The 56,005-nt window shown below is 61.4% G+C and carries 55 protein-coding genes (2 of these 55 only partly in view); 22 read left to right on the top strand and 33 right to left on the bottom strand.

The genetic code is table 11. The annotated features are described in order from the left end of the window. Together GbCGDNIH8_RS12085 and GbCGDNIH8_RS12080 are read left to right on the top strand one after the other, a co-directional pair. A protein-coding gene (locus GbCGDNIH8_RS12085; RefSeq protein WP_072573376.1) for a YggS family pyridoxal phosphate-dependent enzyme crosses the window boundary here: on the top strand, positions 1-38 show its 3' portion. 673 nt of this gene lie to the left of the window's left edge; 38 of the gene's 711 nt are visible here — the last part of the coding sequence; its start codon lies off the left edge, out of view; the stop codon is at positions 36-38. Positions 39-137: 99 nt separating this feature from the next. Then, entirely contained in the window at positions 138-2,036 is a 1,899-nt protein-coding gene (locus tag GbCGDNIH8_RS12080; RefSeq protein ID WP_072573375.1) for a potassium transporter Kup, read from the top strand. An 18-nt stretch (positions 2,037-2,054) separates the two neighbouring features. On the opposite strand, the gene glgA is transcribed toward GbCGDNIH8_RS12080, so the two are convergent. Together glgA and glgC are read right to left on the bottom strand one after the other, a co-directional pair. Further along, positions 2,055-3,497, bottom strand: a complete 1,443-nt coding sequence (gene glgA / locus GbCGDNIH8_RS12075; RefSeq protein ID WP_072573374.1) for a glycogen synthase GlgA — start codon at positions 3,495-3,497, stop codon at positions 2,055-2,057. A 34-nt stretch (positions 3,498-3,531) separates the two neighbouring features. Further along, complete coding sequence (gene glgC, locus GbCGDNIH8_RS12070) at positions 3,532-4,785, bottom strand: glucose-1-phosphate adenylyltransferase (RefSeq protein ID WP_072573373.1); 1,254 nt, start codon at positions 4,783-4,785, stop codon at positions 3,532-3,534. 213 nt (positions 4,786-4,998) lie between these two features. Between glgC and GbCGDNIH8_RS12065 the strand changes: the two genes are divergently transcribed. Continuing rightward, positions 4,999-6,804 (top strand): ABC transporter ATP-binding protein, encoded by a 1,806-nt coding sequence (locus tag GbCGDNIH8_RS12065; protein WP_072573372.1) that lies wholly within the window; start codon positions 4,999-5,001, stop codon positions 6,802-6,804. Between the two features lie 7 nt (positions 6,805-6,811). Here GbCGDNIH8_RS12065 and GbCGDNIH8_RS12060 read toward each other — a convergent pair whose 3' ends face one another. Beyond that, complete coding sequence (locus GbCGDNIH8_RS12060) at positions 6,812-7,738, bottom strand: LysR family transcriptional regulator (RefSeq protein ID WP_072573371.1); 927 nt, start codon at positions 7,736-7,738, stop codon at positions 6,812-6,814. Positions 7,739-7,836: 98 nt separating this feature from the next. Between GbCGDNIH8_RS12060 and GbCGDNIH8_RS13005 the strand changes: the two genes are divergently transcribed. Further along, the gene (locus tag GbCGDNIH8_RS13005) at positions 7,837-7,998 is read left to right on the top strand and encodes a hypothetical protein (protein WP_157692648.1); all 162 of its coding nucleotides are present in this window, start codon (positions 7,837-7,839) and stop codon (positions 7,996-7,998) included. An 80-nt stretch (positions 7,999-8,078) separates the two neighbouring features. On the opposite strand, the gene secB is transcribed toward GbCGDNIH8_RS13005, so the two are convergent. Continuing rightward, positions 8,079-8,624, bottom strand: a complete 546-nt coding sequence (secB, locus tag GbCGDNIH8_RS12055; protein WP_253736046.1) for a protein-export chaperone SecB — start codon at positions 8,622-8,624, stop codon at positions 8,079-8,081. Positions 8,625-8,717: 93 nt separating this feature from the next. Next, the gene (locus GbCGDNIH8_RS12050; RefSeq protein WP_072573370.1) at positions 8,718-9,272 is read right to left on the bottom strand and encodes a histidine phosphatase family protein; all 555 of its coding nucleotides are present in this window, start codon (positions 9,270-9,272) and stop codon (positions 8,718-8,720) included. Positions 9,273-9,521: 249 nt separating this feature from the next. Here GbCGDNIH8_RS12050 and GbCGDNIH8_RS12045 point away from each other — a divergent pair, with 249 nt between their 5' ends. Then, positions 9,522-10,208 (top strand): Tim44/TimA family putative adaptor protein, encoded by a 687-nt coding sequence (locus GbCGDNIH8_RS12045; RefSeq protein WP_072573876.1) that lies wholly within the window; start codon positions 9,522-9,524, stop codon positions 10,206-10,208. An 85-nt stretch (positions 10,209-10,293) separates the two neighbouring features. Continuing rightward, positions 10,294-11,448, top strand: coding sequence for a murein transglycosylase A (mltA, locus tag GbCGDNIH8_RS12040; protein ID WP_172822957.1), 1,155 nt, complete (start codon positions 10,294-10,296; stop codon positions 11,446-11,448). Between the two features lie 45 nt (positions 11,449-11,493). Here mltA and GbCGDNIH8_RS12035 read toward each other — a convergent pair whose 3' ends face one another. From GbCGDNIH8_RS12035 to GbCGDNIH8_RS12000, 8 genes are all read right to left on the bottom strand, one after another. Continuing rightward, positions 11,494-14,196: a response regulator gene (locus GbCGDNIH8_RS12035; RefSeq protein ID WP_072573369.1), complete on the bottom strand. Its 2,703-nt coding sequence runs from the start codon at positions 14,194-14,196 to the stop codon at positions 11,494-11,496. 194 nt (positions 14,197-14,390) lie between these two features. Next, a complete protein-coding gene (locus GbCGDNIH8_RS12030; protein ID WP_081369009.1) occupies positions 14,391-15,047 on the bottom strand; it encodes a Smr/MutS family protein in 657 nt (218 codons plus the stop codon). Further along, positions 15,040-15,753 carry a LutC/YkgG family protein gene (locus GbCGDNIH8_RS12025; protein WP_072573368.1) on the bottom strand — a complete coding sequence of 238 codons (714 nt, stop codon included), beginning with the start codon at positions 15,751-15,753 and terminating at the stop codon, positions 15,040-15,042. The genes GbCGDNIH8_RS12030 and GbCGDNIH8_RS12025 overlap by 8 nt, the downstream gene beginning before the upstream one ends. Continuing rightward, the gene (locus GbCGDNIH8_RS12020; protein WP_072573367.1) at positions 15,750-17,192 is read right to left on the bottom strand and encodes a LutB/LldF family L-lactate oxidation iron-sulfur protein; all 1,443 of its coding nucleotides are present in this window, start codon (positions 17,190-17,192) and stop codon (positions 15,750-15,752) included. The genes GbCGDNIH8_RS12025 and GbCGDNIH8_RS12020 overlap by 4 nt, the downstream gene beginning before the upstream one ends. A gap of 86 nt (positions 17,193-17,278) precedes the next feature. Further along, the gene (locus GbCGDNIH8_RS12015; protein ID WP_072573873.1) at positions 17,279-17,794 is read right to left on the bottom strand and encodes a MaoC family dehydratase; all 516 of its coding nucleotides are present in this window, start codon (positions 17,792-17,794) and stop codon (positions 17,279-17,281) included. Between the two features lie 176 nt (positions 17,795-17,970). Next, positions 17,971-18,759: a (Fe-S)-binding protein gene (locus tag GbCGDNIH8_RS12010; RefSeq protein ID WP_072573366.1), complete on the bottom strand. Its 789-nt coding sequence runs from the start codon at positions 18,757-18,759 to the stop codon at positions 17,971-17,973. Between the two features lie 51 nt (positions 18,760-18,810). Then, a complete protein-coding gene (locus tag GbCGDNIH8_RS12005) occupies positions 18,811-19,749 on the bottom strand; it encodes a DNA-methyltransferase (protein ID WP_253736044.1) in 939 nt (312 codons plus the stop codon). A 338-nt stretch (positions 19,750-20,087) separates the two neighbouring features. Then, on the bottom strand, positions 20,088-20,525 hold the full coding sequence (locus tag GbCGDNIH8_RS12000) for a DUF1489 family protein (RefSeq protein WP_072573365.1): 438 nt from the start codon (positions 20,523-20,525) through the stop codon (positions 20,088-20,090). Between the two features lie 65 nt (positions 20,526-20,590). On the opposite strand from GbCGDNIH8_RS12000, the gene GbCGDNIH8_RS11995 reads away from it, so the two are divergent. Continuing rightward, entirely contained in the window at positions 20,591-21,232 is a 642-nt protein-coding gene (locus tag GbCGDNIH8_RS11995) for a YceI family protein (protein ID WP_072573871.1), read from the top strand. Positions 21,233-21,249: 17 nt separating this feature from the next. On the opposite strand, the gene GbCGDNIH8_RS11990 is transcribed toward GbCGDNIH8_RS11995, so the two are convergent. Continuing rightward, complete coding sequence (locus tag GbCGDNIH8_RS11990) at positions 21,250-21,735, bottom strand: hypothetical protein (RefSeq protein ID WP_072612699.1); 486 nt, start codon at positions 21,733-21,735, stop codon at positions 21,250-21,252. A gap of 217 nt (positions 21,736-21,952) precedes the next feature. On the opposite strand from GbCGDNIH8_RS11990, the gene GbCGDNIH8_RS11985 reads away from it, so the two are divergent. Together GbCGDNIH8_RS11985 and GbCGDNIH8_RS11980 are read left to right on the top strand one after the other, a co-directional pair. Next, positions 21,953-22,495 (top strand): hypothetical protein, encoded by a 543-nt coding sequence (locus GbCGDNIH8_RS11985; protein ID WP_157692647.1) that lies wholly within the window; start codon positions 21,953-21,955, stop codon positions 22,493-22,495. Positions 22,496-22,767: 272 nt separating this feature from the next. Then, positions 22,768-23,160 carry a VOC family protein gene (locus GbCGDNIH8_RS11980; RefSeq protein ID WP_072573870.1) on the top strand — a complete coding sequence of 131 codons (393 nt, stop codon included), beginning with the start codon at positions 22,768-22,770 and terminating at the stop codon, positions 23,158-23,160. Positions 23,161-23,273: 113 nt separating this feature from the next. Here the strand turns inward: GbCGDNIH8_RS11980 and GbCGDNIH8_RS11975 are convergent, their stop codons facing one another. The 10 genes from GbCGDNIH8_RS11975 to lgt form a co-directional block, all read right to left on the bottom strand. Then, positions 23,274-24,128 (bottom strand): quinoprotein dehydrogenase-associated SoxYZ-like carrier, encoded by an 855-nt coding sequence (locus GbCGDNIH8_RS11975; protein WP_072573362.1) that lies wholly within the window; start codon positions 24,126-24,128, stop codon positions 23,274-23,276. A 128-nt stretch (positions 24,129-24,256) separates the two neighbouring features. After that, positions 24,257-25,351, bottom strand: a complete 1,095-nt coding sequence (ychF, locus tag GbCGDNIH8_RS11970) for a redox-regulated ATPase YchF (RefSeq protein ID WP_072573361.1) — start codon at positions 25,349-25,351, stop codon at positions 24,257-24,259. A gap of 45 nt (positions 25,352-25,396) precedes the next feature. After that, a complete protein-coding gene (gene pth / locus GbCGDNIH8_RS11965) occupies positions 25,397-25,972 on the bottom strand; it encodes an aminoacyl-tRNA hydrolase (protein WP_072573869.1) in 576 nt (191 codons plus the stop codon). 21 nt (positions 25,973-25,993) lie between these two features. After that, on the bottom strand, positions 25,994-26,635 hold the full coding sequence (locus GbCGDNIH8_RS11960; protein WP_072573360.1) for a 50S ribosomal protein L25/general stress protein Ctc: 642 nt from the start codon (positions 26,633-26,635) through the stop codon (positions 25,994-25,996). Between the two features lie 136 nt (positions 26,636-26,771). After that, positions 26,772-27,380: a histidine phosphatase family protein gene (locus tag GbCGDNIH8_RS11955; protein WP_253736043.1), complete on the bottom strand. Its 609-nt coding sequence runs from the start codon at positions 27,378-27,380 to the stop codon at positions 26,772-26,774. A 13-nt stretch (positions 27,381-27,393) separates the two neighbouring features. Then, on the bottom strand, positions 27,394-28,326 hold the full coding sequence (locus GbCGDNIH8_RS11950; protein WP_011633014.1) for a ribose-phosphate pyrophosphokinase: 933 nt from the start codon (positions 28,324-28,326) through the stop codon (positions 27,394-27,396). A gap of 141 nt (positions 28,327-28,467) precedes the next feature. Beyond that, positions 28,468-29,505: a hypothetical protein gene (locus GbCGDNIH8_RS11945; protein ID WP_072573359.1), complete on the bottom strand. Its 1,038-nt coding sequence runs from the start codon at positions 29,503-29,505 to the stop codon at positions 28,468-28,470. Between the two features lie 67 nt (positions 29,506-29,572). Continuing rightward, positions 29,573-30,361, bottom strand: coding sequence for a purine nucleoside phosphorylase YfiH/LACC1 family protein (locus GbCGDNIH8_RS11940; RefSeq protein ID WP_072573867.1), 789 nt, complete (start codon positions 30,359-30,361; stop codon positions 29,573-29,575). Between the two features lie 50 nt (positions 30,362-30,411). Continuing rightward, the gene (locus GbCGDNIH8_RS11935; RefSeq protein WP_072573358.1) at positions 30,412-31,446 is read right to left on the bottom strand and encodes a class I SAM-dependent methyltransferase; all 1,035 of its coding nucleotides are present in this window, start codon (positions 31,444-31,446) and stop codon (positions 30,412-30,414) included. Then, positions 31,443-32,291: a prolipoprotein diacylglyceryl transferase gene (gene lgt, locus GbCGDNIH8_RS11930; RefSeq protein WP_072573357.1), complete on the bottom strand. Its 849-nt coding sequence runs from the start codon at positions 32,289-32,291 to the stop codon at positions 31,443-31,445. Before lgt ends, GbCGDNIH8_RS11935 begins: the two co-directional genes overlap by 4 nt. 201 nt (positions 32,292-32,492) lie before the next feature. Here lgt and GbCGDNIH8_RS11925 point away from each other — a divergent pair, with 201 nt between their 5' ends. From GbCGDNIH8_RS11925 to GbCGDNIH8_RS11875, 11 genes are all read left to right on the top strand, one after another. After that, positions 32,493-32,792: an accessory factor UbiK family protein gene (locus GbCGDNIH8_RS11925; RefSeq protein ID WP_072573356.1), complete on the top strand. Its 300-nt coding sequence runs from the start codon at positions 32,493-32,495 to the stop codon at positions 32,790-32,792. 169 nt (positions 32,793-32,961) lie between these two features. Continuing rightward, positions 32,962-33,465, top strand: a complete 504-nt coding sequence (locus GbCGDNIH8_RS11920) for a type III secretion system chaperone family protein (RefSeq protein WP_072573355.1) — start codon at positions 32,962-32,964, stop codon at positions 33,463-33,465. Then, positions 33,462-34,289: a pyrroline-5-carboxylate reductase gene (gene proC / locus GbCGDNIH8_RS11915; RefSeq protein ID WP_072573354.1), complete on the top strand. Its 828-nt coding sequence runs from the start codon at positions 33,462-33,464 to the stop codon at positions 34,287-34,289. Before GbCGDNIH8_RS11920 ends, proC begins: the two co-directional genes overlap by 4 nt. A 45-nt stretch (positions 34,290-34,334) precedes the next feature. Continuing rightward, positions 34,335-35,006: a TetR family transcriptional regulator gene (locus tag GbCGDNIH8_RS11910; RefSeq protein ID WP_072573353.1), complete on the top strand. Its 672-nt coding sequence runs from the start codon at positions 34,335-34,337 to the stop codon at positions 35,004-35,006. A gap of 109 nt (positions 35,007-35,115) precedes the next feature. Continuing rightward, a complete protein-coding gene (gene queE, locus GbCGDNIH8_RS11905; protein WP_072573866.1) occupies positions 35,116-35,763 on the top strand; it encodes a 7-carboxy-7-deazaguanine synthase in 648 nt (215 codons plus the stop codon). Next, a complete protein-coding gene (locus tag GbCGDNIH8_RS11900) occupies positions 35,763-36,155 on the top strand; it encodes a 6-carboxytetrahydropterin synthase (RefSeq protein WP_172822954.1) in 393 nt (130 codons plus the stop codon). Before queE ends, GbCGDNIH8_RS11900 begins: the two co-directional genes overlap by 1 nt. A 370-nt stretch (positions 36,156-36,525) precedes the next feature. Next, positions 36,526-37,098 (top strand): carboxymuconolactone decarboxylase family protein, encoded by a 573-nt coding sequence (locus GbCGDNIH8_RS11895; RefSeq protein ID WP_072573352.1) that lies wholly within the window; start codon positions 36,526-36,528, stop codon positions 37,096-37,098. 6 nt (positions 37,099-37,104) lie between these two features. Next, complete coding sequence (locus GbCGDNIH8_RS11890) at positions 37,105-38,187, top strand: acyl-CoA dehydrogenase family protein (RefSeq protein ID WP_072573351.1); 1,083 nt, start codon at positions 37,105-37,107, stop codon at positions 38,185-38,187. After that, positions 38,184-38,948, top strand: coding sequence for an ABC transporter ATP-binding protein (locus GbCGDNIH8_RS11885; RefSeq protein WP_072573864.1), 765 nt, complete (start codon positions 38,184-38,186; stop codon positions 38,946-38,948). The genes GbCGDNIH8_RS11890 and GbCGDNIH8_RS11885 overlap by 4 nt, the downstream gene beginning before the upstream one ends. A gap of 13 nt (positions 38,949-38,961) precedes the next feature. After that, positions 38,962-40,155 carry an ABC transporter substrate-binding protein gene (locus GbCGDNIH8_RS11880; protein ID WP_072573862.1) on the top strand — a complete coding sequence of 398 codons (1,194 nt, stop codon included), beginning with the start codon at positions 38,962-38,964 and terminating at the stop codon, positions 40,153-40,155. Beyond that, a complete protein-coding gene (locus tag GbCGDNIH8_RS11875; protein ID WP_216634455.1) occupies positions 40,152-40,982 on the top strand; it encodes an ABC transporter permease in 831 nt (276 codons plus the stop codon). Before GbCGDNIH8_RS11880 ends, GbCGDNIH8_RS11875 begins: the two co-directional genes overlap by 4 nt. Before the next feature lie 8 nt (positions 40,983-40,990). Here the strand turns inward: GbCGDNIH8_RS11875 and xseA are convergent, their stop codons facing one another. Further along, the gene (xseA, locus tag GbCGDNIH8_RS11870) at positions 40,991-42,622 is read right to left on the bottom strand and encodes an exodeoxyribonuclease VII large subunit (RefSeq protein WP_072573350.1); all 1,632 of its coding nucleotides are present in this window, start codon (positions 42,620-42,622) and stop codon (positions 40,991-40,993) included. 61 nt (positions 42,623-42,683) lie between these two features. Here xseA and purD point away from each other — a divergent pair, with 61 nt between their 5' ends. Beyond that, positions 42,684-43,958 (top strand): phosphoribosylamine--glycine ligase, encoded by a 1,275-nt coding sequence (purD, locus tag GbCGDNIH8_RS11865; RefSeq protein ID WP_072573349.1) that lies wholly within the window; start codon positions 42,684-42,686, stop codon positions 43,956-43,958. Positions 43,959-43,989: 31 nt separating this feature from the next. Here the strand turns inward: purD and GbCGDNIH8_RS11860 are convergent, their stop codons facing one another. From GbCGDNIH8_RS11860 to GbCGDNIH8_RS11845, 4 genes are read right to left on the bottom strand one after another with little or no spacing between them, the layout of a single operon-like run. Continuing rightward, positions 43,990-45,411, bottom strand: a complete 1,422-nt coding sequence (locus GbCGDNIH8_RS11860; RefSeq protein WP_072573348.1) for a hypothetical protein — start codon at positions 45,409-45,411, stop codon at positions 43,990-43,992. A gap of 10 nt (positions 45,412-45,421) precedes the next feature. Continuing rightward, positions 45,422-46,873, bottom strand: coding sequence for a ribosome biogenesis GTPase Der (gene der, locus GbCGDNIH8_RS11855; protein WP_072573347.1), 1,452 nt, complete (start codon positions 46,871-46,873; stop codon positions 45,422-45,424). Between the two features lies 1 nt (position 46,874). Further along, positions 46,875-48,248 carry an outer membrane protein assembly factor BamB family protein gene (locus tag GbCGDNIH8_RS11850; RefSeq protein WP_081369006.1) on the bottom strand — a complete coding sequence of 458 codons (1,374 nt, stop codon included), beginning with the start codon at positions 48,246-48,248 and terminating at the stop codon, positions 46,875-46,877. A 3-nt stretch (positions 48,249-48,251) separates the two neighbouring features. Further along, positions 48,252-48,920 carry a tetratricopeptide repeat protein gene (locus tag GbCGDNIH8_RS11845; RefSeq protein ID WP_072573345.1) on the bottom strand — a complete coding sequence of 223 codons (669 nt, stop codon included), beginning with the start codon at positions 48,918-48,920 and terminating at the stop codon, positions 48,252-48,254. A 213-nt stretch (positions 48,921-49,133) separates the two neighbouring features. On the opposite strand from GbCGDNIH8_RS11845, the gene GbCGDNIH8_RS11840 reads away from it, so the two are divergent. Next, a complete protein-coding gene (locus GbCGDNIH8_RS11840; protein WP_072573344.1) occupies positions 49,134-50,459 on the top strand; it encodes an MFS transporter in 1,326 nt (441 codons plus the stop codon). A 28-nt stretch (positions 50,460-50,487) separates the two neighbouring features. Here GbCGDNIH8_RS11840 and GbCGDNIH8_RS11835 read toward each other — a convergent pair whose 3' ends face one another. The 4 genes from GbCGDNIH8_RS11835 to carB all read right to left on the bottom strand — a co-directional run. Further along, positions 50,488-51,822, bottom strand: coding sequence for a dihydroorotase (locus GbCGDNIH8_RS11835; RefSeq protein ID WP_072573343.1), 1,335 nt, complete (start codon positions 51,820-51,822; stop codon positions 50,488-50,490). 32 nt (positions 51,823-51,854) lie between these two features. After that, on the bottom strand, positions 51,855-53,051 hold the full coding sequence (locus GbCGDNIH8_RS11830) for a threonine ammonia-lyase (RefSeq protein WP_072573342.1): 1,197 nt from the start codon (positions 53,049-53,051) through the stop codon (positions 51,855-51,857). 9 nt (positions 53,052-53,060) lie between these two features. Next, on the bottom strand, positions 53,061-53,534 hold the full coding sequence (gene greA / locus GbCGDNIH8_RS11825) for a transcription elongation factor GreA (RefSeq protein ID WP_011632989.1): 474 nt from the start codon (positions 53,532-53,534) through the stop codon (positions 53,061-53,063). Between the two features lie 103 nt (positions 53,535-53,637). Further along, positions 53,638-56,005, bottom strand: partial view of a carbamoyl-phosphate synthase large subunit gene (gene carB, locus GbCGDNIH8_RS11820; protein WP_072573341.1) — the 3' portion only. Its footprint extends 911 nt past the window's final position; only the last 2,368 of its 3,279 coding nucleotides appear in the window; its start codon lies beyond the right edge, outside the window; the stop codon is at positions 53,638-53,640.

The following is a 56,005-nucleotide window of genomic DNA, read 5'->3' as shown; positions in this document are numbered from 1 at the left end:
ACTCTTCTCCGTCCGCGCCGGATGGCGGACATCTTTAAACGCACATTCTTCATGAAAATCGGGCATATTGACCGGCACGTCCTGTGCCATCGACTGAACTCTTCACTGGATGACGGCTTGAACGGGGAAGTGATATAATGTCGGCGGCGGAAAAATTGGCGGCTGACGAAAAAAAGCCCACTGGCCTTGTCATGTTGCTGGGTGCGCTGGGGGTGGTGTTCGGCGATATCGGGACCAGCCCGCTTTACGCCTTCAAGGCGGCTCTGCTGCATTTTCAGGATGATGGGTCAGTTATTAACAGGCTGGAAGTCTATGGCGTGCTGTCCATGATCTTCTGGTCCCTGGTGTTGATTGTCACGGTGAAATACGTGCTGCTGGTGATGCGGGCCGATAATCAGGGGGAGGGCGGTATCCTGTCTCTGATGGCACTGGCCCAGCGTGTCGCCAATCCGGGACGGATGCGGCGCTGGCTCGGTATGACAGGAATCATTGGCGCCTGTCTGTTCTTCGGGGATGGCGTCATTACCCCTGCGATTTCAGTGTTGTCGGCAGTGGAGGGGTTGGAGATTACCTATCCTGCCATGCAGGATTACGTATTGCCGATTGCGTCCGTCGTGATCGTGGCGCTGTTCATGGTGCAATGGCGCGGGACCAGCATTATGGGCCGCGTGTTCGGTCCGATCATGGCGGTCTGGTTTCTTCTGATCGGATTGCTGGGGCTGCTGGCGATCCTGCATCACCCAAAGGTGTTATTGGCGCTGTCCCCCGGTTATGCAGGGCTGCTGCTGATCCAGCACAGGCTGCTGGCCTTTATTGTGCTCGGTTCTGTGGTTCTGGCCGTAACCGGCGCGGAGGCATTGTATGCCGATATGGGACATTTCGGTGGGCGGCCCATCAAGCTGGCCTGGCTATGGGTCGTTTTGCCGGCCCTGACGCTGAATTACTTTGGACAGGGTGCCCTGATCCTGCATGATATCAAGGCACTGGATAACCCTTTTTTCCTGCTGACACCGCATTGGTTGCGCCTGCCGATGGTGTTGCTGGCCACGGCTGCGACGGTGATTGCCAGTCAGGCGATGATTTCAGGTGCGTTCTCCATGGCGCGGCAATGCGTCCAGCTGGGCTTTCTGCCGCGTATGACGGTGCGCCATACCAGCGAGACGGAGCAGGGACAGATCTATGTGCCGCAAGTGAACAGCGCCTTGCTCGTCGGAGTTCTGGCGCTGGTTCTGACCTTCCGCACCAGTGACAATCTTGCGGCGGCCTATGGTATCGCCGTGACTGGAACGTTTCTGTGCACGGGTATTCTGGCTGTGGTCGTGTTCCGCCGTCAGTTCGGCTGGAGCCGCCGCAGTGTTATTGTTGTGTTCGGCTTTTTCTTCCTGTTGGACAGTCTGTTTTTTGCCTCCAACATGCTGAAGATTCCTCAGGGTGGTTATGTGCCGCTGGTGTTGGGCGGGTTGCTGATGGCGATGATGACCAGCTGGAGCGCGGGCCGTCATCTTCTGATGACCAGATGGAGGCAGGACAGCCTGCCGCTGGCTTCCTTTCTGGCGCGCCTGCCTCAATCGCGGATTCTGCGTGTGCCGGGAACGGCTGTATTCCTGACTGGCAATCCGGATTATGTACCGGGCGCGCTGCTGCATAACCTGAAGCACAACAAGGTGCTGCATGAGCGTGTCCTGTTCCTGACCGTCAAGACGCTTGATCAGCCCGAAGCCGGGCCGGATCAGCATCTGGAAGTCGAGGAACTGGCGAAGAATGTCTATCGCGTGATCATACGCTATGGCTTCAAGGAAAGCCCGAATATTCCCCGTGATCTTGATGCGCTGCGGGCGAGGGGTGTGCCGGTGGAAGCGATGCAGGTTTCGTATTTCTTCGGTCGGGAAACCATTGTGGCCGGCAAAGCGCCGAAAATGCCGCTTTGGCGTCTATGGCTGTTTCTGGTGATGGCGCGCAATGCGGTGCCGGCGACCGAATTCTTCCGTATCCCCAGCGACCGCGTTGTGGAACTGGGAGTGCGGGTTCCGATCTGATGAGCGGTCAAGGGATTTTTAACGGGGGGAGAGCATCTGATTGTACAGCGCGACATAGGCTGCGCTCCGTAAGGTCCAACTGCTGTCTGTTTCCATGCCGCGATGCTGAAGCCGTACCCATATTTCGGGCTGATGGAACAGCCTGATGGTGCGGGAGAGCGGTTCGATCAGACTGTCTGCTCCCTCCGGCTGGAACATGATTCCGGTGGCAACGCCTGCCTCACAGGCGGCGGTATTGGCATCAATGATTGTGTCTGCCAGACCGCCCACGCGTGAAACGACCGGTACTGCACCGTAACGCATTGCGTAAAGCTGGGTCAGGCCGCATGGCTCAAAACGCGAGGGAATCAGCATGGCATCGGCCCCGCTGAAAATCTGGCGGGACAGGGTCTCGTCATAGCCTGAAAAGACGGCAATCTGCCTTGGATAGGCCTGCGCGGCTTGTAGCAGCCCCTGTTCCAGCACTTTGTCTCCGCTGCCCAGCACGACAAGCTGAGCCTGCTGCGAGACCAGGAAAGGGAGGGCATTCAGAACCAGATCAATCCCTTTCTGGCCGGTCAGCCGGCTGACAATGCCAAAAAGCGGGCCCGCTGAGGGAGCCAATCCAAACCGTGTGCGCAGGGCCTCCCGATTGATGGTCCGGTGTTCGAGGCTGTTACGATCGAAGTGGGCTTTCACATGCGGATCATGGGCCGGATTCCACTCGGTCATGTCGATGCCGTTCAGCACGCCGTTCAGCACGGCGGCGCGGTCACGCAGCAATCCTCCCAGCCCCATGCCCCCGATATCGGTCTGGATTTCGCGGGCATAGCTCGGGCTGACGGTGGTCAGCGCATCGGCATAATGCAGCCCGGCTTTGAGCAGCCCGATCTGGCCGTAATACTCCACCCCATCCACCGAGAAACTGTCGGGCGGCAAAAGAAGGGCGGCCAGACGATCCCGTGGGACAACGCCCTGAAAGGCCAGATTATGGATTGTGAATAAAACGGGTGGCCTCCGCACGGCTTCCGACAGGGCCAGATAGGCGGGCACAAGCCCGGCCTGCCAGTCATGGGCATGCACGATATCCGGGGCCCAGTCCGGCAGGATACCAAGGGCGATATCGGCCGCCGCCCGGCAGAAAGCCGCGAAACGCTCGGCATTATCGGCCCAGTCCTGCCCATTGACATCCGTGTAAGGGCCGCCGGGACGGTCATAGAGATGCGGTGCATCCAGCAGATATAGGGTCAGTCCTTCGGGGAGGCTGGCCTGAAGAATGCTGGCCGGTCCGCCGAACAGATCGGTGTAATGATGAACCGGACGTGTCTCCGGCGCCTGCTTCAATCCGGCATAAGCAGGCAGCAGGGTGCGCATGTCCACATCATGCTCGGCAAGCGCGGCTGGAAGCGCACCGGCAACATCCGCCAGCCCCCCGGTCTTGATCCACGGATAGGCTTCCGAAGCCACATTCAAAACACGCATCTGGACAGGAACCGATCAGAACAGGGAAAAACGGTCAGCCGAGCCGGTCAATCATGGGCTGCGTTATCAGGCAGATGCCTTTTTCCGTGCGGCGGAACCGTTTTGCGTCCAGCTCAGGGTCTTCACCGACGACCAGTCCTTCCGGAATACGCACGCCCCGATCCACGACGGTGTTCCGTAACCGTGCGCTGCGGGCGATATCGGCATAAGGCAGTACAACGGTGCCATGCAGCTGCGCGAAGGAGTGCACACGACAGCCGGTGGAGATCAATGATCTGCTGAGCGAGGCCCCGGAAACGATGCATCCCCCAGCTACGAGACTGTCCACCGCCATGCCGCGCCGTCCCACATCGTCATAGACGAATTTCGCAGGAGGGCTGATCTCGTTATAGGTCCAGATTGGCCAGCCCGAATCATACAGATCGAGCGTAGGCACAACATTGGTCAGATCGATATTGGCCTGCCAATAGGAATCCAGGGTTCCGACATCCCGCCAGTAAGGCTCTGCTGTTTTGCTGCTGAGGACACAGGAATCATTGAAGCGATGTGCGATGGCAGTGCCGTTTTTGACCAGATGCGGAATGATATCACCGCCGAAATCGTGTTTGGAGTCAGGATCAGCGGCATCGCGGCGCAGAACATCGAACAGGAATTTCGTTTTGAAAACATAGATGCCCATGCTGGCCAGGGCTATGTCAGGCTGTCCGGGCATGCCGGGGGGATCGGAGGGTTTTTCCAGAAACGCTGTAATCCGACCAGTTTCATCCACCTGCATGACGCCGAAGCCAGTGGCTTCTTCCCGTGGGACTTCGATGCAGCCGACGGTCACATCGGCCTGACGCTCCACATGCTGATGGAGCATGATTTCGTAATCCATCTTGTAGATATGATCACCCGCCAGAATAATCATGTATTCCGGCTCATATCCCGCGATGATGTCCAGATTCTGATACACCGCATCAGCGGTGCCTTCATACCACTGGGTTTCGCTGACGCGCTGGCTGGCTGGCAGAATATCGAAGCCCTCATTGCGCTCGGGACGGAAGAAATTCCATCCACGCTGCATGTGCCGTATCAGCGAATGGGCTTTGTACTGGGTGGCGACCCCGATGCGGCGGATACCGCTGTTGACCGCGTTGGACAGGGCAAAATCAATGATGCGTGACTTGCCGCCAAAGTAAACAGCCGGTTTTGCCCGTGTATCCGTCAGTTCCAGCAACCGGGAGCCACGCCCCCCCGCCAGGACATAAGCCATTGTGCTGCGGGCGATGCTGCTGGTACCGCTCATGCTGATATTTCCCGGATCTTAATTGCAGGGGCAAGGCGTCAGTCGATTATGAAACTGTAGAAGGTCTGCCACGATCCGCACAGGGTGGATGCATGGAATGATCGAACATTATTCTGTTCGTCATGCTTCATATCTCCCCAGTTGCTCTCTTTATGGGGACGAATACGTCATTCGGCATGGCTGCTGCACTGCCTGAAAGATAACGAACACGTCATGACAGTTTATCGTGATCGCATGGGTGCCGTTGCCATGGTGCTCAGATTTTTATTCCATCATTGGGGTCGGCAATGGCGGATGGTGCTGCTGACGGCGCTGACGATGATGGCCGGAACCATTGCTGATCTGGGGCTGCCGGTTTTGTCCGGCTGGCTGGTGGATGCCGTATCGGCCGCTCCTGATGCGATGCTGCGACCGGGGCTGCGACCTTGGGATCCATGGACGATTCTGGTGATGATGGGATTGCTGGGGGCTCTGGTGGTCGGTGCCCGCCATGTTTCGTTCGTCGCGATCACGGCTCTGACGCTGCGCCTGATGGCGCAGATTGCTGCCGATGCATTTTATCGCGTGCAGCGTTTTTCCACGGACTGGCACGCCAATAATTTCGCAGGCTCGATTGTCCGGAAAGTCACGCGTGGAATCTGGGCGGTCGATCTGCTGGACGATACCTTGCTGACCTCGCTGTTGCCGGCTCTGACGGTTCTGCTCGGCTCCGCGCTGCTGCTGGGCTGGTACTGGCCGGGTATGGGGCTGGCAGTCGGGATCGGCGCCGTTTTCTATATCGGGCTGTCGGTGACGTTGTCCCTGCTCTGTGTGGCCCCTGCAGCCCGCCTGTCCAACCGTCAGGATACAAGGATGGGAGGGGCCATGGCGGATGCTGTGACATGCAATGCTGTCGTCAAGGCCTTCGGTGCGGAAGCGCGGGAGGACAGGGTACTGGGCAGGATCCTCACTAAATGGAGGCAGCGCACCCGGCGCACCTGGATATACGGCACCAATAGCGGCTCGGCCCAGATGCTGGTGCTGCTGGCCTTGCGGACGGTGATTATCGGCTACGCCATTGTGCTGTGGTCACGGGGACAGGCGACACCAGGCGATGTGACCTTCGTGATGACGTCCTATTTCGTGGTTCATGGCTATTTGCGGGATATCGGCCAGCATGTCGCCAATCTCCAGCGCTGCGTGAATGAGATGGAGGAGCTGGTGGAGATGCAATCCCATCCGCTTGGCGTGGAGGACCGCCCCGGCGCTGCACTCTTGCGGGTCAGCCAGGGAGAAATCACGTTCGATCACGTGACGTTCCGCTATGGCAATCACACCACGCCCCTGTTTGAAGATTTTTCCCTGCGCATTGCAGCGGGGGAGCGGGTCGGGCTGGTCGGACATTCCGGTTCCGGCAAAAGCAGCTTCGTCAAGCTGTTGCAGCGTCTGTATGACGTCACCGGTGGCCGCATTCTGGTAGATGGGCAGGATATTGCTGCCGTGACCCAGTCATCCTTGCGCAGTCAGATGGCGCTGGTCCCGCAGGAGGCTGTGCTGTTTCATCGGTCTCTGGCTGAAAATATTGCCTATGCCCGTCCCGGTGCCTCAATGGAGGAGATCGTGCAGGCGGCCCGGCTTGCGAATGCGGATGCGTTCATTCGTGCCCTGCCACAAGGGTATCGCACCATGGTGGGAGAACGCGGTGTCAAGTTGTCAGGAGGCGAGCGCCAGCGTGTGGCGATTGCCCGCGCCTTTCTGGCCGATGCACCGGTGTTGATTCTGGATGAGGCAACGGCCAGCCTCGATTCCGAGTCGGAGGCGCTGATCCAGCAGGCGATGGAGCGGCTGATGGCCGGCCGAACCTCGATCGTGATTGCGCATCGGCTTTCCACCGTTCGGTCAATGGACCGGATTCTGGTGTTCGATCATGGTCAGATTGTCGAGGAAGGCACCCATGACAGCCTGATCCAACGCGAGGACGGGTTGTATCGCAGATTGTTCGAACGGCAGGCGATGGGGCTGGTGCAGGAGATGTCCTGACGGATGCTCATCTGTGCATCTGGTCCATCAGGCTGGCGACCGTATTGCGCAGCCAGCGATGGGCCGGGTCATTGTCATAGGAGCTGTGCCACAGCATCGAGAGGCGGAACGGCGCCAGTTCAAAAGGCAACGCGCTGACGCACAGCCCATGCGCCGAGGCGGCCGAGCGTGCCAGCGTTCCCGGCAGGGTCGTAATGACCGGCGCACCCCGCAATATATAGGGCACGGAGAGAAAATGCGGTGTGGTCATCACGATGGTCCGCGTCCGTCCCAGCAGTGACAGTGCATCATCCGCCACGCCATGAAAAATGCCGCGCAGGCTGACCAGCACATGCGGCAGGGAGGTGTATTGGTCCAGCGTGATCGGCCCCTCCAGCCCGATCTGCTTCGGATCGTACAGGCACAGATAGGAATCCGGCGCGAAGTTGCGCCGTTTATGGACGTTACCTCCATGGCGGAAAACGCCAATGCCCATATCCAGCTCATCCCGGTCGAGCGCTTCCAGCACGCGCAGGCCGTCGGTGAAGATTGCCTGGATACGCATGCCGGGAGCCTCTTTCAGCATCATTTCCAGCAAAGGCGGCATCAGCAGGCTTTCGATATTATCGGCCAGTCCGATCCGCCAGATGCGCTCTGCCGTAGCAGGGTTGAAGCTGCGAGTGGTCAGCAGCTTGTCCTGCACGGTCCAGAGCAGATTACGGACCGTATCGGCAATCGCACGGGCGCGGGGCGTTGGCTCCATGCCGGACGGGGTCCGCACGAACAGCTCATCCTGTAAGGCTTCGCGCAGCCTGGCGAGATTATGACTCATCGCTGATTGCCCGACCCCGATGCATTCGGCAGCCTTCGTCACGCTGCGTTCAGTATAGATCGCATCGAAGGCGGTCAGGAGGTTCAGATCAAGGCGGGACAGATTACGATGAACGATGGACATTATGATAAGGATCGATTGGATTAATACTGTAGGAAAGATCACATTCTCTTTGCAAGGCCGGCACGGGGCCGGCTTCTCGCTGAGAAGGTCCTCGTTCCATGAAAACATCCATTCTGATGCGTTGTCCCACCCCAATCCGGGCCGCTGTCCTGATGCTGTCCGGTCTGGTTCTGGCGGCCCTGATCATGATCGCTTCCGCTAATCATGCGCATGACGCAGCCTGCGGGGTGACAACTGAAGCGGTTGCCTGCACCCTCTGAACATATCCTCTCCTAATAACAAAAAACGGGCCTCGTGAGAGGCCCGTTTCCTGTTCAGCATCATGCAGAAGCCTGTGGGATCAGGCGTTTCCGACCGTCTGCTGCTGCTGGGCACGACGCGCCTGCCACAGTGCGACAAAGTCGATCGGCTGAAGCTGGACCGGCGGGAAACCGCCTTCGCGGGTGACGGTCGCGAGGATCGTGCGGGCAAAGGGGAACAGAAGACGGGGGCATTCAACCAGCAGAACCGGTTCGATGCTTTCATCCGGGATACCGTTCAGCGTGAATACGCCACCATAGGACAGCTCGGCGATGAAGACGGTATTGGCCTTTTCTTCGCCTTCGATCCGCTCGACGGCCTCTGCACGGATGGCCAGGACGACTTCGTAGATGTGAGCCTGTTCTTCCAGCCGACGAACCTGAACGTCCAGATTCAGATCAACCTGCGGCTGCGTGCGCAGGGCTGCGAAAATCTGCGGTGCGCCCGGAACTTCAAAAGAGAGATCTTTTACATACTGGACATTGACCACGAGCGGCGGACCTGCCTGCGGGCCAGTGCTGGCGGTGTTTTCGGTTACACCCTCGTCCTGCACGTCCTCGTCAGTCGTATCGTCAATGTCAGCCATCTAGTATCTCCAAGGCTCTTAAATGATTAAGAGAGCGATATCACATTTAAAAAGCAGGCGCCAGCATAAGACAGCCTTAAACAAAAGACATATTCATGCCGACCAGATAATTGAATCCGGTCCTGCCTGATGTGGATCGCAGCGTATCCATTCACCATTTGTTAATGATTGTCCTGTCATTGACAGAATAAAACCCCAATGGGTGACTACAAGAGTATTTTCCCACCCTTCGATGGCAGCCATTTCTGCGCGAAAACGTGCGGCCCGAGCGAGGATTGACGCCTCGCTTTCCGTTAAGGAGGGCCACCAGATTTCATCAAGCATGGAGAAATCATGTTCGGGCCAGTTTTTCGCCAGATGGCTGGCAGGTGTGCCGATATCACACGCAAAGGCATAGCGTTCCCGGATCAGCGGGGTGATGATCAAAGGCAGGCCAAGCTTCTGCGCAATGGGTCGTGCTGTTTGCAGGGTCCGGGTGTAGGGGGATACAAAGATGCGCTGGATCCCTTCCCCGGCAAGAGTCATGGCGGCGGTTTCGGCCTGTGCCAGACCAGCCTCGGTCAGGACCGGGTCGTGAATGCCCGGATCCTGGCGTGTGGCCGTGAAGTGAAGGTTGAACTCGCTCTGTCCATGGCGCAGCAAAATCATGCATCCTGTATGGCCTGTGCTGCCATCCTCGGCAATCGGGGATCATGCTGACAGGAGGAATTCTTTTTTGCCGGGCCTTTTGTTTCCGGTCAGGCGATGAAATCTCTAAAGACGGTATTTTCTGATTCGGCGAGAAAGCCCGACAGCACAGAGTCACGGGATACAAAGGTTGTGCAGAACAGCCTGGCCCCTTATCTGAATGGGAAGAAACCGTCTTTTGAATTTTAATGGCGCGATTGGATGGCAGGTATGGAGGCTATCAGGAACGGCGATATTCCCGTCGATCTGGTGTTGCTGGGGATGATAGCGGTTTTTCTGATTCTGCGTCTTCGCAGTGTGTTGGGGCGACGTGTCGGTTTTGAACGTCCGGAGGTGCCGGCGAATCAGGCCCAGCCCGGCAACCGGATGCCCGGCCTGCCGGTTCGCCTGCGGCGGCCCGATGCCGCGGCGGCCGAAGCGCGGATTCATGTCCTGCCTGATGTATCCAGCCCGACCGGGCAGGTTCTTGCACGTATGAGGGAGGTTGATCGCAGCTTTGATGCGGTGCGCTTTCTGAATAATGCGGAGCAGGCCTTCCGGGTCATCGTGACGGCCTACGCACAGGGTGAGCGTGAGGCGCTGCGTCCCCTGCTGACTGAGGCGACGTTCACGATTTTCTGTCAGGCCATTGATGCGCGGGAACAGGAAGGCGCCAGGCAGCAGACGGAGATCCAGTCCATCAGGGATATCCGGATCGAAAAGGCCCGACTGGAGCAAACACAGGCCGCTTTGACTGTTCGTTTTGTCAGTGATCAGCATAATGTCACGCTCAGCCGCACAGGGGAGCCGGTCGAAGGCGTCGAGGGGCTGACCGAAATCGTCGATATCTGGACGTTTGAGCGGGATCTTGCCAGCCGTGACCCGACCTGGCGGCTGTCCGGCACGGACAATGCCTGAGACAGGTCAGTAGACGACATAATATGTGACCTTTCAGAAGGTTAAGGGGTTTTTTGCGGCTGCAACATGATGCATGCTATGCACCATGCAGATAAAATCCCTGTATGCGTTGTTTCTGATGGCGGTGCTGGCTGCCTGTGCTCAAAGGGGGCGTGTGGGCCAGCTTCAGCCTGTGGCGCTGAATGATCTGCCCGGCTGGAAAACAGATCATGTGGCCCGTGGCGTTGCTGTTTTCGCCCGGGAATGCGACCGGCTTCTAACGCTGCCGAACGATCAGACATTGGGGGGAGCCGCCGATCAGGCAGCGAGGCTGGGCGGACAGCCCGATCAGTGGCGCCCGGCCTGCAATGCTGTCCGATCCGTGCCCGAAGGGGATGAGGAAGCGGCAAGAGCCTTTGTGCAGCGCTATTTTCAGGCTTATGCCATCTCCTCTGCCCCCACGCTTTTTACGGGATATTATGAGCCGGAGGTAGAAGGCTCCCGTTCTCCGATCGGGCGTTACCGCACGCCGCTGCTGCGCCGGCCTGATGATCTGGTGTCCATGCCGGACCCGGCGGATCCCGGCGGGAAGTATCTGATCGGTCGTATGGTCGGTGGGCACCTGGAACCTTATTATACGCGGGCGGAGATTGATGCCGGTGCCCTGAAAAAGCAGCGTCTGGGTATTTTATGGCTGGCTGATCCGATTGACGCTTTCTTCCTGCAGATTCAGGGATCAGGCAGGGTGCGCCTGCCTGATGGGCATGTGGTACGTGTGACCTATGCCGGTAAAAACGGCCGTCCCTATGTGCCAATCGGGAAAGTTCTGATCGAACGGGGCGAGATGACGGAGGATCAGGTCTCGGAAGCCTCCATCCGTGACTGGTTGCATGCCCATCCTGATCAGGCGAAGGAGATCATGAACGCCAATCCGTCCTTTGTGTTCTTCCGTGAACTGACTGGAATGCCTGGCAATGAAGGGGCGCCGGGAACGCTGGGGGTGCCGCTCAGCGCAGGACGTTCGGTGGCGGTGGATCGCCGTATCATTCCGCTGGGCGCACCGGTCTGGGTGGATACCACCGATCCGGGCGGGCAGACGGCCCTTCAGCGCCTGATGGTGGCGCAGGATACCGGCTCAGCCATCAGCGGGATGACACGGGCGGATATTTATTTTGGTTATGGTCCGCAGGCAAAGGCTGTGGCAGGGCAGATGAACCAGCAGGGGCGGCTTTATGTGCTGCTGCCAAAGTCGATCGAATAGAGTGGCTCGGTCATCCGTGGTCAGCCGCCTGTGTGGTGGGTGGTTTTATCGTGGGCGGTTTTCCCAGGCCTGCAGCAGTGTTTTGATCAGCTCATGGGAGGTGAAGGGCTTTCCCAACAGGCAGCTGTTTTGCCTCATCTCCGTCGGCAGGCCGGGAATATCCGCGTAGCCGCTGGAAAAAATGACCCCGATAGAAGGGTATTGTTCACGTGCCCGACAGGCCAGCTCAATGCCGGACAGGCCCGGCAGGCTGATATCTGTGAACAAAATGTCGGGAGCATGGGTTTTCAGATAATCCAGCGCCTGCTCCGCGTCCTCCGCCTCGATCGGGCTATGCCCTGCTTCCTCCAGCAGGTCGATCAGATTCATGCGGATCAGCGGATCATCCTCCGTCACCAGAATAGTCCATTGTTGCTTCGGCAATGGTGAGGAAAGAGAAAGGTTGGAGGACAAGACATCACCGACTGTCTGGAGGGAGGCTGTATGCGGAAGAGGCGGCGTGGAGCGTGCGGTTATCAGTGCGGCACGGATGCTCTGCGCCAACCTGTCGCGTGAATAGGGCTTGTTCAGCAGATGAATCGGGTTCTCATCATCACTATAAACCGAGGTATCGGTATATCCTGAGGTGAACAGGATGGCGGTTTCGGGTCGCAGTTGTCGGATTCTGACGGCAAGATCGGTGCCTCGCATCCTTCCCGGCATGATGATGTCCGTGAACACCAGATCAATCCGGATCGTGCTGTCAAGAATTGAAAGGGCTTCGTCGGCATCGCAGGCGGTGAGAACGTTGTAGCCCAGCTGACTGAGGGTTTCCTGCACGCTTTGCCGCACGGCGTCCTCATCTTCGACCACCAGGATCGTTTCGTGTCCCTCCAGCATGGTATTATCCAGCGCCAGAAGGGGCGTATCCGGCAGGCTGTCTTCTTCATGGGCTCGTGGCAGGATAAGGCTGATGGATGTACCGCGACCGGGGGTGGAATCGATCCTGATATCGCCCCCGCTCTGTTTGACGAAGCCATATACCATCGACATGCCAAGCCCGGTGCCCTGCCCTTCGGATTTGGTGGTGAAGAATGGCTCGAACACGTGGGTGATGACATCGGGCGCCATGCCGCACCCCGTATCGGTGACGGTCAGCGTGACATAATCCCCCGGCTGTATTTCCAGAATCGAGCCGTTCTGGCTGGGCTTTACCACCGTGTTGGCAGTGGTGATGGTCAGGCTGCCATGGCCTTTCATCGCATCCCGTGCATTCAGGGTCAGGTTCAGGATGGCTGCCTCGATCTGTCCCCGATCAACGCGAATATTCCATGACTCGGGAGGCGTATGGATTTTCAGTGTAATTCCGGCCCCCAAAGTGCGGAGCAGAATATCCTGCACTGTCTGCAACAGTCGCGACGGGCTGACCGCTTTGGGAGACAGGGGCTGCCGCCGCCCGAAGGCCAGCATCTGGGAGGCCAGACGGGAGCCGCGCTGCATCGCCTCCAACGCTGAGGTCAGGCGTCTGCGTTCCGCTGATGTTTCGGGCAATTGCAGGATCGTCAGTTCCAGATTGCTGCCGATCACCTGAAGCAGATTGTTGAAATCATGGGCAACGCCACCCGCCAGACGACCGATCATTTCCATTTTCTGGGCCTGACGCAGTCTGGTTTCGGAAATTTCCCGCTCGGCAATGGCAGCGGCGACTTTCTGTTCCAGAACCTTGGCCCGGTGTCGCTGCTCGCGCAGGGCAATGGCGGTGGTCAGTCCGGTGGAGACCAGATTGGTTACGAGCTGGAAAAAGCGATAATACTCCGCATCCGGTGGATAGAGCCTGCTTTTGCCTGCAATCAGCACACCGGCGATATGGTGCGTCACCTGAAGCGGAAGAATGGCCATCCGCTCCGCACTCAAAGCCGGCAAAGTGGGAAACAGCGCCCGTGACGGGCCATAGACGGCATTACCGCTGTCCAGAGCCGTCCTGATCAGGTTTTTCCAGGACTGTGAAGTTGCATCATCTTCTACTGCCGGAAGGGTATGCTGGACGAGGGGGATACTCAGCGTTGCAGGCTGGGCACCGTACCAGCCGATGCATTCCAGCCGCTCCGGGTCTTCCCTGCGGATATAGAGCGCGGCATGCGGTATATCCTGTGTGCTTTCACGGGCCAGAATATCCAGTGCCGAGGTCGCACAGCTTTCAACCGTGTTGCTGAGAATATTCAGGCTGATCGCCTGCAGGGTGCGCAGGCGGCGATCATCAATGACCCGCTGGGTGCGGTCGGCGACAATGCAGAAAACGGCTTCCACCTTCCCATCCGGACCATGCACGGGGCTGTAGGAAATATCGAAGAATACTTCTTCCATATACCCGTGCCGGTTGACCCTGAACGGATAGTTCTGGCCAGACACCGTCTGGCCGGTCTCCAGCACCGAGCGGAGCAGTGGTTCCAGTACATCCCACACTTCCTGCCAGTTTTCCTGTGCCGGCCGACCGAGCGCACCCGGATGGTGACTGCCGATGGCGGGGGCGTAGGCATCGTTGTACAGCGCGATGAGGTCCGATCCGCAGAACATGGCAATCTGCGCTTTGGCATTGAGCATGAGCGCAACCGCATGACGAAACGGTTCAGACCAGCTTTCAGGTGGACCGATGAGGGATGCATCCCAGTCCATGGCGCGCAGATACGTGATGATTTCTCCGGGGGCCGCATCGGGAAAAAGGATCGGGGCTGAATCGTCGCGGCCGGAGAAAGATTCAGGCGGGCACATGGGCATCCACTCTTTTCAAATACGAGTACTGGACCTGAATGACGCTCAGGCCTGGCCGGCAGAAAAAGCAAAACCACACGCGCACTTATGCCCAGGATCAGCGCTGTCCATGGCTGGATAATGCATTCACCCAGGTATCATGAAGGCGGTAAATTTAAAATGTCTTGATCGGGGCAGCACAATCAGTCGGTTGATCATTTCTGCTTACGAAGCAGGATGCGCACTGATCCGGTATTGGCGGCGTGGGGATAGGTTATGCCCAGCACCAGAGGACGCAGATGCGGAAGATTGATCCAGAGGGGAAGCTCCCTTCGGATCGCACCGACGGTTTCACCTGATCCGGTCCGGCCACGTCCGGTAATGACCTCAATGCAGCGCAGCCCGTCCGCATGGGCGCGCAGCAGCATCGCCTCGAACGTATGATAGGCGCGCTGCAGGGTATGCCCGTGCAGATCCAGCGTCCGTGTTGCGCCCAGTCGCCCATTGCGGAACCGGTTCCATGTGCCGGTGTCCACCCCGGGAGGCTGCGCCCCGGCCGGCAGAGGAAAAAGCTGGGCGAAGGTGGGTGTCCCGGCCCCGGATTCAGTCTGGCGGAATGAGGGCGCGACAACGGGGCTTTGCCTGGCGCTGTGTATCGGAGAGTCTGCGGTTGCTGCCGCAGGAGCAGGAGGAATCGTATTCTCCACATGTCCGGCTTTGCCGTGCAGCGGAATCACTGCCACGGTATAGCGTGTCCATTCCGTGCGCTCGGCCTCGCTCAGTTTCCGTGCGGAGCGACGGGAGGGAGGTCCGGGCCGGGTCAGCGCCTTGCCGGGCGTGACCGGAGGAACGTTGTAGGGCCGTTTAGCCATGCGGCGCGGGTGGGGTGTGTTGGCTGAACAGAATGATATGGGTGTTACGGGGACCGTGCGCGCCCAGCTCCAGTTGCTGTTCTATATCGCCGGAGCGGGATGGGCCTGTGATCAGCATGACGGAGCGTGGCATGGCTCCGATCTCCGTGCGCAGCAGATCCCACGCATCCTCGTAAGCGCCCACAATGCGTTCCACCGGCAGGACGGCAATGGCGGTTTCCGTCAGCACGTTGAGCGTCACCGGACGCTCCGGCGCGGAGGGCATCATCAGGGTGCCGGTTTCGGATATCCCGGCAAACGCATACTGGACCGAGACGCTTTCCGTTCCATGAACGCGGCCCCATTCCGTCTCAATCCCTGAAGCTGACCAGTCAAGGCTGTGCAGGGCAGGATGCGGCGCGACTGTCACGGCACCGGGCAGGCCGCGTGAGGCCAGATAACGGGCGATGGCAGAAGGAATATCGCTGGAGGATGCGACTTCCTCAGTGGTGCCGAATTCTTTCTGTACCCGCGCGATGAAATCGGTCCTGCGCTCTGCGGCTGGTTTCCGTGCGCGTTCGGGGATGGTATGGCGCGGATGCGTCGCCAGCCGGGAGTCCAGCATGGCAGCCTGATCCGGCGGCAATACCCCGCGCCGCAGACCGCGCCGGAGCGTGGCAAGGATTGTCTCCTTTCCGGAGGGATTTGCTGAGGAGCCTGCGCTCATGACGACACTACCCTTCTCCGGGCCTTTCTTTGGTGGACAGCCCATTGGGTAAAAAAGCTGGTCCCTTCCGGGGCAGGCATGTCACGTCCGTCGGTCCAGCCGGAGGCCAGCGGCAGACGCCGCAACCGTCCGCTTCGTCCTCCGGCCAGAGACAGCAGTCGGGCGGCCAGACCGGTTGCCAGACGATACAGGGCAGGGTTGCGGACCAGAAAAGCCCAGATTGCCAGACCGCGCCGCGCCGCTGAAGGGGTCAGATGGCGCTCGAATTCTCTTTCACGCCAGTGCCGCATCAGGCCCGGCAGAGGGATTTTGACGGGGCAGACGGATTCGCAGGCGCCGCAGAACGTGCTGGCATTCGGCAGCAGGGCGGCCTGTTCGATGCCGATCAGGCCGGGTGTGAGAACGCTGCCCATCGGTCCGGGATAGACCCAGCCATAAGCATGGCCGCCGACTGCCCCGAATACCGGGCAGTGATTCATGCAGGCGGCACAGCGTATGCAGCGCAGCATGTCCTGAAATTCGGTTCCGACCATGGCGCCACGGCCATTATCCAGCAGCACGACATGATATTCCTCCGGCCCGTCCAGATCACCGGGCCGACGCGCGCCGGTAGAGAAACTGGTGTAGGCCGTCAGATCCTGACCGGTGGCGGAACGGCCAAGCAGTCGCAGCAGCGTCATCGTGTCCTCCAGCGTCGGCACGACCTTTTCGATCCCGGTCAGCACGATATGGACACGCGGCAGGGTCTGGCTGAGATCGCCATTGCCTTCATTGGTGACGATGACGGAACTGCCGGTCTCGGCAATCAGAAAATTGGCCCCGGTGATACCGACATCAGCCTCCAGAAACTGATGACGCAGCACGGTGCGGGCTTCGCGCATGATATCCTGTCGCTCTTCGAAGGCCCGGTCGGCGGGAAGATGCTGATGGGCTTCCCGGAACCGCCTTTCCCAGTCATCGCGGTTCAGATGAAAGGCGGGCGCGACGATGTGGCTGGGCGCTTCATGCGCCAGTTGCAGCACATATTCGCCGAGATCGGTCTCCACGACCGATAGCCCGTCCTGCTGAAGAAAATCGTTCAGGGCGATTTCCTCACTGACCATCGACTTGCCCTTGACCACGCGCCGGGCACCCACACGGCGGCAGATATCCAGAATGGTCTGGCGGGCATCCTCGGCGGTGGGGGCCCAATGGACATGGCCGCCCGATGCCTCGACCTGTGCGGCATAGCGTTCCAGATAAAAATCCAGATTCGTCAGCGTATGATTGCGGATATCGCGGGCAGTGTTGCGCAGCGTTTCGAATTCGGGCAACGCTTCCTTGGCCCGGGCGCGGCCGCCGGTAAAGCGCGGGCGTACCTGTTTCAGCGCCTGTTGCAACCTCTGGTCAGCAAGGGCAGAGGCCGCATTATCCTTGAAGATGGCTGACCGGGCCTGCATCTGGCTGTCCTCCTGCGCTGCCTTCGCGTCTCTCCCGGCGGAAGATTGTCACGCGAAACAACCGGAGCAGCCTGGGGATGCTGGCGTTATGCCTGATTATCGTCCGGCTGCAAACGGTCACGCATGCGCAGAAGATAGCGCTGGGAGCCTTCCAGAACCAGTTCCCGGCGCTGGTTATGCACGGTGCTGCGCAAGGCAAGAATCCCGGTAGATGTATTGGGTGTCAGCTCCACGATCTGGAGCACCGGATGCAGCGTATCCCCGGCATAGACGGGACGGATGAAGCGGCTGCTCTGTTCGACCAGACCCAGCAGGCTGTTCTCCACCATGGCATGAAACGGTGATGCGCCTGCCGTGGTGACGGCCAGAACCTGAAATCCATGCACCAGCACGCCGGGATGTCCGTTCTCCCGACACCAGACCGGATCATGATGCAGGGGATGAGTCTCGCCACTGATGAGGCGAAAAGAATCAACCAGGGAATGGGTCAGTGCAATCGGAGGCAGGATAAAACGCTCCCCCAGACGGAAATCGTCAAAGTAACGCGTATGGATGTCCGCTTTCTCATGGCTGAGCCGGAAAGAGGCGGCATGTCCGTCCATGTTGAAGGTCTCCATCCGTGCAGCAGGCATTGGCATAATAAAAATTGCGTATCCAGAGGGTAAGACGAAATTAAAGTGAAGGTCACTCGTTCGCAATAGCTGTCAGCGGTAGCCCTGTCATCGTTTTGTCGCAGGTCATTTGCCGCCTGAAACCGGCTTCGGATTGGCGGTAACGGTTATGTGCCGGTTGTTGGCTGACCGATTGCGGGGCCAGTGGGGCCGGCCAGCACCTCCGCCACGTGGCGGACCTGCACCGTTGATCCTTCGCGCAGCAGCGTGCCGGCCATGTTCAGCAGACAGCCCATATCTCCGGCCAGAACCGTGTCGGCACCCGTGGCCACGATGTCCGCCACCTTGTCACGGGCCATGCGGGTCGAGATCTCCGGATATTTGACGCAGAATGTACCGCCGAAGCCACAGCATGTTTCCGGGGCCTCCATTTCGACGATCTCCGCATCGATGGCGTGCAGCAGGTCGCGGGGTTGTTGCTTGATCCCCAGCTCCCTCAATCCGGCGCAACTGTCGTGATAGGTGACACGGCCCGGTGAAGGGGCCGGGGTCGTCGTCACGCCGCGTATGTCGGTCAGGAAACTGACGAGTTCATGACAGCGGCTGGCAAGATCAGCAGCCCGAGGCGCCAGAGCGGGGTCATCCGCCAGAAGGTCGGGCAATTGATGACGCAGCATCCCTCCGCAGGAGCCGGACGGAATGACGACGTAATCATATCCCTGAAAATGGGCCAGAATGTCGCGTGCCAGTGCTCTGGCCGTCACACGGTCCCCGGTGTTGAAAGCGGGCTGGCCGCAGCAGGTCTGTCCACGTGGAACGGAAACCTTGCATCCGGCCTGCTCCAGCAGCCTGATCGCGGAGAAGGCGACGCTGGGCCGATAGAGGTCGACCAGACAGGTGACGAACAGGGCGACGCGCGGTTCTGTCTTCAGGCGGGCGGTCGAGGGTTGGGGCATGGTCTCGCTTCCTGCCTTGGGGAGGGGCGGATAATGAGAAAACGGTGGCTGTCAGCCGCCTTCTGCTTCCATCATGCGGTTTGCGGCAATGCTAATATAGCCTTGGTCAAGCTCAATGCCGATGCTGCGCGCCCCTTCAGCCTGTGCGGCAACGCCGGTGGTGCCGGTGCCCATGAACGGGTCCAGCACCAGTGCATCGGCCACGCCATGCAGCCGTATGCACCAGCGCGGCAATGTCACCGGAAACGTGCCGGGATGCAGGAATTTCTGGGTTTTGCTGCGTACGGTCTCATAAGGAATGAACCAGGTATTGCCGCGGCATCGCAGATCCTGGGCATGCCCGCGGCGGACAATATTCGACTTGTCCTTATAAGGCACCCCGATGGCAAGCCGGTCCAGCTTTACATCTCCTTTATGGGTGAGATGAAAGATGTGCTCCTGGGCATGATTGAGAAAACGCTTACCGTTCACCGGCTTGTAATGCCCGACCGAGACGGTGGGGGTGGCCACGGATTTGATCCAGACAATATGGTTCTGCAACACGAACAATGTGCGCAGTCGCACGATCAGCTCGAACGGCAGCCACGGGCGGGAAGGCGAGCCGGAAACATTGAGGAAAAACGAACCGCCTGGTGCCATTACCCTTTTGAGCGCGGCGGCAACCTGCGTCATCCAGTCAAGATACTCTTCTTCCCCCCGGCTATCCAGATAGCTGGCATAGCCGAGATCGAGATTATAGGGCGGTGACGTGACAATCACATCCACACTGCCCTCTGCCAGGAAAGGCAGAACGGTCAGGCAGTCCCCACAATACAGCCGATGCCGATCCTTGGCAGAAGCAGGACTGGGCCAGACCGGCCGGAGAGAGGGTGAAGAGGTTTTTTTTTTCGATGGCCTGTCCGCTTTGGCACGGGCACGTCCGCCAGAAGGTGTAGGGTTGGCAGAGTCATCCGTACAAGGCGCGGGCGGCGTGATCGCCTGCTGTTTCATGATATCAGATGAATCAGACCACGGCGGCTGGTGCAAGGGTAAACAACGGAAAAATTGCCTGTTGCATGGCAGGGCACACAGGTCTAAAGAAAATTCGGCAGCGCCAATAGGGCAACCCTATGACACTGCCAAGTTTGGGGAAGAAACATCCAATAGACAGCCACCTAATGGCTGCTGCACTGCAACATAAAAGCTGCGAAGCGGGCGCGCAAGTCCTTATTCAGGACAATAGGCGCCCGTTTTGCTGTCTGGCATGGACAAATTGTCCTACCCCGATGCCTGCCGGATCATTTGGCTGCCGGGCGGGCAGTGCCAACAGCGGGTAGCCTGTCTGTGGTTCAGATCAGGCTCAACGCCTGCAATTCCCGCCGCAAGGGCTCAGGCAGACGGGCAATATCATCATGGTTGCCGGCATGGGTAAGATCAGGTGGGGCATCTTCAGGCTTGAGGTAGCGCCAGCCCTGAAAGGGCTTGATCACACGAGCCGACACAGGAATCAGGTCGGGTGCCAGATGAATGGCACAGCACGGCGTGCCATCCGGCTTATGCTGCTCACTCAGTCCGGTAACAGGCTGGCGCACAGACAGTAATCGGCCAATCACCCAGTAGAGCGAGCCACCCGCCAGCAGGGCTGCTCCCTGACGCGGCGTTTGGCGGGTCAGATGCCATAATTCCCCGCTTTGTGATCCCGTCCGCTCTCTGGCGCGTTCAGCCTGTAGAGCGGCAAGATGCGCAGGAGACTCCACACCGACCGCCAGCTTCATGAGATGCAGCATGGCGTGTCATGTGCGGTCTGACTGGGCATGATGCAAGCCGGGCCATGAGGCAGGGAGGAAAAGAGATGAAAAAATATCGGGCTTCATGGTGGCGATGCGGGTTAGTGCTGATGGGCGCCGCGTCGTGGCTTCCCCTCGCGGTGCCGACGGGCGCGCAGGCTCAGATGATGGCCACGAGGAATCCGGCTCAGGTGCCGGCTGCGCGTTATATGCTGGAACCATCCCATACGCAGATTGAGTTCGCACTCTCGCATATGGGGTTCAGCACCTATTATGGCCGGTTCGGCGAGGCATCCGGCTGGCTGGATTTCGTGCCCGCTCACCCGGAGGCCAGTCATCTGGAGATAACGGTGCCAGTCTCCAGCCTGTCCACGACCAGCCCGGTTCTGAACCAGCATCTGGTCGGTGCGGAATGGTTCGATGTGCAGCGCTGGCCGGTGGCAACGTTCCGCTCCACCTCCGCCCGTGCAACGGGACCGGATAGCGGGGAAATAACCGGCGATCTGACCCTGCACGGGATAACCCGCCCCGTCACTCTGGCAGTGCGCTTCAATGGTGGCGGGATCAATCCGCTGTCAGGCCGCTATACGATCGGCTTCGAGGCACGGGGCAATATCCGCCGTTCTGCATTCGGGATATCACGCTATCTGGATATGGTAGGCGATGACGTGCAGTTGATCATCAGCGCCCCCTTTGAGAAACCGTAATACGGGACGGGGGGAGATCAGTCCCGGTCGTAATTGGCGTTGCCCGGCAGAGGCGCGTTGACGATTTTGTCGAGATTCTCACTGGCCTGCCATGAGCGCAGCAGCCAGCCCAGCTTCTCCCGCCGGACCAGATCGAAACGGAAGAAGATACGCTCGGTACCGTTGCACACTGCGAAATCATAGCGGCGGAAAAAACTGCCGATGCGACGGGTATCGAACAATTCGGCGCAGTTTGGCCCCTCCTTGCCGAAGCTTTCAACCATCATGCGGATATTATCAGCGATGATCTGGTGGGCTCGTTTGGCCTCTCCCGGATCATGGTCATCGACGGCCTGATCCATCAGTTTGCCGATGGTCATCAGCTTGCCGTTGCGAAAAGCCGTTTCGATATTTTTGGCCCACTCATCCGGGTTCTGTGGCACCGCATGGGCAGGACAGGATGCAAGACTGAGAGCGAAGGCGCATATCAAGGCCGTCATGAAGCGTGGCATTGTGAGCGTCATTCTGTTGCCTTGAGCAGTCTTGCGGTTTCATTCTCTGCCCATGCTGATGGCTCTGGTTTCGAGCATGCAGATCAGGCTGGAATGTTCCGGTGATGTATTCTGACCGACTATAATCTGTCTGTGGACATGCGGGATGAATGAAAATCTCTTTTCAGGGTGATGTGGCATCATGACAACAAGAACCTTATTTCACTGTGGCTTTCGGGTTGCAGTTTTGATGGCTGTGGCCTGTGTTCTGCGTCCTGTGTCCGCTTCAGCTACGGATAACAGCCCCGATCCGGTGGCAAAGCCGGTTTGTTTCGATACGAATCGGCACAGAGTCATTGCACGGGACCGGACGGCGGAGGTCGGACAGGATATCGTGGTGCGCGGTCGGGTAACGGGACCTTGCCGGTTTGATCAAAAAACGGGGGACTGGATTGTCAGCGGGCGGGATGATGCGGATTACGTTCAGAAAGTGATCGAACCCTATCTGTTCATCGACAGCGGAACTTCGGCGATGCGCGGCTTCAGCATCTATGACATGGCCAGTCGAAAGCGTCTGTATAACGGGGCGACGCAGGATCAGCCGCGATACGGCAAAACGGATGTGACGTTATGGGTGGTCACGGACCGTCCCGTCACGCAGGCCAACTGCCCCGATCTGAAGAAGTTCAAGGCTCAGGGGGGCGGAGCCGTGATCGAGGCGGAAACCAGCTTTCGCTATGCGGATGCTACCGTTCATCAGACTGGTGCTGTCCGTTGTGCCTACACGGAATAAGAACGATGTTCCCCCGTCAACAATCGGGTGTGGCGAGGCCAGCTTGACGCGATCCACCCTTTATCCAAATACTGGAGTGCCTAAAAAGACAGCGATGCAGGTATGGTGACAACCTGCGGTCTCTCAGGAGACAGTCACGCTTGAGCGGGTGATACTCGCTCTTGGCCTTGGCCGGACACAGCAGGGAGCCACGCTCCATGCAGGTGATCGGTCATGGCCGCTCAAGGGCTTTGGTTGATCCGTGTCCGTTTTTCAAACGGAAAGGCACAACCATGAAGCTGAATCATATCAATCTCTACAGCCACGACACTGAAGCCGATCGGGCGATGTTCGAGCGTTATTTCGGGCTGCGCACGCTTGTTGTGCGTGGCAACAAGATGGCGATCATGCAGGACGATGGCGGGCTGGTGCTGATCGTCAATCATTTCGAGACGAAGCGCGAAGGGTTCGATTATCCCGGGCAACTGGATATCCTGCATATCGGCTTCATCCAGGAAACGCGTGAGGCCGTGGATGCGATGTATGTGCGCCTGCGTGAGGATGGCTGGGAAACCCAGATGCCGCACGATGCACATGGCGCCTGGTGTTTCTACTTCCGGGCCAAGGGGGGATACTTCATCGAGGTTACGACATTGACCCCGGTCCACCCCAGGGAAGCCTGTTAAGGCGATCCCCTATAGTCGGCGGAACGCTCCGCCGACCAGCCTTCCCATGTCAGCATCGTTTGCAAGGCAGAAAGACCGGAACGTAGCAGGGCCGTCTTTCAACAGCCCCGTCATTAACCGCGGGGTTTGGCCTCCGGTTTCGCAACCGGTGCCGGGCCGGGTGCGACAACGGGAAAGGTCTTTTCCCAATGTTCATCCTGATTGTCGAGGACGCTGACGGTCAGGGAGTGATCGTTGCCTGGGGCGGTGCGCAGGAAGAAGCCCAGCACGGGGTCAGACGCCATGGAGATATCCGTATCAAGGCTGAAAACCAGCTTGCCGTCATAGGTGGCCTTGATTTTCTGGACGTAATGCGCAGGCGTGTAGGCCTGCGTGAGGGGGTCCATCTGCATGCCGTTGAAATTCGGATGCCGGATCATCAGCGTGGCGGCCAGAGGGGAGTCCGTTCCGGCCAGTTTCAGCTTCATCTTGCCGATATTCTGCAACGCTTCCTCGGCGTCGCTGCCGGCCGGCGCAGAGCATCCGCCGGAGGCTTTGACGAAGCGTGCGGTTTCGATCAGGGAGCCGTCAGCCCTCTCCAGCACGGCATGCATGAAGGTGTAGGTGTTCACCCGCACCCGGAAACTCATGCTGCGTGGATCGATGGCCGGGCCGAACACCACATGCGCGGCCAGAGGAGAGGGATTGTCATCGATCAGCAGATAAATCCCCTTTGCCGAGGGATCGGACACTGTGACCGTTACGGGAACCAGTGCCGCATCCAGGGCGCGGGCTGGCGCTTCCAGCGCGATCAGATGCGCGGAGGCAGGCTCGACTTCTACCGGGCGTTGAGCAAACACCGCGTGTTTCAGATCGGCCCAGCGATGCTGCCGGGCCGGATCGTCCTCATCTTCCGCTGCCTGTGCGATAGAGGGGAGATGGGCAACTGTCAGCAGCAGCATGCCCATCAGCAGATATCTGGCGCGCATTGAATCGTTTCCCGGCCATCATTGTTATCATTATCCGGGAAGGATATGGCGACGGCCCGTATTTTCCCAAGTGGAAATCCACTGGCGCGCATACAGGTCGTTATCAGGACAGGATCAGATGGTTTCGCTCACACGTTGAAGCGGAACAGAATGACGTCGCCATCCTTCACGACATATTCCTTGCCTTCGACGCGGGCTTTGCCTGCTTCCTTGGCACCGGCCTCGCCGCCCAGAGTGATGTAATCATCGTAGCCGATCACTTCGGCGGCGATGAATCCGCGCTCGAAATCGCCATGGATAACACCGGCGGCCTGCGGGGCACGGGTGCCCTGCTCGATAGTCCAGGCGCGGGTTTCTTTCGGGCCGCAGGTGAAATAGGTCAGCAGACCCAGCAGGTCGTATCCGGCGCGGATGACGCGATCCAGCCCGCTATCCACCAGACCGAGACCGGCGAGAAATTCGGCGCGGTCCTCATCGCCCAGCTGGCTGACTTCGGCCTCGATCGCGGCGGAGATAACCACGGAGCGTGTTCCCTGCCGGGCGGCGAGGTCTGCGACACGGGCGGAAATCGCATTGCCGGTGGCGGCTGAGGCTTCCTCCACATTGGCGACATACAGCACGGGCTTGGAGGTCATCAGTTGCAGGCGGGATGCGGCGACACGCTGATCCGCCGGGATGGCGGTGCGGGCAGGCTGGCCGGCTTGCAGGGCGGTGATGATCGGCTCGATCAGTTCCAGCTGGGCTGCGGCTTCCTTGTCGTTGCCGCGTGCTTTTTTCTGAAGCAGCGGCACGCGCTTCTCCAGGCTTTCCAGATCGGCGAGCATCAGTTCGGTCTCGACCGTTTCTGCATCGCGCACCGGATCAACACTGCCCTCGACATGGGTGATGTCGTCATCCTCGAAGCAGCGAAGCACGTGGATGATCGCATCCACTTCACGGATATTGCCCAGGAACTGGTTGCCCAGACCCTCACCGCGCGATGCGCCGCGTACCAGACCGGCAATGTCCACGAATTCCAGACTGGTCGGCACGATTTTCTGGGATTTCGCTGCTGCTGCCAGCTTTTCCATGCGTGGATCGGGCACGGCGACCCGCCCTACATTCGGCTCGATGGTGCAGAACGGGTAGTTTGCCGCCTGCGCCGCAACCGTGGCGGTCAGCGCATTGAACAGAGTGGATTTACCGACATTGGGCAGGCCAACGATGCCGCAATTAAATCCCATGGGGTCTTAACCTTCGGATAAGGCGCCTGCATGCAGGCGGGAAACTCACTGACGATGGGTCAGCAGGGCAATGCGTGTCATGAAATCCTCCGCGCGGCCTTCTGCCAGAATCGGGGCGGCATCGGCGACGGCATCCAGCAGGGGACCGAGCCATTCCTGATCGCTTTTGGCGAAATTGCCCAGCACATGGCCGTGCACCCGCTCCTTGCTGCCCGGATGGCCGATCCCGAGGCGAATCCGCCAGTATTCCGGTGTCCCAAGCATCCGGTCCAGGCTGCGCAGGCCGTTATGCCCGGCGGCACCCCCGCCCCGTTTGACCCGCACCTTGCCGGGGGCAAGATCAAGCTCATCGTGAAAGGCGCTGACAGCGTCAGCAGGCAGTTTGAAAAACGCGGTGGCAGGCTGAACGCTTTCGCCGGAGGCGTTCATGTAGGTCATCGGTTTCAGCAGGATGATCTTGCGCCCGGCAAGGGTTCCTTCCGCCGTCAGACCCTTGAATCGGTTGCGCCATGGGGTGAACCCATGGCGCTGCGCGATGGCATCGACGGCCATGAAGCCGATATTGTGCCGCTGAAGCGCCATACCGGGTTCGGGATTCCCTAATCCGGTCCAGAGCAGCAGGGACGGCACGATACGGCCTCGTTACTTCTTCGCGCCTTTGGCCGGAGCCTTGGCGGGCGCTGCTGCTTCGGCGACCGGGGCGGCTGCTTCGGCGATGGTGGTCGGCGGTGCGACGGTGGCAACGACGAAGTCGCGGTCCAGAATGGTCGGCTTTGCTTCGCCGGTGCCCTTCAGATCGGACCAGCGGATGTTGTCGCCGATATCCAGCGTGCCGAGATCAGCTTCGAAATGCTCCGGCACGTGATCCGGGTCGCACAGCACTTCCACGGTGTGACGAACGATGTTCAGCACGCCGCCGCGCTTCAGGCCCGGGCTGGTGGCTTCGTTCTGGAACTGCACAGCCACGGCCACGCGTACCTGCTCACCGGCGGCAAGGCGCTGGAAGTCCACATGCTCCGGCGCATCGGTCACCGGGTGGAACTGCACGTCGCGGATCAGGGCGCGGGTGGAGGCGCCATCGACGTTGATTTCGTAGAGGCGGGACCGCCAGCCACCGCGATTGAGCTCGCGATGAATGATACGGGGGTCCAGCTTGATCAGCTCCGGGGTCTGTCGCGCACCGTAGATGACGGCCGGAACCTTACCCTCACGCCGAGTCGCCCGCGCCGCCCCCTTACCGGCTCGCGAGCGTGCCTCGGCCTCGATCTGTGTGAAAGTGGCCATGGAATGCTCCTAAGCAAAAACGTTAAACGCCGGCCTCCAGGGGTGCCGGCGTGGGGCGCGGTTTAGCGAATCGTATCCGTTCCGGCAACACGCTTCTGTTTCCTGCCTGTTCTGCAAGAAACGGGTCCACCGTTGCTCAGGTGGCGGGCATCAGGGTCCAGGGCCGGTCGCTGCCGGTGGGGGGACGGCACAGATAAGGCACGGCATTGGGGGTACGGACATTGGGCGGCATGCCCATCAGCGCCCGCACCGCACGAAACAGGGCGCCATGGGCGATGATCAGCACGGGTCCCGGCAGTTGCAGCGCATTGCCCACCGCTACAGCGGCGCGGCGCTTCAGATCACTGAAGCTTTCCGCGCCGGGCGGGGTCGATTCGCCGCGCACCCAGGCGTCGAACCATTCGCTCATCGGCTGGCCTTCGCGTTCTCCGAAGGCGCATTCACGCAGCTTGGGATCAATCTGCACCGGCACCCCGATATGCTGACTGACCAGTTCCGCCGTATCCCGCGCCCGGGACAGCGGGGAGCTGACCAGCGTCCGAATGCCGCGTCCGCGCAGACGCTCCGCCGCGAGACGCGCCTGAGCCAGCCCGGCGGCGTTGAGTTTCACGTCTGTGGCACCCTGCGCCAGATTGAGCGTGTTCCAGTCCGTTTCGCCATGGCGCAGGAACCAGAACGGCACAGGGGCCAGTTCAGGACCCTGCGCGGGCGGCATGCGGCTGGTGGAGGCAGGGGGAAGGCCCATGATACCCCTGGCCTCAATCGAAGAGAGAGCTGACTGAGCTTTCGTCGCTGATGCGGCGCATCGCCTCGGCCAGAAGCGGGGCAATGGTCAGCTGACGGACATTCTGGGCCAGCCTGACGGCTTCGGTGGCCAGAATGCTGTCAGTGATGGTCATCATGCTGATCGGGCTGGAGGCGATCCGGGCGACCGCACCGCCGGACAGCACGCCATGCGTGGTATAGACGCTGGCGGAGGCTGCGCCATTGGCGATCAGGGCCGCGGCGGCATTGCAGAGCGTTCCGCCGGAGTCGCAGATATCGTCGATCAGGATGCAGTCTCGTCCCTCCACATCCCCGATCACGTTCATCACCTCGGAGACGCCCGCCCGTTCACGGCGCTTGTCGATAATGGCAAGGTCGGTGTTCAGGCGCGTGGCGATGGCGCGGGCGCGCAGCACGCCGCCGACATCGGGGGAGACGATCATGATGTCACGCCCGTGGAAACGCTCCGCGATGTCGCGGGCGAAAAGCGGGGCGGCATAGAGATTATCCACCGGAATATCAAAGAAACCCTGAATCTGGCCGGCATGCAGATCCATGGTCAGCACGCGGTTGGCGCCGGCCTCGGTAATCAGGTTGGCCACCAGCTTGGCGCTGATCGGGGTGCGGGGGCCGGACTTACGATCCTGCCGGGCATAGCCGAAATACGGGATCACCGCCGTGACACGCCGTGCGGAACCGCGCCGCAGCGCATCCAGCGTGATCAGCAGCTCCATCAGATTGTCATTGGCGGGATAGGAGGTCGACTGAATGACGAACACATCCTCACCGCGGACGTTTTCGTGGATTTCCACGAACACTTCCATATCCGCGAAGCGCCTGACGGAGGCTTTCGTCAGGGGCAGGTTGAGGGCTGCCGCGACCGCCTCTGCCAGTGGACGGTTGCTGTTGCAAGCCACAATCTTCATGATTTTCAGATCCCGCGTCTTAACCGCCTTTGCGGCCCGGATGCCCGGCGGCGCGCGCCTTCTACCAATGTGTCGGAACCGTGTCCAACCATCCTGTGCAGCAAATCCGCCATGCGTGTTGTTTCAGTGATGTTTCCGCCATCACGGCAAGGGGGATTGTGGGGAAACAGGGGCTTTATGCAAGGCGTCCTCCGGCGGGACGGACAAAGCGGTGGAGGATGCGGTCTCGGCCGGTTTTTCCGCGGTTTTTCCGGCAGCAGCCTTGGCCTTGGCCCGGTTGAGGCCAGTGGCATTCTGGATCACCTGCTTGATACCGCCCGCGGCCTCGGTGGAGGCGACATAGGCGACGTCCCCCCAGTGCAGGTCCAGCGTGCCGGGGGGAATTTCGTTGATCTGGATGGTGCGACCGCTTTCCTGGCCACTGCTATCGGTGACGATCCACTGAATTTCGATCCGCTCCGATCCATTGGCCCCCGGTGCGGTTCTGACGCGTGGTTGCACCGTAAAATCGGCGGGTGCGGTCTGGGCCGATTCGTCACTGGCGATGGTGATCCCGATTTTGGGCAGCGCCATTTTCATCTGCATAGACAGCGTCGTATTGCCATCGCCCGGTGCGCCGATTCCGTCCAGCACGGCGATCCGGGCCGGACGGTTGAACAGGCTGTTCGGATCGCTCTGTTTCATCGCCGCATCGACGTCGTTCAGCAGGTCGGAGATTTTGTCGGCGGAGGTCAGCGCCTCCTGCCTGAGCATCGTACGGTCTCCGGCGGCCCAGCCTGAAACGGGCATGGACAGACCGTCGGCCTTGCCGTGAGATTTTCCGGTCGGGTCAAAGACTTCGTAATGAGGCACGACGGTGTTGCCCTGTGTAGTGGCCGTGATTCCCAGCCACCAGTCACCTTTTTTCACCGGCCCGGCCACGGCAGGCACGGTGTGGTCATCCAGAGCATGGGCAATGGAGGTCGCGAGCAGCTTGCTGGAATTGTCATCCAGCAATGCATTGCCGGGCGTGGGTACTGCCAGACGCGCAGGTGGCGGCGCGGCGAGCTTCATGGCGGTCTGACCGGGATGCCCCATGAAAGGACGTGGCAGATCGCCGCAGCCGGACAGGCCGAGCAGACCGCTCAGGCAGACAAGCATAATAGGGAAGCGGTTCAGGCAGAAGGGCAGGCGGATCATGAAAGCTTTCCCGATTGTCCCTGGTGGGCGTTTCTGGTGGGCGTTTCTGGTGGGCGTTTCTGGCTGGTCAGGCTGCGCCGGGTTGCGGGCAAAGAATGGCGGAGACCTGATGGCCGATGGCACCCCCACCGGCGAGGGTGCGGCGGCGATGACTGTAGAAGCGTTCGGTATCCGTCAGAGTATCGATCAACAGAGCCTCGGCCTCGATTCCGTTCCGGGTCAGACGATGCAGGCAGTAACCCGCCAGATCGAATTGCCAGTGTTCCGAATCCCGTCCGTCATGCAGATAGAGGCTGCCACACGGGTCGGCTTCCAGCAGGGCGGCCCGCAGATCGGCCCCGACCTCATAGCTGTTCCGGGCGATGCAGGGGCCGATACAGGCGCGCAAAGAGACTGCTCCCCATGACCGCATGGAGTCTGCTGTGGCTTCCAGAATCCCCGCCACCGCTCCGCGCCATCCGGCATGGGCTGCGCCGACGATCAGGGAGCCATCCTCGCGTCTGCCCTCGAACAGTACCGGGCCGCAATCGGCCGTGATGACGCCCAGAGCGATACCGGGCCGGTCGGTGATCATCGCATCCGCATCCGGGCCGGAACCGGCAGCCCAGGGCGTTTCGACCCTGATAACCGTGGTGCCATGCACCTGCCGCAGCCCCAGCAGCGTGTCAGCCCCCAGACAATGCGCGATCCGGGCGCGGTTTTCGTGCACGGCCACAGGATCATCTCCGCCGGACAGCGATCCGTTCAGACTGGCATAAGGCCCGGATGAAACGCCGCCGCGCCGGGTGAAAAAACCATGCGGGGCTGCAAGTGGCCCTATGATCCGCTCGGGCCCCATGATCCGCTCGGGCCCCATGATCCGCTCGGGCAGTGTGGGCGCAGCAGCAGCTTGGGCCAGATCGGTCATCAGACAATATCCCGCGTCGGGAGAGGTTCGAAACCTGCCGGAACCGGCAGGCCGGGCGAAGTCAGGGCCATCGCCTTGAACAGGGTGCCCATATATTCCGCCTGTGTCAGCCTCTGCCCTGCATTCATGATCCGGCGGGCCGTAGCGGCGGGCTGGCCGGATGCCAGACGCTGGCAACGCTGCATCAGACCGAGCGACAGCAGAAACCGCCCCTGCGCCACCGGTCCGTATCCGTTGGCACCTGCGGTGCGGGCGGTGTCCATCAGCGCGGAGAAATCGACATGGGCGGTCAGATCGGCTGCTCCGGCGGGCAGGCTGAACGGATCGACCGGAACACCCTGCGCCAGAGCCTGCAAACTATCGCCGAAACCGCTTTGAGCCGGACCGTAATCCAGAAACAGAGCCATTCCACTCTGGCGTATCAGCCGTCCGGCGAGGCGGGTGATGATGTCATGCGACGCTTCCGACCATTCCCGGAGGCTGCCTTCCGCTGCCATTTCCGGCAGGCAGGGGGAGGGAGGCTCCATGGCGCCTGTTGTAAGGGTGGAACTCCCATCGGGCTGCACGTCTACAAACTGCTCCCGCCATTCTGTTTTCTGTCGGACGAAGCGGCGGATCGGCAGGGCATCCAGAAACTCATTGCCCAGCAGGATCAGGGGCGTATCCGGAATCTCATCGAGATCGGCGGCAAAGCGGGCCTCCGGCACGCGCTCCGCCTGAATGGCGCGCAGCCTTGGAGAGGTTTCGATGAAAATGATCGTGGCTGCATCAGCAAAAGCGGGCATGGCCCGGCGGATCGCGGACAGAGCATCAGCCATCAGCGTCCCGCGCCCCGGTCCGGCTTCAGCCAGCACGATCTGAGCAGGCGCGCCCATCTGCTGCCACCCCATGGCGGCCCACAGACCCAGCACTTCGCCGAACGCCTGACTGATTTCCGGTGCGGTGGTGAAATCCGCAAACGGGTCATGTGTGGCGTAATAGGCCGCGTTCGCCCGGGCCATGAAACGGTCCAGCCGCTCCGGGCATGCGGTCATGGGGCGGACCGGATATCCGTCTGCCCTGTGGAAGGAGCATTGGCAGGGGCATTGGTGCGGGCACGCAGGACCAGCCAGAGCCCCGCCATGGCCATGGGCAGGCAGAGAATTTGTCCCATCGTCAGGCCAAATGTCAGAAAGCCGAGGAACGAATCCGGCTCTCTGAAATGCTCGGAAAGGATGCGGGCAATGCTGTATCCGATCAGAAACGAGCCGCCGAGCTGTCCGAACCGCGCCCGTACCGCAGGGCGACGCACCAGCAGCAGCATGACGATGAACAGCAACGCGCCTTCCAGCCCCGCCTCGTAAAGCTGGCTGGGATGACGCGGCACAGGACCGCCGGAGGGAAAAATCATCGCCCAGGGCAGCCAGTCCGGTGCAGCGCGGCCCCACAGCTCGCCATTGATGAAATTGGCGATGCGCCCCAGCATCAGGCCGAGCGGCACACAGACGACCAGCCGGTCGGCAAAACCCAGAAAAGAAATGCGATTGCGGTGGCAGAACAGGATGGTGGCCACGACCACCCCCAGCATGCCGCCATGGAAGCTCATTCCCCCATGCCAGACCTGAATGATGGCTCCGGGATGCGTCAGAAAAAATGATGGCTGGTAGAACAGCACGTATCCAAGCCGCCCCCCCAGCACCACGCCCAGCGTGGCCCAGGTCAGGAAATCGTCCACCTGTTCGACTGATGCGACGGCGGGGTCAAGCCGAACCAGCCGCCGCATCAGTCGCCAACCCAGCACCAGCCCGACAATATAGGCCAGGGCATACCAGCGGATCGCAAAGGGGCCGACCTGCACCAGAACGGGATCGAAGCCGGGAAACATCATCACGGGCAGCATGTTACTCCTCGCGGCGTCACGCCTGATGGGGCTGTCCTGAGGGTGAATAGGCAGTGCTTCGCGGGCGGTCAAATGGACCACCTCTGCTATGGTGGATGCTCTCTTTACGTGGCTGCCCGTTCAATGCTGTATCGACCCCAGATGGGGGGTGATTTTTAAAAAGGGATCCCTGCCCATCCCGACGTGCAAGGAGCGTTCGCAATGACATCCCGCCCCCGTTTTTTGGACGATCTGGCCGGTCTGGCCGGTGGTGCCCTCTCCGCAGTTTCCGGACTGAGGGAGGAGGTGGAGGCACTGGTGCGGGCGCGGGTCGAGGAAACGCTGCGCCGTCTGGATGTCGCCCGGCGTGAGGATCTGGATGTTGCGCTGGAGCTGGCCGCCACCGCCCGTGATGCGCAGGAAGCCCTTCAGGCCAGGGTCGATGCGCTGGAGCAGCGTGTGGCCGCACTGGAGGCCAATTCTGTCTCTGTTGCGCAACAGGACAAGCCTTCCGGCGCCTGAACGGGCCGGGAACGCCATTCTGTGCCGCCTGATGATTCAGCAGCCCTTGCGGCACGGCCTGACACATCGTTAGGCTGCCGGAGTGGTATCCAGGGTACGACCGGAACCGCGCCGGTGCCGTTGCGTCCCCCTGGCCACATTTGGCCTTCCTCCAGGTGGGAGACCCATCATGACTGCCCTGTCCTTCTCCGTGCAGGAGCGTTCCTCCAATCCGCTGGATATGCTGGAGCAGATCGTCACCGCAAATGACTGGATTTTCGATCGCCGCAGCGATCACGAAATGGCCGCTGAGGCCCCCGGAAAATGGTGTGATTACGGGCTGTATTTCAGTTGGTCGTCTGAAATCAGCGCTATGCATTTCACCTGTACATTCGATCTGAAAGTACCGGAAAAGCGGCGCGCCGCCCTTTATGAGCTGTTGGCGCTGGCCAATGACAAGCTCTGGATCGGCCATTTCGGAATGGATAGTGAGGATGGCATGCCGCTGTTCCGGCATTCCGTTCTGTTGCGTGGCGCGCCGGGTGCGTCGGCGGAAAGTCTGGAGGACATGATGGATATCGCCATTACGGAATGCGAACGGTTTTTCCCGGCCTTCCAGTTCGTGCTGTGGGGTGGCAAGGCCCCGACCGAGGCCATGGCTGCGGCAATGCTCGAATGTGTGGGGGAGGCATGAGCCTTCCCCCGATCCCGCCCATCCTGCTGGTCGGTTGCGGCAAGATGGGCGGCGCCATGTTACGTTCATGGCAGGAGCGGGGATTGTCCCGCTCCTTTGTCGTTTCACCCTCCCCGCGTGCTTTGGGGGAGAACGTGAGCGTTGTGCCGGATGCGACGCATATTCCCGCTGATTTTCGTCCGGCTGCCGTAATTCTGGCGGTGAAGCCGCAGGTCGCGCCGTCCATTTTGCCCGCTTACGCCCGCTTTGCCGGGCATGCGGTGTTTCTGTCCGTCATGGCCGGGCTGACGCAGGCCGCTCTGGCCGGGATACTGGGTGAGGAAGCGGCGATTATCCGTTCCATGCCGAATACCCCTTCAGCGATTGGTAAAGGGTTCACCATGGCGCATGCCGGTCCGCATGTGGATGGCGCACAGTGTAGTCTGTGCCACACCCTGCTGGAGGCCGTCGGTACCGTGGCATGGGCGGAGCAGGAAACCGAGCTTCTGGCAGCCACGGCGATTTCCGGTGGTGGCCCGGCCTATGTGTTTCTGATCGCGGAATTGCTGGAGCGTTGTGCCCTGGAACAGGGGCTGGAGCCTGCTCTGGCGCGCAGCATGGCCCGTCAGACAGTGATTGGGGCGGCCTCGCTGCTGGAGCGGGAGGACGCCGATGCGGCGGTATTGCGCCGCGCTGTGACCAGCCCCGGGGGGACCACGGAACAGGCGTTGAAAGTACTGATGGCCGACGACGCCCTGCCTTCTGCTTTTTCACGCGCCGTCAAGGCGGCGATCAGACGGGCAGGCGAATTGTCTGGTGCGCCGGTTATGGAACCGGTGCGGTAGGAGTGCGATGAATCCCTCGAACCGGTCTGTCAGGGAGCAGGGCCAATGACGCAGGAACGCGATGATACCGCTTTCGATCATGCCCTGACCGCCGCGGCATTTTCCGTGATTGCTGAGCGTGGCTGGCGTGGGTTGACTGTGGCGGAGGCGGCACGGCGGGCCGGTCTGCCGCTCGATCAGGCGCGTCGGCGCTTTCCTGACCGGTTTGCGATCCTGTCGGCGTTCGGACGGCAGGCAGATGAAGCCGCCTTGGCCAGACCTCTGCCGGGGGGGGAGATCAGGGATCGCCTGCTGGATATTCTCATGCGTCGTATCGACGTATTGCAGCTTCATCGTCAGGGCGTGCTGGCGCTGTTGAGAGCGGTGCCGTTCGATCCGGTGCTGGCGCTGTTTCTGGCCCGACGTGATCGCGCCAGTATGGGCTGGCTGCTGGAAGGGGCCGGCATTCCCTCCGGCGGGATTCTGGGCGGCCTGCGGATCAAGGGATTGCTGGCCGTCTGGGCGTGGACCATCCGGGCATGGAGCCGCGACGAGACCGAAGAACTCGGCCCTACCCTGGCGGCGCTGGATGTGTCTCTGGAACGGGCGGAACAGTTTGCCTCCCTGCTGCCTTCTGTTCAGCCGGTCGGATCGGAGGCTGATGAGGAGGATGCCGGGGTGCATGCCGCCCCGGAGCAACGTGTCGCCGTTCCACCGGATGAGCCATCGCCGGCTTAAACTGTCTCCCTATGGGGTGTCGTCCCCCCGCCCCTGCATGGGGCGAAGCGGAGCCATGGCTATCCGGCGCATGACATAAGGTCACGGACCCCCTATGTGCGGCGCTGTCATGACGCAGCCCGCCCGTACTTACACCGTGAAGGAAATTTTCCTGACCTTGCAGGGGGAGGGCATCCATGCCGGCCGTCCGGCGGTGTTCTGCCGTTTTGCGGGCTGCAATCTCTGGAGCGGTCGGGAAGAAGATCGGCAGACGGCACGCTGTACCTTCTGCGACACTGATTTTATCGGCATGGATGGCGAAAACGGTGGTCGCTATCCCGATGCCGCCAGTCTGGCGCGGGCCATTGCTGCGTGCTGGCAGGGCGGGGCAGAGCATCGCTTCGTCGTGCTGACCGGGGGGGAGCCGCTGTTACAGGTGGATGCCGCCCTGATCGACGCGCTGCATGAGGCCGGTTTTCAGATTGCGGTGGAGACCAACGGGACGCAACCGGCTCCGGAGGGGCTGGACTGGATCTGTGTCAGCCCCAAGGCGGATAATTCTCTGGCCCTGACACGGGGGGACGAACTGAAACTGGTGTTTCCCCAGCCGGATGCGCCGCCGGAGCGGTTTGAGGCTCTGGATTTCCGGCATTTCCTGCTACAGCCGCTGGACGATTCGCGGCGCGCGGATCACACAAGGGCTGCGATTGAATACTGCCTCCATCATCCGCGCTGGCGCCTGTCGGTGCAGACCCATAAGACGCTGGGCATACCCTGATGACGATCGTTTCTTCCTCTACCCCCCGTGTGCTTGAAATTGGCAAGCAGTTCACCTTTGAGGCCGCCCATACGCTGCATCGGGAGATCGAGACCGATTCCAGCCTGCGTGTTCACGGCCATTCCTACCGTGTGGAGGTGGTGCTGCGTGGCGGGGTTGATCCGGCTAGCGGCATGCTGATGGATCTCGGCCTGTTGCAACGGAAGATGGATGCGGTCCGCAACGCGCTGGATCATCGTCTGCTGGACGAGGTGCCGGGTCTTGCTCCCGCGACGATGGAGAACATCGCTCTGTTCATATGGCGGCATCTCGCCCCTGATCTTCCCGCGCTGGCGGAAGTCAGCGTGTTCCGTGACACGCTGGGCGAACGTTGCACCTGCCGGGGGGCATAAAAGAACGGGCTTGTCGGCTGGTTGGCCGGCTGCTTCGTCACGATCGTACATTTTTTCCGCTGTGATTGCTGACTGATCCGGCCTCCCGCTTCTCCGGTTTGAGACGGGGGATTTCAGTCGCATCATGACAGGCTGATTCATAAAATCATCTTTTTGAAACGTAAAATTACCATGCATAATGGTAATTTTCTATGTGATTTTCCAAGCGTGCATCATGGATCTACAAAATTTATTTTATTATTATAAATCAATGATTTATATAAAATAATCACTTTTTTGAAGGATATTTTGAGCCAGTTTTTAAAAACGTATGATTGAAGTTTAAACGAATAAGCACTAAGGATTCACGTATAACATGTGAGCCGAAGTGATGTCTCGTTTCCCTCTTCGTACCCTGGAAAATGCGCCGACCGAGGCGCAACCCGCTTTGGTGGCGGCAGAGAAAAATAACGGTTTCCTGCCCAATCTGCTCCGCGTGCTGGCCAATGCTCCGGTCGCGCTGGAGACCTATCTGACCGTTTCCGGAATCAACGCACGCGCCAGCCTGACCTTGCAGGAAAGGGAGGTTGTGCAGATCACCGCCGCAGCCACCCACGGATGCGGTTTCTGTGTGGCGGGCCATACCGCACTGGCAACCAAAAAAGCCGGGCTGGATGTCGCCACTGTGGAGGCTCTGCGTCAGCTTGACCGGGTGGCCGATGCCAGACTGGCGGCGCTGGCCGATTTTACGCGGGCCGTCATCTCATCGCGCGGGGCCGTATCGGATGAAGCGCTGGCCACTTTCAAGGCAGCCGGTTTCACGGATCAACAGGCGCTGGAAGTGGTGCTGGGCGTCAGCCTGGCGACCTTGTGCAATTTCGCCAACAATCTGGGTCAGCCCCCGTTGAATGAACAGCTGGAGCCGTTCCGCTGGAATGGTCTCACCACCGGCTCCGTCGGGTAAGCGCTGATGTCTGCTCTTCCCGCTGCCCTGTCCGAATGGCTGGAGCAAAACGCTCTGGCGCTGGATGAAGGCCATATCGATCCGGCCCTGCTGCTGCCCGGACTGGCACAGGCAGGCCTGTTCGCCGTGGGTCTTTCCGGCGCGGAGGGCAGCGCAGGCAGCACTCTTCCGGAGGCTGTGGAGGCCATCGCCTCGGTTTCATCGCATTCTCTGGCGGCCGGCTTCGTGTTCTGGAGCCATCGCTCCTTCATCGAATATCTGCTGCAAAGCCCGAATGAAGGGCTCCGCAACCGTCTGTTGCCCGCTTTGCTGCGGGGGGAGGAAGCAGGGGCGACCGGCCTGTCCAATGCGATGAAGTTCCTGTCGGGGCTGGAGCCGCTTCAGATTACCGCGCAGCCGGAAGGACAGGGATACAGGCTGTCCGGTCGGATGCCATGGGTGACCAATCTGCGGGTGGAAGGATTTCAGGTGGCCGCTGCGATCGGCCATGCGGATGGAAGCGGGGCGTTCATCGCTGCCCTGCCGCATGATGCGCCGGGGCTGACGCGCAGTGACGATCTCAACCTGCTCGGCCTGCGCGCGGCGAATACGGCGGCGATCACCCTGCACGAGACATGGATCGACGCGGATCAGATCATTCATCCTGACGCTTCTGTCTGGCTGCCGCAGGTGCGGCCAGCTTTTCTGGGTCTGCAATGCGGCCTGTCGATCGGCCTGGCCCGTCGCTCTCTGGCTGAAGCGCTGCGGCACGAAGGGGCGGCCCGCGATGTCCTGCATGAACCGCTGGACAATCTGACCGCGCGTCTTCGGGATGAGGAGCGCGCCCTGTATGCCGGGCTGAGGACGGAACGGTTTCTGGCCGTGCCGGAGGCGCTGTTTGAAATCCGCATCCGTCTGGCCGCCATTGTGGCCGAGGCAGTGGGGCTGGAATTACAGGCATCGGGCGGCAAGGCGTATCTTCAGCCGCATGGCTCCGCCTTCGCCCGGCGGTGGCGGGAGGCTGCTTTCATTCCGGTGATTACCCCCAGCCTGGTGCAGTTGCAGGATGCTCTGGCCAGACACACACGCAACCGGGAGTGCGCGGCATGAATGCTGCCCTGTCGGCGCGTGACATAGCCCTGCATTATCCCGGCTCGCCTCAGCCTGTGCTGTCGGGGTTGGATCTCGATCTTCATCCGGGCCGGATCGTGGCTCTGCTGGGGCCGAGCGGTATCGGCAAATCCAGCCTGTTACGAACTTTGGCCGGGCTGGAAACAGCCAGCTTTGGCCGGATTATGGTGGGGGGAAGCGCCATTGAGGGGGCTCATCCCGCTGTGGCGCTGGCTTTCCAGAACCCGGCTTTGCTGCCCTGGCTGACGCTGGAGAAGAATGTCGGGTTCGGCCTTGATTTTAAACATCAGCCCGCCCTGACGGCATCGCAGCGTAAGGCGCGGGTGCAGGATGCGATTGCTGCCGTCGGCTTGCAGGCGGCTCGGCATCTTCATCCTTCGCAGCTCTCCGGTGGCATGGCCAGCCGTGCGGCGCTGGCGCGCTGTCTCGCCCGTCATCCTGCCGTGCTGTTGCTGGATGAGCCGTTCGGTGCGCTCGATGAGGTGACGCGGGCCGAAATGCAGCAGCTTCTGCTGCGCATCGTGGCAGAGCGCCGCCCGGCTACGCTGCTGATTACCCACGATATCGATGAGGCTCTGCTGTTGGCCGATCGTGTTCTTCTGCTGGGGGGCACTCCGGCCGGTGTGGTGGGAGATTGGGACATAGACCTTCCTCAACCGCGTGCGGCGATGCTGGCTGAACTGGGCAGGCTGCGTATCGATATTCTCCAAACCTTGCGCACGGCCCTGCGGAGCCATTGATGGAATGAGCGCCATGGACAATGAATTTTTTTCGCGACGGGATGCCCTGCGACTGGCCGGGCTTTTCACGGCGGCGGGGGCATTGCCGTTGTTGCAGGCCAGAAAGGCCAAGGCGCAGGCGGGACCAGATGCGCCATTGCGGATCGGGTATCTGCCGATCACGGATTCGACTCCGCTTCTGGTCGCGCATGGGCAGGGTTTTTTCGAAGCCGAAGGGATCCGCGCGGAAAAGCCGGTGATGCTGCGTTCCTGGTCACAGGTGATCGAGGCGTTTCTCTCGGGCCAGGTCGATATGGTTCATCTGCTGTCCCCCATGACCATCTGGGCCCGTTTCGGCAGCCAGGCACCGTTGAAGGTGGTGGCATGGAATCATCTCGATGGCTCCGGCCTGACGGTGCAGCCCGGCATCAACAGTGTGAAAGAGCTGGGGGGTCAGACGGTCGCTGTGCCGTTCTGGTATTCCATCCATAATGTCGTGCTGGGTACGCTGCTGAAGGCCAATGGATTGAAGCCCGTCATTGCCCGCAACGGCAAAGCCCCTGCTGCGGATGAGGTGGCGCTGGTGGTGATGGCTCCCTCCGACATGCTTCCGGCGCTCGCGGCCCGGCGTATTGCCGGGTATATCGTGGCAGAGCCTTTCAACGCGGCGGCAGAGGCACAGAATATAGGAAAAGTGCTGCGTTTCACGGGGGATGTCTGGCGTGATCACGCCTGCTGCGTCGTGGCGATGCATGAGGAAGACCTGACAAGGCGACCGGAATGGTCCCAGAAGGCCGTGACGGCAGTCGTCAAGGCGCAGGCATGGATCCGCGATCATCGCGCAGAGACGGCTCAATTGATCTCACGCGAGAATCCCAATCGCTATACACCGCATCCCGCTGCGGTGCTGGCGAAGGTGCTGGCGCCATCGGAAACGGCGCACGCGGATTATGTGGCCTCCGGCGCGATCCACCATGCCGACTGGACCAATCGACGGATCGATTTTCAGCCTTATCCCTTTCCTTCCTATACCGAGGAACTGGTGCGGAGGTTGCAAGATACCCTTGTCGAGGGTGATCGCGGCTTCCTGACGGCACTGGACCCGGCTGCTGCCACGCGTGAACTGGTGGATGACCGTTTCGTGCGTCACGCCATTGCGGCGGCAGGTGGTCCGGGCGTGTTCGGAATCTCCGACAGCTTCACCCGCACGGAGACGATTGCGGCGTGAGCGATCTGTCTGTGTCCCTGCCGGTTTCTTTTCCCGGTATCCGTCCGCGTGATGGCCGCCTGCGTCTCAGCCTGTCTGGTCGTGTGGGGCGCTTCCTGCTGGGCGTGGGAGGCTTGGGGATATTGCTGGCTGTCTGGTGGCTGTTCACCGGACCATTGGCCGCGGAAGGCAGTTTCAGCCGTCGCTTCGCACCCGGGCTGGCTCTGACCAGCCTGATCGAGATGGGGTGGCATGGTGATTTACTGACCCATGTCTGGCTCAGCCTGAAGCGCGTGCTGGTAGGATTGGTGGTGGCGTTGGCGGTGGGTGTACCGCTGGGGCTGGCGGTCGGCAGCTTGCGAGTGGTGGAAGCCGCCACATCGCCGGTGTTCCAGTTTTTGCGTATGATCTCCCCGCTTTCCTGGATGCCGGTGGCCGTCATGGTGCTGGGGGTGGGGGATGCGCCGATCTATTTCCTGCTGTCTTTTGCCGCGGTCTGGCCCATCCTGCTCAGTACCGCTGATGGTGTGAAGCAGCTTGACCGGCGCTGGCTGCTGCTGGCGCAGAGCCTTGCGGCAACACGGTGGGAAACCCTGACACGTATCGTCCTGCCGGGGGTTCTGGCACCTGTCCTGACGGGTGTCCGGCTGGCGATCGGTGTTTTGTGGATCGTGCTGGTGCCGGCGGAAATGCTCGGTGTGGCCGGCGGACTTGGTTATCTCGTGCTCGATACCAGAGACCGCATGGCGTATGGCGAGTTGACGGCGGTCGTGCTCGTGATCGGTCTGCTCGGGTTTTTACTCGATGCGATCGCACGTTTTCTCTACCGGATGCGTACCCACGGCTGACGTGGGATTTACAGCAGCAGATCCCCCTGCTTCTGCTGGCCTGACTTTTTTCGGGCCGTGCGTCTGACAGAGACATCGCCGTTTCCAGCCGGTGGCGTGCTCCCTGCCGGATGGCCTGTTTCCTGTACGGTTTTCTCGCCATCGCTGAAGCGCAAGGTGAGCGTCTGCCCGCTGGCGATCCGGGCCGCCCGGGTGACGGCATGGCCATCATGATCCAGCACCAGCGCATAGCCGCGCGCCAGCACCGCCTGATAGGAAACGCTCTCCAGCCTTGCGCCAAGCCCGTCCAGCCGCGCCTGTGCCTCCCGCAGCCGTCCGGGCAGGGGGGCTGCCTTCATGCGGGCAAACAGGGGCCGGGCGTCACGCAGATGCAGATGAAGACTGTGCCGCAGACCAGCCCCCAGTTGCAGCGCATGCAGCCGCAGGGCACTGCTTTTATGGGCCAGCAGCATGGGCATCGCCACATGCAGACGGTTTTCGGCCCCTCGCAGGTGCTGGCGGGTTTCGGCAATAATATGGGCGGGACGAGGCAGCCGTAATGCTGTATTCCGTAACGCGGCCCGTCTTGCCGCCAGCAGGCCAGGCAGCGCCATGCCCAGTCGCAGCGAGCGGTCATCCAGCCTCTGTCGCGCATGACCAAGCAGGGAGGGCAGATCAGGCAGAAGACGCTCGGCCTGAGCCAGCACCAGCCGCGCGCCCTGCGTCATCCGGCTCAGCGCCCCGCCGAGCCGCGCAGTCTTGTGAGCCAGATCAGCCGCGAGTTCGGCCCGCATCGGCACCGCCAGTTCGGCCGCGGCCGTCGGGGTGGGCGCACGCCGGTCGGAGGCATAGTCGATCAGGGTTGTATCGGTTTCATGGCCGACCGCGGAAATCAGGGGGATCGGGCAGGCGGCGGCGGCGCGGATGACGACTTCCTCATTGAACGCCATCAGATCTTCCAGACTACCGCCTCCTCGCGCCACGATCAGCACATCGGGACGGGGGACCGGTCCATCCGGTGGCAGCCTGCCGAATCCGTCGATCGCGGCGGCGATTTTCGCGGCGGCCCCTTCGCCTTGCACCGGCACCGGCCAGAGCAGGACCGTGCGGGGAAAGCGCCGGGCGATGGTGGTGCGGATGTCCTGAAGAACGGCCCCTTTTTCAGAGCTGACCACTCCCACGACGTGCGGCAGCAGCGGCAGGGCGCGTTTGCGGGCGGCATCGAACAGCCCTTCCTCCGCCAGACGCTGACGCAGCATCTCGATTCGCGCCAGCAGCGCTCCAGCTCCCGCATACTCCATCCGGTCGATGATGAGCTGGTAGGAGGAACGATCCGCATAGGAGGAGATTTTGCCGGTCGCGACCACCTCAACTCCGTTTTCAGGCAGCATACCGAGGCGGGGAACGGCGAATTTCCATACGACGCCTGCAATTTTGCCGCCCTCATCCTTCAGCGACAGATAGATATGGCCGGATGGGTAGCGCTTGACCTCGGTCAGCTCGCCGCGCACGCGCACACGTCCGAATGCGCCTTCCAGCGTGCGTTTGATTGTGCCGGACAGGTCGGAGACCGAATATTCGGGAATATTGTCCAGCCCCCGGTTGCCGGATACCACGGCAGGGGTTTCTGGGGTCGGATGTGGATTGGATGAATCGTCCATGGCCGCAGCCTATGCTACATGCGGCCAGCTTTGAAGAACGCAGGCAGAAGGCGGGATCGTAATGCGGGTTCTGGTGATCGGATCGGGCGGCCGGGAACATGCTTTGTGCTGGGCGCTTGCCGCCAGCCCGATGCTGGAAAAATTGTGGTGCGCCCCCGGTAATCCGGGCATCGCCGCCCATGCGGAGCTTGTCCCCCTTGCTGTGACGGATATCGCGGCTCTGGTTGCTTTCGCACGGGATCATGCGGTTGATCTGGTGGTCCCCGGCCCTGAAGCGCCGCTGGTGGCGGGACTGGCCGATGCGCTGAAAGAAGCGGGAATCCGCTGCTTCGGTCCGAGCGCGGCGGCAGCGCAGCTGGAGGGCAGCAAGACTTTCACCAAGGAAGTGGCCGATGCTGCCGGTATTCCCACCGCCCGCTGGGAACGGTTTGAGGATGCGGAAGAAGCCCGCGCCTTCGTGCGCCGCCGCGGTGCGCCGATCGTTGTGAAAGCGGATGGACTGGCGGCTGGCAAGGGCGTTGTGGTGGCGGCCACGGTGGAGGAAGCGGAGGCCGCGATTACCGCCATGCTGGAGGATGGCAGCCTCGGTGCGGCGGGGGCTTCCGTGGTGATCGAGGAATGCCTGATCGGTGAGGAAGCCTCGCTGTTCGCCCTGTGTGATGGGGAGCACGCGCTGCTGCTGGGCGGGGCTCAGGATCACAAGCGGGTGGGCGAAGGCGATACCGGCCCGAATACTGGCGGCATGGGGGCCTACACCCCGACCCCGTTTCTGACGCCGGAAGCGGCGGATGCAGCGATGAAACGCATCGTTACCCCCGCTCTGGCGGAAATGGCGCGTCGGGGCACACCGTTCAGGGGTGTGTTGTTTGCCGGTCTGATGCTGACGGCGGATGGTCCTCAACTGATTGAATTCAATGTCCGTTTTGGTGACCCGGAATGTCAGGCCCTGCTGCCGCGTCTGAAATCTGACCTGCTGGCGGCCTTGCGGGCGGCCTGTGACGGAGAGCTGGGCGCGTTCGATCTGCGCTGGAGCGAGGATGCGACGGTCGCTGTCGTGGTGGCAGCGAAAGGCTATCCCGGCACGCCGGAGCCATCTGGACCGATCGGAGGGCTGGAGGATGCGGCTGCCGTGCCGGGCGCGCTGGTGTTCCATGCCGGAACCGTCCGACGGGGGGATGAAATCCATCCTGCCGGTGGCCGTGTGCTGACGGTGGTAGGGCGCGGTCCTGATATTCAGACGGCCCGTGACGTGGCCTATCGTGCCGTGGCGGCGCTGCGCTGGCCGGAAGGATTTTTCCGTCGTGATATTGGCTGGCGCGCCTTGCGCTCAGCCTGATCGGGGTAAGGAGCCCGGAACCGTGCCGGTCTCACCGTCCGCAATGCTGACGCACATAGGCGATGGAAGCCGGTGTGGTGGGATGTGCGCGGTCGCACCAGGACGGGCGGGGATGGCGTGGGCGTTTTGGCCGTGACGATGATTTCGGCACCTGGGTTGAATCCGGTGGGTCTGGCCAGACCGAGGGCATCAGCAATATCACCCCGGCCGGCAGACGAGCATTGCGGGTCAGGCCGGGATTGACTTCCAGCAAGGCCTCCACCGCCGCATCATCATCACGGTCGATTGTGCCCAGCAGAATCTCGCCGATCGTGCCGGAACGCGTCAGCCGATAGGGATGCGGCGGCTGGGGCAGATCGTCAGACTCGTCAGCGGGGCCGGAGGATGAAGGCTGAGGCTCGGGCTGGGTGATGAGAGAGGGCGCTTCGGCCGCGGCCTTCGTTTCAGGCCGGCTGTCCGGAGGCGGCGGAGGCGCTTCCGGCGTTGCGGCCATACCGGTTTGTTGCACTTCCTCCGGCTGCGCCGGAACGGGCCCGGCTGATACGGCGGATGGGGTGCCTGATCTGATAAGGTCGGGCAGGTAGCGTGCGGCTGCCCACCAGCTCAGCAGCGCAAGAACCGCTACAACGATGGACAGGATCATGGGGGGCGAGATCAGGCCGGGTTCGCGTGTTTTGCCATTGGCCTTTTCCGCCGTCAGGCTTCTGCCTGCCACCATGGCGACGATGGAAGCATCCACCGGCCTGATGCCTCGCTCCTGTGCCAGTACCAGCGCCTGACGGGTCAGTCCTGCCAGCCGTGCCGGGCTGAACCGGGCCTGAGCCAGCAACAGTTCCACAGCATCCGGCGTTATGACGGAGGACAGGGTCTGTCCGGCCTGTTCGATGGCAAGGCGCAGAATATCCCGCATTTCCGAAGCAGTCGGCGCAGGCAGCGTGACATGCAGCCGTTCCGTTTCGGCAAGTGAGCCGAGCGGCCCGTCCAACAGGGCCTTACCAGCCCCCTGTCCCCCGATCAGGATAGCCTGAAACACGCCTTTCCGTTCATGCAGCAGATCGACGAGGGCAGCCTGTGCAGTATTCTGCAACGTATCGGCGGTCTGAAAGATCAGAATGAAAGGGGGTTGCTGTCCGGTCCCGGCAGCGCGTTCCTCTTCCGTATGGGCCTGCTGCCGGAGCTGTTCTCCACTCAGCAGCAAAGTGTTGGCGATCTCGATCACGTCGCCGATGGAGGAAGCGGACAGGGCAGATGTCAGAACTGTCCTGCGGCCGGTGCCGACTTCTCCGTCGATGATGATCAGCGCCCGACCGGATTGTATCGCTGCGGCGATTTCGTTCGCCGCGGCCTGCTGTGATGCGGTCAGGGAGGGACCATGCGCCGGGGCAAACGGGTCTGCCGTCAGGCCGTGAAAATCACGGACACTGTGCTGCTCATTCTGCGGGACGCCGTTCATACTACCCGGTTCATTTATCTGCGTACGGATTTTTGGTGCCACGGAGTTGCAGGCGGATCGGTGTGCCTTTCAGTCCGAACGCTTCACGCAGGCCATTGACCAGATAACGCTGATAATCTTCCGGCAATTGTTCCGCGCGGGTACCAAACAGCACAAAGGTGGGTGGCCGTGCCTTGGCCTGCGTCATATAGCGCAGTTTCAGGCGCCGCCCGTCCACCAGCGGTGGCTGGTGGCGTTCCAGCATCGCCTCGAACCAGCGGTTCAGCTCACCGGTCGCTACGCGCTTGTTCCAGATTGCATGCGCCTCCCGCACGGCAGGCAGCAGACGCTGTACCCCGGATCCGGTCAGGCCGGACAGGGTCACCACCGGAATGCCGCGGCACTGCGTCAGGCTTGTCTCCAGCCGGTCGGAAATGGCGCGGGCGGCCTTGCCGCGATCTTCCACCGCATCCCATTTGGTCAGGGCGAGCACCGCGCCGCGTCCCTCGCGCTCCACCAGACGGGCGATCTGAAGATCCTGTTCGTGCAGCCCTTCCGTGGCATCCACGGCCAGCACCACGATTTCCGCCATTTTGAGCGCTTCGATGGAGGCACTGACAGACATTTTTTCCAGCGATTCGTCGATCCGCGCCCGGCGGCGCAGACCTGCTGTATCCACCAGTTCGATCTCGCCGATCTCATCGGACAGGGTGACGCTGATGGAATCGCGCGTCAGCCCCGGTTCCGGCCCGGTAATGACGCGGTCTTCACCCAGCAGACGATTCAGCAGGGTGGATTTGCCAGCGTTCGGACGACCGACGATCGCCAGTTTCAGGGGCTTGGGTGGCCCCTGCTCAACGGTGTTTTCTTCGTCTTCCCATGCTTCGGCCTCGCCCCGGCGCTTGCGCTTCGGCATGTCGGAGGGCCGGTCCGCTTCTGTGGAGAGCCGGTCGGCGATTTCCCGCATCAGATCGGCAATCCCCAGCCCGTGCTCGGCAGAGACCGCCAGCGGATCACCCAGACCCAGCCGGTAGGCTTCCAGCGCCTCTGCCCCCGCGCCGCGTGCCTCGGCCTTGTTGGTGACCAGCAGCACCGGACGGTTCTGGCGGCGCAGCCAACTGGCGAAATGTGTGTCGGCGGGGGTGATGCCGCTGCGGGCATCGACCACGAACACCACCAGATCGGCCTGCGAGACAGCCGTTTCCGAGGATTGCCGCATCCGCCCGGCAATTGTGTCCTGCGGCGCTTCTTCCAGCCCGGCCGTGTCGATCAATTTGACCAGACGTCCGCGCAGCATTGCTTCCGCCTCTTTGCGGTCACGGGTGACGCCGGGCGTATCGGCAACCAGCGCCATGCGGCGGCCGACCAGACGGTTGAACAGGGTGGATTTGCCGACATTGGGCCGCCCCGCGATCGCCACGACAGGCAGGCGTTCCGCAGGGGCTTCGGCAGCAGTCTCGGAGGGAGGGGGCAAATCGGTCATCTCAACGGTATGCGTGCAACAGGCCGTCGGCGGTGATCACGAAGACCGTGCCCTGCGCGACGATGGGCGGAACGGCGGCCGCATCGGACAGATCACGGACGCTGCTGATCTTGCCGGAAACCGGATTGAGCGTGATCATTTTGCCGTAATTGCTGACCAGCACCAGACGATAGCCCGCCATGATCGGGCCGAACCATTGCGCACGCTCGCCGCGATTATTGGCCTTGCTCCAACGCGGCAGCTGGGTTTCCCATGCCACCACCCCATCATTGCGGGATATGGCGATCACCTGCTGGCTGGTCAGGGTAGTGAACAGCCAGTCTCCGGCCAGCCACGGGGTCTGTCCTCCGCCCGCCGGACGCTCCCACAGACGTCGGCCGGTGCGCAGATCCAGTGAAACGAACTGACCACCCAGCCCGATGACATAGACCTGATTGCCGTCGATCACCGGCAGGCCGGTGACGGCTGACAGATCAGACAGGCTGGTGCGGCCGGAGGCCGAGGCGATGCTGTCGGTCCATACCACTGATCCAGTGGCGGCGCGCAGGCCGATGACATCGCCGGAGCCGAAGCCGGCAATAACCAGACCATCCGCATAGGCAGGGGCGGGGTCACCGAGCAGGCTGGTATCGGCCTCGCTGGCCTGATGCGACCAGAGTTTTTTACCGTTGGAGGCATCAAAGGCCACAATCTGCTGTTCCAGAGTGGTCAGGAACAGCTTGCCTTCGGCATAGGTCGGGCTGGAGCGGGACGGTACACCGATTTTCACGCGCCATTTCTGCCGTCCCTTGGCGGCATCCAGCGCAATCAGATCGCCGCGTCCGGTGACGGCATAGAGCGTGCCGGTATCGTCGGAGGTCAGACCGCCGCCGATATTGGTGCTGCGGTCGTCTTCCTGCTGGGTCACGAATTCCCAGGCCATGGCCCCGGTCTTGACGTCAAAGGCTCGTACCAGCGCATTGCTGTCGATCGTATAGACCAGATTGTATTTGACGATGGGCGTGCTGGTGATCTTCTGGCGATAACCGCTGCCGTCACCGACCTGTGCGGTCCATACTTCCTTCATGCCCTTGATGGCGACATTATCGACATGATGCGTGGGATTGGCACCCGGCTGTGACCAGTTCTGCAGCGGCGCATCCGAGGGAAACGCGATCGCAGGGGGCGAGGAGGCCACAGGCAGCACGTCGCTGAGCGGCAGCACGGTTTCACGCCGACCGGGCAAAGGCGGTTTGTCCGCCGCGAACCAGCTGTCCAGCATGCTGCACCCGCCAAGGCTGACAGCAGACAGGGCCAGCAGCGCCATCGCGGAGCGTTTTCCGGCGGCTGCTTTATTCCGAGCGGATGGACGAGCCGGGCGAATACGGAATGTCATGTCTCAACCACCGAACTTCGCGAGCAGCCCGGTTGCCCGGTTCCGCACGCCTGGAGGAGCGTTTTCATCTTGGGAAAGCCTCTGAAGCCCCCGCTTGGCATCATCCATGCGGCCCTGCCGGATGTCGAGCAGAGCGGTGCCTTCCCGTGCAAATGGCTGCCATGGATTACCATCGGCCAGCAGGGGGGCCAGCTGCCCGCGCAGGGTCGCGGGATCGCCATCATCAAGCTGGTTCAAGACCGATTGCAGTGTGGCCAGATCGCGCAGCGCCGGCAGCGCCGCCCTATCATTGCTGACCGTCGCGTAAATGGCTTCGGCCCCTTTTTTGTCTCCGCCAGCCGTCAGCAGGGCGGCAGCCCGCATCCGCGCCAGCGTTGTATAGCTTTCCGGGCTGTCCTTGGCGAAGGCGATCAGGGCCTGTTCGGTTTTCGCATCGGGCACGATATGAACAGGCGGGGCCAGCGGATCGACAGGATTACGGGTGAGGGCAAGGAAACGCTCTGCCGCGGCTGCATCCTGACGATGCTTGTACCAAAGCCAGCCCTGCCAGCCAGCGGCGCCGAGAATGACCAGCAGCACAAGCCCGACTGCCGGGCCGCCATAGCGGACCAGCAGTTTTTTGGCGCGTTCTGCACGCAGATCTTCCTCGACCTCATCAAAGATGTCGGCCACGCAGTGTCCTCGCAAATCTGGCAACGATTGCCTGAAGAATGGGATTGCCTGAATAATGGCCGCGGACCATAGCCGCGCCAAGCCTCCGGAGCAAACGGTGAGGACGCAGAACAGGGCATCCAGGCCGGAAAATCCGTCTTTTTCCGGAACAATGTTCGAGAAGCGGTGCGATTTTCAGGCGACAGGTCTCTTTTGCAACGGTATGCAGCTTTCATGACTCAGTCGGCATATCCCGCGACAGCATCCGGCAACATCAGTGCGGAGCCAGCGATGGAGGCCGTGCCGCTGCGCCGCATCGTGGTGGCCAGTTTTATCGGTACGGCGGTCGAGTTCTATGATTTCTATATCTACGCCACGGCGACGGCACTGGTGCTGGGACCGTTGATGTTTCCGGCGGCCTCCCCCGCGGCGCAGTTGCTGAATGCCTTTGCGACCTTTGCCATTGCCTTCGTCGCCCGGCCCATAGGGGCTGCTTTGTTCGGGCATTTCGGCGACAGGATCGGGCGTAAATCCACTCTTGTTGCCTCTCTTCTGATCATGGGTATTTCGACGGCTCTGGTCGGATTATTGCCCGGCCATGACAGGATCGGCGCTTTGGCGCCTGCTTTGCTGTGCCTGCTGCGTTTCGGGCAGGGACTCGGGCTGGGAGGGGAGTGGGGCGGGGCGGCTCTGCTGGCCATGGAGAATGCGCCGGAGGGAAAACGCGCCTGGTACGGCATGTTCCCACAACTGGGTGCCCCCATTGGATTTATTGCCGCCAACGGGCTGTTCCTGATTCTGGCCCTGACGCTCAGTGACGAAGCCTTTCGCAGCTGGGGCTGGCGGGTGCCGTTCCTCCTGTCGCTGCTGCTGGTGATCCTCGGGCTGTATGTGCGGCTGAAGCTGACGGAAACGCCGGCTTTTCGCCGCGTGCTGGAACGGAAGGAGCCGGTTGCAGTGCCGTTCCGCGCCGTGCTGGTCGGGCATGGGCGGGCGACGGTGCTCGGCATGCTTTCCATGGTGTGCTGCTACGCCCTGTTTTATCTCTGCACTGTGTTCATCCTTGGATATGGCACCACGGTGCTGCATTATTCCCGCCCGGTATTTCTGGGCCTGCAATGTGCGGCCATTGCTTTCATGGTGGTGGGAGCACCGCTCGCTGCCCTGCTTGCGGACCGTTACGGCAGGCGGCCCGTGCTGATGGCGGTGATGGGTCTGGCAGGGGTGCTGGGCTGCCTGCTCGGCCCTGCGCTCGGCAGCGGCAGTGTGGAGGCGGTTTTCCTGTTTCTCTGCGCCGGCCTGATGACCACCGGCATGCTGCTGGGGCCAATGGGCGCGCTGCTGCCGGAACTGTTTCCGGTGAAGCTCCGCTATACCGGTGCGTCGTTGTCGTTCAGTCTGGGGGGGATCGCCGGGGCGTCGCTGGCGCCCTATATCGCACAGCGCCTGTCCGATCTGGGTGGTCTGCACTGGGTCGGATATTATCTGACCGTGGCGGCCCTGATCAGCATGATCGCCGTCGCACTGATGCCGGAGACGAAGGACGCACCGGAACGCTGATCGGCACGCCCTTCCCCAATCAGGGAGATCACGGCAGGAAGGAGATCAGCCGGCCAGTGGCCTCACCCTGTAACTCTCCATCGCGCATTGCGACATGGCCGCGCAGGACGGTGCCAACCGGCCAGCCTTTGCAGAGCTTGCCTTCGAACGGACTCCAGCCGCAGGGGGAGACAAGCCAGGAAGCTTCAATCCGCTGCTCCCGTCCCATATCCACCAGCGTCAGATCGCCATCATAGCCGACAGCCAGACGGCCCTTGCCAGTCGCGCCATAAACGCGCGCCGGACCGGCCGCCAGCAGATCGACCAGCCTGGCCAGGCTGAGCCGTCCGGCTGAAACATGATCAAGCATGACCGGAAGCAAGGTTTGCACCCCCGTCAGACCGGCAGCGCAGTCTGGCCAGGGACGCTCCTTTGCTTCCCGCGGATGCGGAGCATGGTCGCTGCCGATCGTATCGACCAGACCGTCATTGACCGCCTTCCAGGCCGCTTCGTAATGCCGCCGGTCCCGCAGGGGCGGGTTCATCACCGCATAACCGCCGAGCGTTTCGTAGCATTCGGGAGCAATCTGGGTCAGATGGTTCACCAGCACCTCGCTGGTGGCGACATCGCGGAAATCTTTCAGATACTCGAATTCCTCCGCTGTGGAGGTGTGCAGAATATGCGCCGGGCGCCCGGTCTTGCGTGCCAGCGCCATGATGCGGCGTGTGCCGAGGAAAGCGCATTCCTCATCCCGCCAGATCATATGGTTTACATAGGGCATGCCGCTGGAAAATGACGGGCGGCGCTCCTGCAGCCGGTATTCATCCTCGCTGTGGAAGGCGATGCGACGATGGCCGCTGCGCATCACGGCTTCGATGCTGGCATCATCCTCGACCAGCAGGTCACCGGTGGAGCTGCCTGCGAACACCTTGATGGCGCAGATCCCGGGCTGATGTTCCAGCGTGGCCAGATCCTGAATGTTGGTCTTGGTGGCTCCGACATAGAACCCCATGTCGCACCAGGCGGTACGGCCGATATGCTCCTGTTTCCATCGCACTGTTTCCGCATCGATGATGGAAGGGCTGGTGTTCGGCATGTCATAGACCGCCGTCAGACCACCCAGCACCGCGCCGCGTGTACCGGTTTCGATGGTCTCCACGCTGGCATTGCCGGGGTCACGCAGATGGACATGCGGATCGGTCAGCCCCGGCAGCACATGCAGGCCGGATGCATCCAGCACCTGCCCGGCACTTGCGGAGGCAGGGGCGGAGAGGGTGACGATGACTCCATCCCGGATACCGATATCCGTCTGTACTTCACCCCAGGGCAGAATGCAGCGACCGTTCCGGACCAGCAGATCGAAATAAGGTGCGGCGCTGGACATCGGGACGGAGCTCCTGAGCGTGTGGTGAAGGCTTACAGCCGGGTGACGGTGTAATGCTTCTCCAGCTCTGCCGCTACTGCCGCGCCATGTTCGGGGTCGCGGGCCTCGAACATGATTTCCAGCCTTGCGGCCTTGACGCTGGGGGAGGTGAAGAGGCGATGATGGGACACTTCGATGATATTGCCGCCGGAATCGCCGATATGGGCGGAGATTTCGGCCAGCACGCCGGGACGGTCCGGAATATCCAGCACCAGACGCATCAGGCGCCCGTCCCGCAGCATCACGCGTTGCAGCACATGGGCCAGAATACGGCTGTCGATATTGGCCCCGCAGAGGGGAATACCAACCTTGCGGCCCCTGAACAGATCGGGAAAGGACAGCAGCCCGGCGACTCCTGCCGCACCGGCTCCTTCCGTGACGATCTTGGCATTTTCGGCCAGCAGGGAGATGGCGTTTTCGATTGCGACCTCGGTAACGACCAGAATATCGTCCACATAGGTGCGCACCACGTCGAGCGGAAGCTGCCCGACATCGCGCACGGCAATCCCTTCGGCGATGGTTGAGCCACCGACCTCGACCGTACGGCCCTGCAGGGCCTGCACCATCGCGTCATATCCTTCGGCCTCGACACCATAGATGCGGATGGCCGGATTGATGGCTTTGGCTGCCACGGCACAGCCCGCGATCAGTCCGCCCCCGCCGATGGGGATGATCAGCGTATCGAGATCCGGCGCATCCTCCAGCATCTCAAGCGCATGGGTGCCCTGACCGGCCATCACCCCTTCATCATCATAGGGGTGGATGAAGGTCAGGCTCCGCTCGGCGGCGAGGGTCCATGCATGCTCGGCGGCTTCGGCGAGTGTCTTGCCGTGCAGCACGACATGCGCGCCCCATTGCGCCGTGCGGGTCACCTTGGTGGCCGGGGTGAACTGAGGCATCACGATCGTGGCCTCGATCCCCAGCAACTGGGCATGGCGGGCGACGGCCTGGGCATGGTTGCCGGCTGACATGGCGATCACACCGGCGGCCCGCTCTCCGGCGGAGAGCATGGCCAGACGATTGGCGGCGCCCCGCTCCTTGAACGCACCGGTTGCCTGCAGAACATCCAGCTTCAGCCAGATATCGGCACCGGCAAGCTGGCTGAGCGTACCGTTTCGCAGGGTGGGAGTACGCACCACCTTTCCGGCGATCCGCTCCGCAGCCGCCCGGACATCTTCAAGACCGATCATGGGAATGGCTCAGAAGAAACGGACGCTCAGGATTTCATAGCTCCGGTCGCCACCTGGCGCCGGCACGGAGATGGTGTCACCGGGCTTCTTCCCGATCAGCGCCTTGGCGAGCGGAGAGGAGACGGAGAGCAGTCCCTGCTTGATATCGGCCTCATGCAGCCCGACGATCTGATAGGAGGCTTCCTTGTCGGTTTCCTCATCCACGATCTGGACATGGGCGCCGAATTTCACCTGATCGCCGCTCAGCGTGGAAGGGTCGATCACTTCCGCGGCGGAGACGATGACCTCCAGCTCCTCGATGCGGCCTTCGATGAAGCTCTGGCGCTCCCTTGCGGCATGATATTCGGCGTTTTCGCTGAGATCGCCATGGCTGCGGGCCTCGGCGATGGCGCGGATGACGGCGGGACGCTCCACTGATTTCAGTTGGCGAAGCTCGTCCTCCAGGCGCTGCAAACCGCCGGCGGTCATCGGAAACTTCTGCACTTTGGGTCAGTCCTCGGCAAAAAACGGATCATGTCCAAACATGATCGGCCCGTGCCGCCAGATACCACGGCATTGAGCAGAGGTATCCGGCAGTACCGGGCGATCAGAACGAACGATGAAAGTATGATTGCAGCGGCGCGACTTCAAGTGTTCCTTCACGCAGGGCGGCTATGGCATGGACGGCGGCCCGTGCCCCGGCCATTGTCGTGTAGTTCGGAATACCGTGCGTCAGGGCGCTGCGCCGGATATCGAAACTGTCGCTGACCGACTGCGCACCGGAATTGGTGTTGATGATCAGCTGAATATCGCCGGAGCGGATCGCATCCACGCAATGCGGGCGGCCTTCCAGCACCTTGTTCAGCACATTCACTTTCAGCCCGGCCTCCTGCAACCGTGCGGCGGTGCCGCGCGTGGCGGCCAGACGGAAGCCCAGCTCCACCAGCTTGCGGGCGACCGGCAGCAGCGCAGTCTTGTCGGTATCGCGGACGGACAGGAACACCGTGCCGGAATCCGGCAGCTTGACCCCGGCACCGAGCTGGCTTTTCGCGAAAGCGCGTTCGAAGCTGGTATCCAGCCCCATGACCTCGCCGGTGGATTTCATCTCCGGCCCCAGAATGGTGTCGACATTAGCCAGCCGGGCGAAGGGGAACACCGCTTCCTTGACCGCGACATGCGGCAGACGCGGGGTGGGGCCGAGGTCGAATTCGGTCAGTCTGGCCCCGGCCATGACACGGGCGCCGATTTTCGCCACCGCTACGCCGGTCGCCTTGGCGACGAAGGGCACGGTGCGACTGGCGCGCGGATTGACCTCCAGCACATAGATGCGGTCACTGCCATCGGTTTCCCGCTTGATCGCGAACTGGACGTTCATCAGCCCGACGACCTGAAGGCCGCGTGCAAGCGCCTCCGTCTGTGCTCCCAGCTCATCCACCAGCGCGGGAGAGAGGGAGTAGGGCGGCAGGGAGCAGGCGCTGTCGCCGGAATGGATCCCGGCTTCCTCGATATGCTCCATCACCCCGGCGACATAGACGCGCTCGCCATCGGCGATGCAGTCCACATCCACCTCGATGGCGTCGTTCAGATAGCGGTCGATCAGCACCGGATTGTCGCCGGAGACGCGCACGGCTTCGCGCATGTAGCGGTTCAGCCCGGCATGGTCATAGACGATTTCCATGGCCCGTCCGCCCAGCACATAGCTCGGGCGGATCACCACCGGATAGCCGATGCGGGCGGTGATGGCTTCCGCTTCCTGCGCCGAGCGGGCGATACCGTTTTCCGGCTGAAGCAGGGAGAGGCTGTTGAGCAGAGCCTGGAAGCGCTCCCGGTCCTCCGCCGCGTCGATCGCATCCACGCTGGTGCCGAGAATCGGGATTCCGGCGCGGGACAGGGCATGGGACAGCTTGAGCGGGGTCTGGCCGCCATACTGCACGATGCAGCCCAGCACGGTGCCGCTCTGCTGTTCCCGGCGGATCAGGTTGATGACGTCCTCGGCGGTCAGCGGCTCGAAATACAGCCGGTCGGAGGTGTCGTAATCAGTGCTGACGGTTTCCGGGTTGCAGTTGACCATGATGGTCTCGAACCCGGCCTCACGCAGGGCGTAGGCGGCATGCACGCAGCAGTAATCGAACTCGATTCCCTGCCCGATCCGGTTCGGGCCGCCACCGAGGATGACGATTTTCTGCCGGTCGTTGGGGTTTGATTCGCAGGACGGAACCCCGAACCCGCCCTCATACGTGCCATACATGTAGGAAGTGGCGGAGGCGAACTCGCCCGCGCAGGTGTCGATGCGCTTGTAGACCGGCATGACGCCGAGCTTCTCGCGATGCGCCAGAATGTCCGCTTCGGTCTTGCCGGTCAGGGCGGCGAGGCGGGCATCGGAGAAACCGAGCGCTTTCAGCGCGCGCAGGGAGCGTGTGTCCTCCGGCAGGCCGTGGGCACGAATATGGGCTTCGGTGGTGACGATCTTCTGGATTTCACGCAGGAACCACGGATCGAACTTGCAGGCCGCGTTGACATCCTCGACCGACAGGCCATGGCGCAGCGCCTGTGCGGCGACCAGAATACGGTCGGGGCGCGGCGTGGACAGGGCGGCGCGGAATGCATCCGGGCCTTCGCCATCGAGCGTGATGTCATCCAGCCCGTTCAGGCCGGTTTCCATGCTGCGGAAGGCTTTCTGCAACGCTTCGGAGAAATTGCGACCAATGGCCATTGCCTCGCCCACCGATTTCATGCTGGTGGACAGCAGGGCCGGTGTGCCGGGGAATTTCTCGAAGGTGAAGCGCGGCATCTTCACCACTACATAGTCGATGGTCGGCTCGAAACTGGCCGGCGTGGTGCGAAGCTGGCCGTCGATTTCCATTTTGGTGATGTCGTTTGCCAGCTCGTCCAGCGTATAGCCGACGGCGAGTTTCGCGGCGATCTTGGCGATGGGGAAACCGGTCGCCTTGGAGGCAAGGGCGGAGGAGCGGGAC

It is taken from the genome of Granulibacter bethesdensis, from assembly GCF_001889545.1.
GTDB lineage: Bacteria > Pseudomonadota > Alphaproteobacteria > Acetobacterales > Acetobacteraceae > Granulibacter > Granulibacter bethesdensis_B.
The sequence above is the reverse complement of the archived record's forward strand: the minus strand, read 5'-3'. Positions and strand labels throughout refer to the sequence as shown.

Coding starts and splice junctions, on each gene's coding strand:
- GbCGDNIH8_RS11960 (WP_072573360.1), bottom strand. CDS start 26,635: ATGGCCACTTTCACACAGATCGAGGCCGAGGCACGCTCGCGAGCCGGT.
- GbCGDNIH8_RS11935 (WP_072573358.1), bottom strand. CDS start 31,446: ATGACCGCATGCCCGGAGCGGCTGGACCGTTTCATGGCCCGGGCGAAC.
- GbCGDNIH8_RS12045 (WP_072573876.1), top strand. CDS start 9,522: ATGGAGGCTATCAGGAACGGCGATATTCCCGTCGATCTGGTGTTGCTG.
- GbCGDNIH8_RS11880 (WP_072573862.1), top strand. CDS start 38,962: ATGGACAATGAATTTTTTTCGCGACGGGATGCCCTGCGACTGGCCGGG.
- GbCGDNIH8_RS11890 (WP_072573351.1), top strand. CDS start 37,105: ATGTCTGCTCTTCCCGCTGCCCTGTCCGAATGGCTGGAGCAAAACGCT.
- proC (WP_072573354.1), top strand. CDS start 33,462: ATGAGCCTTCCCCCGATCCCGCCCATCCTGCTGGTCGGTTGCGGCAAG.
- lgt (WP_072573357.1), bottom strand. CDS start 32,291: ATGCTGCCCGTGATGATGTTTCCCGGCTTCGATCCCGTTCTGGTGCAG.
- GbCGDNIH8_RS11895 (WP_072573352.1), top strand. CDS start 36,526: ATGTCTCGTTTCCCTCTTCGTACCCTGGAAAATGCGCCGACCGAGGCG.
- GbCGDNIH8_RS11980 (WP_072573870.1), top strand. CDS start 22,768: ATGAAGCTGAATCATATCAATCTCTACAGCCACGACACTGAAGCCGAT.
- GbCGDNIH8_RS11850 (WP_081369006.1), bottom strand. CDS start 48,248: ATGACATTCCGTATTCGCCCGGCTCGTCCATCCGCTCGGAATAAAGCA.
- GbCGDNIH8_RS13005 (WP_157692648.1), top strand. CDS start 7,837: ATGAAAACATCCATTCTGATGCGTTGTCCCACCCCAATCCGGGCCGCT.
- GbCGDNIH8_RS11950 (WP_011633014.1), bottom strand. CDS start 28,326: ATGAAGATTGTGGCTTGCAACAGCAACCGTCCACTGGCAGAGGCGGTC.
- ychF (WP_072573361.1), bottom strand. CDS start 25,351: ATGGGATTTAATTGCGGCATCGTTGGCCTGCCCAATGTCGGTAAATCC.
- GbCGDNIH8_RS11885 (WP_072573864.1), top strand. CDS start 38,184: ATGAATGCTGCCCTGTCGGCGCGTGACATAGCCCTGCATTATCCCGGC.
- GbCGDNIH8_RS12080 (WP_072573375.1), top strand. CDS start 138: ATGTCGGCGGCGGAAAAATTGGCGGCTGACGAAAAAAAGCCCACTGGC.
- GbCGDNIH8_RS11860 (WP_072573348.1), bottom strand. CDS start 45,411: ATGAACGGCGTCCCGCAGAATGAGCAGCACAGTGTCCGTGATTTTCAC.
- purD (WP_072573349.1), top strand. CDS start 42,684: ATGCGGGTTCTGGTGATCGGATCGGGCGGCCGGGAACATGCTTTGTGC.
- GbCGDNIH8_RS11990 (WP_072612699.1), bottom strand. CDS start 21,735: ATGACGCTCACAATGCCACGCTTCATGACGGCCTTGATATGCGCCTTC.
- GbCGDNIH8_RS11835 (WP_072573343.1), bottom strand. CDS start 51,822: ATGTCCAGCGCCGCACCTTATTTCGATCTGCTGGTCCGGAACGGTCGC.
- xseA (WP_072573350.1), bottom strand. CDS start 42,622: ATGGACGATTCATCCAATCCACATCCGACCCCAGAAACCCCTGCCGTG.
- GbCGDNIH8_RS12005 (WP_253736044.1), bottom strand. CDS start 19,749: ATGAAACAGCAGGCGATCACGCCGCCCGCGCCTTGTACGGATGACTCT.
- GbCGDNIH8_RS11830 (WP_072573342.1), bottom strand. CDS start 53,051: ATGATCGGTCTTGAAGATGTCCGGGCGGCTGCGGAGCGGATCGCCGGA.
- GbCGDNIH8_RS11975 (WP_072573362.1), bottom strand. CDS start 24,128: ATGCGCGCCAGATATCTGCTGATGGGCATGCTGCTGCTGACAGTTGCC.
- glgC (WP_072573373.1), bottom strand. CDS start 4,785: ATGAGCGGTACCAGCAGCATCGCCCGCAGCACAATGGCTTATGTCCTG.
- GbCGDNIH8_RS12025 (WP_072573368.1), bottom strand. CDS start 15,753: ATGAGCGCAGGCTCCTCAGCAAATCCCTCCGGAAAGGAGACAATCCTT.
- GbCGDNIH8_RS11840 (WP_072573344.1), top strand. CDS start 49,134: ATGACTCAGTCGGCATATCCCGCGACAGCATCCGGCAACATCAGTGCG.
- GbCGDNIH8_RS12035 (WP_072573369.1), bottom strand. CDS start 14,196: ATGTGCCCGCCTGAATCTTTCTCCGGCCGCGACGATTCAGCCCCGATC.
- GbCGDNIH8_RS11955 (WP_253736043.1), bottom strand. CDS start 27,380: ATGGGCCTTCCCCCTGCCTCCACCAGCCGCATGCCGCCCGCGCAGGGT.
- secB (WP_253736046.1), bottom strand. CDS start 8,624: ATGGCTGACATTGACGATACGACTGACGAGGACGTGCAGGACGAGGGT.
- GbCGDNIH8_RS12050 (WP_072573370.1), bottom strand. CDS start 9,272: ATGATTTTGCTGCGCCATGGACAGAGCGAGTTCAACCTTCACTTCACG.
- GbCGDNIH8_RS11985 (WP_157692647.1), top strand. CDS start 21,953: ATGGCTGTGGCCTGTGTTCTGCGTCCTGTGTCCGCTTCAGCTACGGAT.
- GbCGDNIH8_RS11940 (WP_072573867.1), bottom strand. CDS start 30,361: ATGGGGCCCGAGCGGATCATGGGGCCCGAGCGGATCATAGGGCCACTT.
- GbCGDNIH8_RS11910 (WP_072573353.1), top strand. CDS start 34,335: ATGACGCAGGAACGCGATGATACCGCTTTCGATCATGCCCTGACCGCC.
- queE (WP_072573866.1), top strand. CDS start 35,116: ATGACGCAGCCCGCCCGTACTTACACCGTGAAGGAAATTTTCCTGACC.
- GbCGDNIH8_RS11945 (WP_072573359.1), bottom strand. CDS start 29,505: ATGATCCGCCTGCCCTTCTGCCTGAACCGCTTCCCTATTATGCTTGTC.
- GbCGDNIH8_RS12015 (WP_072573873.1), bottom strand. CDS start 17,794: ATGGACGGACATGCCGCCTCTTTCCGGCTCAGCCATGAGAAAGCGGAC.
- GbCGDNIH8_RS12020 (WP_072573367.1), bottom strand. CDS start 17,192: ATGCAGGCCCGGTCAGCCATCTTCAAGGATAATGCGGCCTCTGCCCTT.
- GbCGDNIH8_RS11925 (WP_072573356.1), top strand. CDS start 32,493: ATGACATCCCGCCCCCGTTTTTTGGACGATCTGGCCGGTCTGGCCGGT.
- GbCGDNIH8_RS12060 (WP_072573371.1), bottom strand. CDS start 7,738: ATGTCCATCGTTCATCGTAATCTGTCCCGCCTTGATCTGAACCTCCTG.
- GbCGDNIH8_RS11995 (WP_072573871.1), top strand. CDS start 20,591: ATGAAAAAATATCGGGCTTCATGGTGGCGATGCGGGTTAGTGCTGATG.
- GbCGDNIH8_RS12065 (WP_072573372.1), top strand. CDS start 4,999: ATGACAGTTTATCGTGATCGCATGGGTGCCGTTGCCATGGTGCTCAGA.
- mltA (WP_172822957.1), top strand. CDS start 10,294: ATGCAGATAAAATCCCTGTATGCGTTGTTTCTGATGGCGGTGCTGGCT.
- GbCGDNIH8_RS12000 (WP_072573365.1), bottom strand. CDS start 20,525: ATGCTGCATCTCATGAAGCTGGCGGTCGGTGTGGAGTCTCCTGCGCAT.
- der (WP_072573347.1), bottom strand. CDS start 46,873: ATGACCGATTTGCCCCCTCCCTCCGAGACTGCTGCCGAAGCCCCTGCG.
- GbCGDNIH8_RS12010 (WP_072573366.1), bottom strand. CDS start 18,759: ATGCCCCAACCCTCGACCGCCCGCCTGAAGACAGAACCGCGCGTCGCC.
- GbCGDNIH8_RS11920 (WP_072573355.1), top strand. CDS start 32,962: ATGACTGCCCTGTCCTTCTCCGTGCAGGAGCGTTCCTCCAATCCGCTG.
- glgA (WP_072573374.1), bottom strand. CDS start 3,497: ATGCGTGTTTTGAATGTGGCTTCGGAAGCCTATCCGTGGATCAAGACC.
- GbCGDNIH8_RS12030 (WP_081369009.1), bottom strand. CDS start 15,047: ATGGCTAAACGGCCCTACAACGTTCCTCCGGTCACGCCCGGCAAGGCG.
- GbCGDNIH8_RS11900 (WP_172822954.1), top strand. CDS start 35,763: ATGACGATCGTTTCTTCCTCTACCCCCCGTGTGCTTGAAATTGGCAAG.